The sequence below is a fragment of the Allomuricauda sp. d1 genome (genome assembly GCF_039592695.1).
Lineage (GTDB): Bacteria > Bacteroidota > Bacteroidia > Flavobacteriales > Flavobacteriaceae > Flagellimonas_A.
Genome location: NZ_JBBUTK010000001.1, coordinates 977847 through 1035517, shown reverse-complemented (window position 1 = coordinate 1035517; position 57671 = coordinate 977847). Strand labels below are relative to the sequence as shown.

Sequence of the window (57671 nt, the reverse complement as noted above, 5' to 3'; positions counted from 1 at the left end):
TGCGAGAAACTTTCCCATGGAAGTCTTTTACCTCAGAAACGGTGATATTCCACAATATTTAAACGATGGTGTGGTCGATATTGCCATTGTCGGAGAGAACATTCTGTTCGAAAAGGGTGGAGGAATTGATGTGGCCGAAAAACTGGGCTTTTCTAAATGTAAGGTCTCCATGGCCGTTCCAAAATCAGAAAACTATGAGAGCTTTACAGATTTTGAAGGAAAACGTATTGCAACATCCTATCCGAACACCGTACAAAGATTCTTGGATGAAAAAAGGGTCAAAGCCGATTTGCACGTGATTACAGGCTCTGTGGAAATCGCCCCAAACATTGGGTTGGCCGATGCTATTTGTGATATTGTTTCCAGTGGCAGCACCTTGTTCAAGAACAATTTGAAAGAGGTCGAGGTATTGCTGAAAAGTGAAGCGGTACTGGCGGTCTCGCCAAAAATCAATGATGAGCGGAAAGCACTACTTGAGAAACTTCGGTTTCGAATCCAATCCGTGTTGCAGGCACGTCAGAACCGCTATGTCTTGATGAACGCACCCAATGACAAATTGGATGAAATAATCCAGATTTTACCGGGAATGCGGAGTCCAACCGTGCTACCCTTGGCGGAAGAAGGCTGGAGCTCGGTACATACGGTCATCAATAAGGACAAATTTTGGGAAGTCATCGACGAACTCAAAGCCGCTGGCGCAGAGGGCATATTGGTTTGCCCGATAGAAAAAATGGTGCTGTGAAGCACAAAATACGAAATTAGAATTACGAATAAAATGTTTATTTGAGGATTGTCCCCTTCTTGTCTCCGACGAGCGATTCTAGGAGCGAGAGGAAGACACAACTTTAGGGGTGTAAGATGAAAAAATATATAAATCCAAAAAAATCTGACTGGCTGAAAATCCTGGCCAGACCGACCCAATCCTTTGAGGCTGTGGAGCCTGTTGTCAACGAGGTTTTCAAAGCTGTCAAAGCTTCTGGGGATAGTGCATTGGCAACCTATACCGAAAAATATGATGGTGTTATATTATCCGACTTTGAAGTAACACAAAAAGAAATAGAAGAGGGTTCTTCCAAGATTTCAGAAGATTTAAAGGAGGCAATTCAAGTCGCTAAATCGAACATTGAAAAATTCCATGCGGCTCAAAAAACGGATAGGGTGGAAGTAGAAACCATGCCTGGGGTAGAATGCTGGCAAGAAAAACGCCCGATACAGAAAGTCGGATTGTACATCCCCGGCGGTACGGCCCCTTTATTTTCGACCATCTTGATGTTGGCGATTCCTGCAAAATTGGCGGGTTGTGATGAAATTGTTTTGTGTAGCCCGCCCGACAAACAAGCAGAATTGAATCCTGCTGTTTTATATACCGCACAGTTATGCGGAGTGACTAGAATTTTCAAAGTGGGCGGTATTCAAGCGATTGCGTCAATGACTTTCGGTACGGAGACCCTACCCAAAGTGTATAAAATCTTCGGCCCTGGCAATCAATATGTGACTGTTGCAAAACAGTGGGCCACTAAGTTCGGGGTGGCCATTGATATGCCTGCAGGCCCCAGTGAATTGTTGGTGGTTGCCGATGATTCGGCCAATGCAGCGTTTGTAGCCTCCGATTTATTGAGCCAAGCAGAACACGGGGTGGACAGTCAAGTAGTGTTGGTATCAACTTCCAAAACACTTATCAAAAATGTCGAAGAAGAAATAATAAGACAGGTCGACGACCTGCCTCGAAAGCAAATCGCCCAAAGAGCGATTGAAAATAGCCGTTTGATTTATGTGGAGGACGACGAAACAGCTCTACAGATTATCAACGAATACGGGCCTGAACACTATATCGTTTGTGTTGAAAATGAGGATTTCTACATTCAAAACACGGTAAATGCTGGCTCGATCTTTATTGGCAATTACACGCCCGAAAGTGCGGGAGATTACGCTTCGGGCACTAATCATACCTTGCCGACCAATGGCTATGCCAAACAATACAGTGGGGTGAATCTGGATAGTTTTATGAAGAGCATGACCTTTCAGAAAATATCCAAAGAAGGGATACAAAATATTGGCAGAAGTGTGGAATTGATGGCCGAAGCAGAAGGATTACAGGCACATAAGAATGCGGTGACCCTTAGATTAAAAGAATTGAAAACCTCCCCTCTTGAGAGGGGAAAGTCTGCAAAAGCGGACAGGGGTGTGTAAAAAACCTGCCTTTATCCCTCCTTATCAGAAGGGAAACATAATAGGAATGAATAAAAATTTCAACATAAAGAGTCTGATCAGGGAAAACGTCAAAAACCTAAAACCCTATTCCTCGGCCCGTGATGAATTCACGGATTTTGAAAAGGACATGGTCTTTTTGGACGCCAATGAGAATCCCTTTGATAATGGCGTGAATCGCTATCCTGACCCACATCAGCAACGTTTAAAAGCAGTGTTGGCTGAACAAAAAGGAGTTTCAGTGAATCAAATTTTGTTGGGCAATGGCAGTGATGAGGTATTGGATTTGATTTTCAGGGCATTCTGCGAACCAAATGTGGATAATGTCCTCACCCTGCCCCCGACTTATGGTATGTACAAGGTCTTGGCAGCGACCAACGCCGTGGAAAACCACGAAGTTTTGTTGACTGATGATTTCCAACCCAATGTTGAAAAGGTTTTGGATAGTGTCGATGAACAAACAAAAATCATTTTTTTGTGTTCCCCCAATAATCCCACTGGAAACCATTTTTCGGTCGGGAAGATTAAGTACTTATTGTTGAATTTTCATGGCTTGGTAGTAATCGACGAGGCTTATATTGATTTTTCGGAAAAGGAAAGTTGGTTATCAAAGTTGAAAGACTTCCCGAATTTGGTAGTGACGCAAACCCTGTCGAAAGCCTATGGTATGGCAGGCATCCGATTGGGAATCTGTTATGCCTCCGAAGCCATCATTTCCATCCTAAAAAAAATAAAACCCCCTTACAACGTCAACGAACTCACGCAACAAAAAGCGCTAGAGCGTATATCGAATACAGGTTTGGTGGCAAAAGAGGTTGAAAATATTCGCGCGGAGCGTGAAAAACTAGTAGCGGCCATGGCTGAAATCCCCTATGTGAAAACCATTTTCTCCACAGAAGCGAATTTTGTTTTGGTGAGGGTGGATGATGCAGATTTACGTTATGAACAACTGATTAAAAAGGGAATTGTGGTCCGTAACCGGAGCAACCAACCGCTATGTGAAAACACCTTGCGTTTTACAGTAGGCACTATTGAAGAAAACGAAAAATTGATGACCACATTAAAAGAAATTAGTAATGGCTAAAAAGGTTTTATTTATTGATCGGGATGGCACTTTGGCCAAAGAACCAAGTGATGAACAATTGGACGCCTTTGAGAAATTGGTTTTTTATCCGAAGGTCTTCACCTATCTGGGAAAGATTGCCAAAGAACTGGATTATGAACTGGTGATGGTGACCAATCAAGATGGTTTGGGTACGGATGCTTTTCCAGAGGAAACCTTTTGGCCCGTTCACAACTTGCTGCTTCAATCCTTTGAAAATGAAGGGGTAACATTTAGTGAGGTGTTGATAGACCGAACTTTTGCCAGAGACAATGCGCCTACCCGAAAACCGAACACCGGATTGCTGCAACGTTTTCTGACAGAAGAATATGACCTCGCCCATTCTTTTGTCATTGGGGATCGCCTGACGGATATGGAGCTTGCCAAGAATTTAGGTGCAAAAGGCATTTTTATCAACGATGAAACCCATTTAGGGACTGATGAAATAACCGTTAATGAGACTGACCTTTCTGACTATATCACACTGGAAACCAATGATTGGGAACAAATCTATGGTTTCTTGAAACTTTCAACTCGTGTCGGAAAAATCCATAGAAAGACAAAAGAGACCGATATCCTCATTGAATTGAATTTGGATGGAACAGGCAAAGCTGAAATTGACACGGGACTCAAGTTTTTTGACCACATGCTCGACCAGTTGGCACGTCATGGACAAATGGACTTATCCATTAAGGTTGATGGGGACTTGGAAGTTGATGAGCACCACACCATTGAGGATACAGGAATTGCACTTGGAGAGGTCTTTTACAAAGCTTTAGGAGGCAAATTGGGGATTGAGCGTTATGGGTTTTGCCTTCCGATGGATGACTGTCTCGCTCAGGTCGCCATTGATTTCGGGGGCCGTAATTGGTTGGTCTGGGAAGCCGAGTTCAAGCGTGAAAAAGTGGGGGATATGCCCACGGAGATGTTCCACCATTTCTTTAAATCCTTTAGCGATGCGGCCAAGGCTAATGTGAACATTAAGGCTGAGGGAACCAATGAACACCACAAGATAGAGGCAATTTTCAAGGCATGGGCCAAAGCTATTAAGATGGCTGTAAAAAGAGATACAGAGAAAATGGTCTTACCATCAACCAAAGGAATATTGTAGAATAGTGTCATTTCGAATGTCACATTGAGCTCAGTCGAAATGGACATGAGAAATCTAGGTTTCTCACATTCGTTCGAAATGACAAAATGAATAAAATGAAACTAGTAATAATAGATTACGGCGCAGGAAACATCCAAAGTATCAAATTTGCTTTTCGGCGATTGGGTGTTGAGGCGGTTTTAAGTTCGAATCCGGAGGAAATTAAAAATGCCGAAAAGGTTATTTTTCCGGGGGTGGGCGAAGCAAGTTCGGCCATGAAAAAGTTACGGGAATCCGGTTTGGAGGGGCTCATTCCTAACTTGAAACAACCCGTTCTGGGTATTTGTTTGGGTATGCAACTCATGTGCAATTCATCGGAAGAGGGAAACACCAAAGGACTAGGCATTTTTAATAATGAAGTGGTCAAGTTTAATTCTGGAGTGAAGGTGCCTCAAATTGGATGGAATAAAATAGAGCATCTAAAGGGTGAATTGTTCGAAGGTTTACATGAAGACTTTATTTACCTTGTACATAGTTTCTATGCTCCAAAAACCAATGAAGCCGTTGCTACGAGCACCTATGGTTTGGAATACAGCGCAGCGCTACAAAAAGACAACTTTTATGGAGTTCAGTTCCATCCTGAAAAATCGGGAGAATATGGAACGAAAATCTTAGAGAACTTTCTCAAAATTTCTTAGTATGAAAGGGTATTATATCTCTACAAATAAGAATTTGCTGAACATGGCTAAGATTCATCGAGAGGTGAAGGCTTCTTATTGGGGAAGCTATAGAACTCCAGAATTGACCAAGAAAACTATTGATAGTTCTATTTGTTTTGGAGTTTTTACTAATTCTGATGAACAAGTCGGTTTTGGTAGAGTATTGACTGACAAAGTGGTTTTTGCGTACATCATGGATGTTTTGGTTTTTGAGCCACATAAAGGAAAAGGGTTAGGAAAGTTTTTAATAAAAACAATGATGGAATATCCAGAAATCAAAAATGTGCTCACCATCGCCTTAAAAACTAAGGATGCCCATATTCTGTATGAATCTTTTGGATTTAAAAGAGTTGGCGATTCCGAACTTTGGATGGCCATAGATAGGGCTAAATTAGATTGATATGCGAATAATTCCGGCAATAGACATCATTGAAGGCAAATGCGTTCGGCTTTCCAAAGGAGATTATGACACGAAGAAGGTCTACAATGAAAATCCGTTGGAAGTGGCCAAACAATTCGAGGCCCACGGAATTCAATATTTGCATTTGGTGGATTTGGATGGAGCGAAATCCAAGCACATCGTCAATCACAAAATTTTGGAACAAATCGCTTCAAGAACTGATTTAAAGATTGATTTTGGGGGCGGATTGAAGTCGGATGAAGATTTACATATCGCCTTTGAAAGCGGGGCGAATCAGATTACGGGAGGCAGTATAGCCGTAAAGGACGAATTCACTTTTTTAGGATGGTTGAAAACCTATGGCAGTCAAAAAATCATCTTGGGAGCCGATGCAAAAGACGAAAAGATAGCAGTATCTGGCTGGCAAGAGGCATCAGAATTAAAATTGGTTCCTTTTGTAAAGCACTATCAAAAAGAGGGAATACAATATGTAATCTGTACCGATATTTCGAAGGATGGAATGCTGCAAGGCCCTGCATTTGACTTGTACAGAAAACTGTTGAACGAGACCAAGATTACACGGACGGAAATTGGCGGCAGTGGGGTAATCGACATCGAGGAAAATGGAATTAAACTGATTGCCAGTGGCGGAATTTCAGAATTTGATGAGCTGCCCAAACTGGCGGAGATGGGCTGTGAAGGGGTCATTATCGGTAAAGCCATTTATGAAAACCGCATCAGCCTTAAGCAATTAGAAAACTATATTTTGGGCAGTGAGCAGTGAACAGTACACATTAAAAAGAACATTTGTGCTAATTCGTGAAATTCGTGTCCATATATGGAACAGAAACAAAAAAGAGGCTTGCAATTATTGAGTTTGATTTAAAACATGGATAATTTAGATAGACTTCAATCAGAATTCATACAAAACTGCTGTTTTCGAATGGATGAAAGCCTTCGCATGGTTAAAATTTCATTGGAGAAGGTGTCCGAAGCACAAGTATGGCAAAATCCAAATGAGTCCATGAACAGTATCGGGAATTTGATATTGCACCTTTGCGGTAACATGACCCAATACGGTATTGCGTCGTTACGAAATATTGAAGATAAACGCGAACGTGACTTGGAATTTTCAACAGGAGGAGGATTTACAAAAAAAGAACTCTTAAACAAATTGGAAACAACGGTCAACGAAGTAAAGGCTTCTATCCAAGATGTGTCAATCGAGCGACTTTTAGAAGTTAAATCGGTACAAGGATATCAATTTTCAGGAATAGGAAATAGTATTCATGTGGTAGAACATTTCTCGTACCACACAGGACAGATTGCCTTTTGGGTGAAACAATTAAAGAATGAACAGTTGGGTTTTTACGATGGGGTCGACTTAAATCAGAAAAATCAAAAGTGAAGAGTTACGAATGTAGAATGACGAATTTAGAACGTAGAATTTTGCTAGATGCTAGATGAAAAACTATTAACCAATAACTTTTAACAATTAACTAAAACGAAGTTTTGCTTACGAAACGAATCATACCCTGCTTGGATATCAAAGACGGTCGCACCGTCAAGGGCATCAATTTTGTGGATTTACGGGATGCAGGTGACCCAGTTGAATTGGCCCAACGTTATGCTGAAGAAGGTGCTGATGAATTGGTCTTTTTAGATATTTCTGCAACAGAACAAAAGCGTAAAACTTTGGCTGATTTGGTCTATCGGGTGGCGGAGAAATTGAACATTCCGTTTACGGTGGGTGGGGGAATTTCGTCAGTTGAAGATGTGGATGCCATGCTCAAAAACGGGGCGGATAAGGTTTCCGTTAATTCTGCTGCGGTTCGAAATCCACAGTTAATCAATGATTTGGTCGCCAAATTTGGTTCACAATGCATCGTAGTGGCCATTGATGCCAAACAAGTGGAAGGACAATGGAAAGTGCATTTGGTAGGCGGAAAAGTCCCCACGGAACTGAATCTGTTCGAATGGGCAAAAGAGGTGGAAAAACGAGGCGCTGGCGAAATTCTGTTTACCAGTATGGACCACGATGGAACTAAAAACGGTTTTGCCAACGAAGCATTGGCCAAGTTATCAGAGTTAGTAAACATTCCGATTATCGCATCCGGTGGTGCAGGAGTAACGACCCATTTCACTGATACCTTTCAAAAAGGAAAAGCAGATGCAGCTCTAGCGGCAAGTGTGTTCCATTTTAAGGAGATTGAAATAAAAGACTTGAAGCAAGAATTAAAAAAAGAGGGGATTCCAGTGCGGTTGTAAATAATTTAGAGTTTTGAACGAAGAACGTAGAACGTAGAACGTAGAACGTAAAATTTAGAATGCAGAGCATTGGAGATTAAATACTTGAGATTATCATGCAGGATTTAAAACTAAGAACCAAAAAATTTAATCTTGATTGTATTGCTTTTTGCAAAACGATACCTAAATCAAGGGAGTTTGACTCTTTGGTAAGACAACTAATTCGTTCATCAAGTTCAGTAGGGGCAAACTATAGGGCCGCCAATCCTGCTAAATCTGATAAAGATTTTATTAATAAGCTTAAGATTGTTGAGGAAGAAGCTGATGAAAGTATGTACTGGTTGGAAATTTTCAAAGAAATTTTATTTGTAAATGATGAGGAAAATGAACGATTAATTAAAGAGGCCAGTGAACTTGTTGCAATAACAGTTTCGTCGATTATGACGGTTAGAAAGAGGCTGAATAACAACCGATAAGATTAAGTCCATGAAAAATTCTACGCTCTAAACTCTAATTTCTAAATTTTAAAAATGAAAGTAGATTTTACCAAAAATGCCGATGGCTTGGTACCAGCAATAATCCAAGACGCCACAACAAAAAATGTCTTGATGTTGGGCTATATGAACGAAGAGGCGCTGCAAAAAACCCAAGACACCAAAAAGGTGACCTTCTTTAGTCGTAGCAAACAACGCCTATGGACAAAAGGGGAAGAGAGTGGCAACTTCTTGGAACTGGTCGACATCAAAAATGATTGTGACAGCGATACGCTCTTGATTCGGGCAAATCCGAAAGGCCCAACCTGCCATAAAGGCGATGACACCTGCTGGGGAGAGAAAAATGAACAATCCTACGGATTTTTGTCCAATTTGGAGGAAATCATTGCATCCCGTCAAGAAAAGCAAGAAGATGAAAAGAGCTATGTAGCCTCATTGTTCAGAAAGGGCATCAACAAAATTGCCCAAAAAGTGGGGGAAGAGGCGGTCGAAGTCGTTATTGAGGCCAAAGATGAGAATGATGAGTTGTTTTTAAATGAAAGTGCCGATCTATTGTTCCACCTTATGATTTTGTTGAAAGCCAAAGGATATGGACTGAATGATGTGGTGAAGACACTTGAATCGAGACATTAAAAAGAGGGCCACATCATTTTGATGCGGTCACAGAAATCCATTTAAATTTAATAGGAAACCAATCCTCACCTTCATTTTTGGTGAACACTTGTTCGTCTTTTGTATAAACTCGATTTGTCTCAATGTACTTCAGACAATTTTTGCTCTTTTCCATCAGTCCAACTGTTTTTTATAACGGTTTCGGCCCATATTGAAGATGCCAAGTTTTATGCCTATTTCTGCTGAGAAGCCATTGATTCTGTCAACAGGACTGTCCGTCAGTTCAATTTGGCTTGAAAAGCGATACTTTACTCCCGTTTCCAATTGCACAAATCGGTTGATATTGAACAAGGCACTTACACCCGGTTCCAAAACAAATACGGCATCGACATCATCATCGTTAATATCAACATCCACATCATTGCGAACGGCATCTCTATCGATATAACCCACGGCACCTGCCCCAATGAGTAGAGGAAAAGAGAGGCTTACCTTAGATTTTCCAAAAAGTATGGGTTCTAGGTGCAGCCCGCCATAGGCAGCGAATAAATCGTCATTTGTACCCGACCTTGGGTTAAAGATATCTTGCTCAGAGTATAAAAACTTACCGACAAATCCTATTTCCAATTGCCGATTTGCCACATAGGCGAGCTTTAATCCACCCATGTATGTATCTTGTCCATCGATTTCCCCGTATCCCATGGTAAACCCTAAATAGACACCATGTACGACATTTCTTCTGTCATTGAATAAGATGAACTCATCTTCATCATCTTGGGCCTTGAGCACTAGGGTAGATAGGAAAAGAAATAAAAGTAAAATTGATTTTTGATTGTTCATTTTGATAGGTTTTTTTGATTGATTTCCCGATGTACAGGTGGATTTTTTCTAAAGACAATTGAATTTCTAAAGGGTTGCATCTTTTTTGACTTTTTTAATCGTTTATTGTTACAATTCCCTTAAGCCCATTGATGGAAATGCTGCCTTGTTGCCCCCGACCATAACTGGCTTTGATTTCACGAAGCCTACGGCTTTTATCCAATACGGTGGAGTTTACGTTCTCGAAAGTCTTCGGCAATCGCACGACACCTTGCTCCAATGTCGCACTAAAACGATGTGAAAAATTGGAAACCGACAAGGTGATGTCCGAAGATTCTTGTTCTATGGAGATTTCCGCAGACGGATTTATAATGCGCTGTACTCGAAAATCAGCGATTTTTAGGGTTAAGTCCACATCTTGGGTTAAGCTATCCAGATTCAGCGTACTGAATTTTAGATTTCCGTAGAGAGTGCCCACTTCTGAGATGGCAATATCATCTTTGTTGGAATATATTTCAAGGGAATTGATGGCATTGATTTTCATTTCAGTACCATCGCCGTTCAAGCGCAGGCTTTTGGCGTTCTGCATGTCCAGCTCCCCATTTTTAAGGTTCAGACTGGCATAATTCAGGTTCCGCGCCCTGACCTTACCAAATTTTAGGATAATATCCGCTTTGTTCAAATCTTCGCCCAACCAAAGGTCACCATGTTCAATTAAAGTGTTCAATTCGCCGTTCCAATCCTCAATAAAGACATCGCCGAAGCGGTTGGTGACCTTAAGCTTCGCTTTTTTGGGTAAGAACACCTCATAATCTATCTGCACATGGCTGCGGTCGGAATCAATGGGATTGGTGCGGTTGAAGAAATCGGCGAACCATCCCGTATTCTTGTTGGCAATTTCAGAGATAATGGAAACATACCCACTGCTCGACTTGATATCGGGATTGATACGGCCCAACAAGTCTTTGGCATTATTCCGTTTGCGGTGGTTCACCTTGATTTCTATTTTGACGGAAACTTTGTTCTGTTCCCATCCCGTCAGAGTGATGTTGCCATATTTGTTTTCCAGTTGTAGCTCGCCATTATTGGTGAGTGGAAAACTCTTTTCAATGGTTTTGGATACCCTTTCCTGTGCGGTACCAACGTGTACCGTGCATAGCGCCACGGCCATCCACAGGATAATTTTATAACGTGTAACCATAATCTTCATCGGGTTTTTTAGCATCGTTTATCTGTTTCAATAAATTCTCAATGAGCTCAATACGCTTTTTGTAGTTCGCCACAATGGCCTCCAACACCCGCTCATTGTCAAGGTTCTTTCGCATTTCTTCGCGAAGGGTCTCGTATTCGGCATCGAGTTCATCCATAAAGGACAAAAACTCGGCTTTATCTTCTTCAGTGAGGTTCGGATTGCTCTGCACCAATTGTACTTGGTAGGAGACCAAATTTTGATAGTGCATATCGATTTCCAACAGTTCTTTGGAAACATATTGCGTCTCGGCCGTGCCGCCCCTATAAATGGAGAGGCCAATAAAACTGGCAATACCCAACAACAGCACCACACTGGCGGCAATGCGAAGCATCGGTTGTTTCCAAAGGGGGATAACTTTGGGCTCTTCTTTCTGTAACTCTGCCGAGATATTGGCCCACAGTTTGGCGCGGTCAGCCTTCTGCGTATCAAACTGGGCGGCATTCTCTCGAATATGTTTTTCAAAATTGTCCATTACAATTCGCTTATGATTTCCAATAATTTTTTCTTGGCACGATGGTATTGCGATTTTGAAGTACTGGTCGAAATGCCCAGTATTTCCGCAATCTCCACATGGTCGTACCCCTCAATCAGGTACAGGTTGATGATCTGTCGGTACCCATCGGGCAGTTGTGCAATGCCCGACTGTACTTTTTTAAGATCCACCGCTTCGGCCTCAACAGGTGCTTCATCAGCGAGATGAAACTCGTGTGCCTCCATCGGCACCACGGGCACCCGTTTGGCCTTAAGGTGGTTGATGCTCTTGTTGATGACAATGCGCTTGAGCCAAGCCCCAAAACTGCTTTCGTATTTAAAGCTGTGCAGTTTTTTAAAGGCATCGACAAAACTGTCTTGCACAATGTCTTCGGCATCTTCCTTATTGCCCAAAAACCGAAGCCCCACGTTGTACATGGCATCTACATACAGGCTGTACAGCTCGTATTGCGAACTGCTGTTGCCGGTTTTGCATTGCTCAACCAGGGTTTGATGTGTAAAGCGGATGTCGGTTTCCAAAAGGTTTCGGTTGATGCCTTATCTCTAATCAAAGACAAGCACAAAAGTAAAGGGTTGCACTAAAGGGAAAAAAAGTTTGAAGTGGGAAGTATGAAGTACGAGGCACTGTCAAAGGACGAACGAGAAATCTAAGAATCGTACATTTGTAATAAACGATTTAAGATGCGCATACGTACCGAAATCTCCAGCAAATACATCAACGATATGGATTTTGAGGTGGCCAAAATTGCGGACGCCCTGGCCCATCCGGTACGTGTGGGCTTGGTGCGTTACCTATCGGAAAAGAACAATGGGCGGGGAGTGGACAATGTGACCTGTAACAAAGATTTGGTGGAGCTATTCGATTATTCACAGTCCACCATCTCACAACATGTCAAAATTTTAAAGGAAGCAGGACTCTTTCTTACCGAACAGCACGATAAGTTTACCCATTACGAATTGAACTACGACCTGTTACAAAAGTTTGCAGCAACCGTGGGTTCATTGAACGGCTCATAATGATTTCCTAAAATGTTTTACGGGATTCATTTCATTTATTAGATTCGTATATCGTAAATAGACGATTTAAAGAATTAAAAGACTGATTTCATGCAAAAAACACTCCTTCTTTTAACACTTGTAGCGACTGGTTATAGCTATGCCCAATCCCTGCATCCTCTGGAACCCGCCAAAAACCATTATGCTGAACTGCAAAAACTCGATGCTCAGCCCAACCCACAGCGTAGTGAGCTTGACGCGCTTTCTTTTACGCCCGACCAATACAATTCGGTGGCCTTGTCGTACACCCTGATGGCCCCGGCCTATTTGACTCAAGTTCAAATAGAGGAACTAAAAAATGAAATGGCTTTTCCCGCGAACAGTTCTGACCAGACTCGAGCCGAGCTGGACTTTCTATTGGAATGGCAGCAAAAGCGTACCCCCGAACAAGTACATCGTACCTCAAAAGTTTTAGCACCCATCGGCTATTGGCCCCACATGAACGTCAAAAAAGACCATGAACGGTATGAAAAAAATGTGAAGGATTTAATGTTCGAGGGTAGGGAGATGTTGGGCGTACACTGCACTGAAGAAAATTACCCTGCTACCTTTAAGTTGTTGCAAGGGGTGACCAAAGACATGCGCATTATGGAGTTTACCGTAAAATATCATTTATTGCGTGCCCGCCCCTATGTGTTGGAACCCAAACTACAACCCCTGGCCATCATGGGTTCGCCCTCCTTTGCCAGCGGACATACCCTTTGGGCCTATATCCAGGCCTTTGTATGGAGTGAATTGCTGCCCGAAAAACGGCAACAGTTTTTGGATTTAGCCTATGAGATAGGGGAGTCACGTGAAATTATGGGCATTCATTATCCCAGTGATGAAGAGGCGGCCCGGGTATTGGCGCATGACATGCTTACTGCCATGTGGACCAACCCCAAGTTTCGGGAAGACATAAGGGCAGCAAAGGTGGAGTGGGAGTAGAATTAGAACAACAGCAAAAGTAAAGGTTGCATGAAGATTGATGCTTTAAAATCTAGTAAAAAAACTTTTATAAGATTTATTAGTTGTTTTCGAAAATTCTGAATATGAGTTCCTTTAACTTGATAATTTTTTCTTTGGAATCGTATTTTGAAGCAATATTAGCAATCATAGACAAGTAGGATGAATCAGGGCTACAGACTAATTTATTTGATTGTAGAAAAATTAAAATGTCAACTTTTATTCGATTTTCAGCAGAAATTGATTTTAATTCCTTTCCAAAGTAGTGATAGAAAGTTACTCCTTTTGATAAAGGAAAAATAAATTCCGATTCATATACCGCTGAAACCCTTTCATTCTTTAGTAGAAAAGGATTATCACCAAGTAAATGGAGTTGAACCTCGCTTGCAGCATGATAAACTTTACAGAATTGAGAAAATTTTACTATGTCTAATTTCAAATAATCGGTGATTCCCTTCCAACTTTTGATAGCTTGTGTGAATGCAGGCTCTTGTCGGAATCTCTTTAAAATCTCTTTCTTTTTATGTTCTGGAATTTCAGAACCATCTTTATTTCGAATTTGAAAGGCAAAATCTTCAAAAGTTGATTTTTGAACTAGTTCTGTAATCTTTTCATCGTTTAAGGGCAAACTATTAAATAATATGCCTAAATAATGAATCAAATGAAAATGATCAAAATATGGGTTTTCAGGATTTTTTTCTTTTGAAATAATTCGATGGTATGCTGGTGCAAAGCGACTTTCAATTTTTGAAAATAGCTCTTCTATGAAATCTGTTTCTTTCCCATTAACAAAAAATAGATTTCTATTCCATTCGTAAAAAACTTGCTTTGGGTATTTTCTACTTGGATTCAGTAAATTTTTTTGACGATCGAAAACTGCTAACTTTCCGTCATCTCCTGCAAATCCTTGTATTAAAAACTTTGGTATATAGTGATGCCTTCTTGAAATTGACAAAACATAATTATTAGCGCTTCAACAAAGCTAATATTTAGGTGATAATTCACGGTATTTCAAAATCCTTATTCTAATAATAACTTCCGACATGCAACCCTTCCTTTTTTGATTTGTCTCTGGTGATATAAACAATTTTACAACCATCAAAAATCAAAAAATGAACAAAAAGAAAGCTGTGAGCCCGGCAATCAAAACCACGGTTTGGTTGCTTTGGGCTTATTTTTTGGGCTGTATGCTGGCCATGGGCCAGACCAGCCACACCATCAGCGGTACCATTACCGACAAAAGTAATGGCGAGACCCTTTTTGGGGCCTCCGTATTCCTCACGGGCACCACCATTGGCGGGGTCACCAACGAATATGGGTTTTATTCCATCACCGCCCCAGAAGGGGAGTATGTGCTCAATATCTCCTACATGGGTTTCAATGATGTCAACATCAAAATCAACTTGAACCAAGACATCAAGCGAGATGTGGAAATCGCTGAGTTCTCCACGGAACTTCAAGAGGTTGTGGTCACGGCCGACGAACCCGAACGGGCCATCCTTCGCAAACCTGAGATGAGTGTCGTAAAGATGAACGTGGGTACCATCAAACAGACCCCTGTGGTCTTGGGTGAGGTAGATGTGCTAAAGAGTCTACAGCTTTTGCCCGGGGTCACGAACAACGGCGAGGGTACCGGTGGCTTTCATGTGCGTGGCGGTGCACAGGACCAAAACTTGGTCTTGCTTGATGAGGCCATTATCTACAACACCTCGCACATGTTTGGCTTCTTTTCGGTATTCAATGCCGATGCCATCAAAGATGTAAAGCTCTACAAAGGGGGCATTCCAGCCCGCTTCGGGGGTCGGGTTTCGTCGGTATTGGACATCCGCCAGAAAGACGGGAACAGCAAAAACTTTGCCCTAACGGGCGGTATTGGAATCATCTCAAGTCGCTTGACGGCAGAAGGTCCTGTTTTTGGTGACAAAGGTTCCTTTTTGGTCGCAGGCCGACGCTCCTATGTGGATTTGATACTCAAAGCAGCGAGAGAAAACAATAGCGTTACCTTCTATGACCTAAACCTAAAGACTAACTACAGCATCAACCGCAACAACAAACTGTTCTTGTCAGGCTACTTTGGTCGCGATGCCTTTGACTTTGGGGGCCTTTTTGACAACAGCTACGGCAATGCCTCGGGCAACCTGCGTTGGAACCATATTTTTAACGACCGCTTGTTCTCTAACCTTTCGGCCATTGCGAGCCGTTACGATTACGATTTGAGGTTTGACCAAGATGAGTTTGAATGGGTATCGTCCATCACCAATTACAACCTGAAATACGATTTGAAATATTACCTGAACGATACCTTTTCATTGGATTTTGGTGCGAACGGAATCTATTACGATTTTGATCCGGGGCAGGTACGGCCCACGGCACCGACCTCACCGGTAAATCCCTTGTCGTTGGACCAGAAAAGAGCGCTTGAAAGTGGGCTTTACATAAATGCGGAGCACAAGCTCACTGATAAGTTGACCGCGCAGTATGGCCTTCGTTATAGTGCCTTTTCACGATTGGGCGGGCAACCGATTACCGAATATGTCAATGGGCAACCTGTGGTTTATAATGCCGATTTGGGCATCTACGAGCGTGGGGAGGCCATCGGGGAAACCGATTTCGCAAAAAGTGAGGCCATTGAAACCTTTGGCAACTTCGAGCCTCGGGTTTCATTGGCCTATCTCTTGAATGAGGATTCTTCGATAAAGGCGGGATTTTCAAGAGCGGCACAATACATCCATCTGTTGAGCAACACTTCATCGGTCACCCCCTTGGATGTGTGGACGCCCAGTGGGCCGTTCATCAAACCGCAATTGTCGAACCAGTACGCCTTGGGGTATTTCCGGAACTTTTTGGACAAGGAATATTCCTTGGAAGTCGAGGCCTATTACAAAACGGTGGACAACCGCATCGATTACATCGACGGGTCGGAATTGATTGGCCAGAACACCATCGAAACAGAAATCTTGAACGGTGAAATGCGGGCCTATGGGTTGGAACTCTTGCTTCGCAAGAACGAGGGTGATTTAACGGGATGGATTGCCTATACGCTTTCAAAATCCGAACAACGTACTTTGGGAGGCAGTGCAGGCGGGCCCGGCATCAATAATGGGGATTGGTACAATGCCTTTTTTGACCGAACCCACGATGTTTCTATCTCCGGTTCCTACAAATGGGATGACCAATGGAGCTTTGGTGCCAATTTGGTCTTCCAGACCGGTAGGCCGGTTACCTATCCCAATGGGCAGTATCAATATGAAGACTTGTCCATTGCGAGCTACGCTCCCAGAAATTCGGATCGTTTGCCCGCCTACCATCGTGTGGATGCGTCGGTGACCTTCAAACCCAGAAAATATCAGAACAAACGCTTTAAGGGAGAATGGGTGTTGAGTGTCTATAACCTGTACCACAGGAAGAATGCGGCTTCCATTTCGTTTGGCCAAAATCTGGAAACGGGGGCTAATGAAGCCACCCGAACCGCCATTTTCGGTATCGTACCTTCTCTAACCTACAATTTTAAATTTTAAGACATGAAAACACTAACAAGAATAACAATAGTATTGTTTATCGCCTATTTTGCGTCTTGCACCGATGTGGTCGATGTTGAAGTGCAGAACGGCCCTGAACGTTTGGTGGTGGAAGCCTCCATCGATTGGGAAAAGGGCACCAATGGCCGCGTGCAGACCATCCGCTTACGAAAATCCACACCTTTCTTTGATGAAGACAACATCATTGACGTGACTGGGGCTTTGGTTACGGTCACCAATGATTCAAGCGGGGAAACCTACGACTTTGTTGACCAAAACAACGGTGAATATCGTACCACCAGTTTTGAACCTGTAATGGGGCAATCGTATTCCCTTCGTATCGAATACAATGGAGAAGTGTACACTGCACAAGAGACCATGACCCCTGTTACTGACATTACCGATGTTTTTCAAGACCGGGAAGATGGTTTTGATGAAGAACTGTTGGAGGTTCACATCGTTTTCACCGACCCCGAGACGGAAGGGGACAATTACCTTTTTAAATTTCAACGTCAAGGGGATTTATTGCCCGATTTGGAATATGCCGAAGATGAATTTGTGAACGGCAATGAAATTGATTGGTGGTACGAAATTGAGGATGAAGAAGATATTCCCCCTTTTGAGGCAGGTGATGTGGTGGATATTGAGATGTATGGGATTTCCCGAGCGTATTATGACTATATCAAAATTTTGATTGACCAATTGGGTGGCGTGGGCATCTTTGAAACCACTCCCGTATCGGTAAAGGGCAACGTCATCAATGAAACCAATCCGGATAATTATGCCTTTGGGTATTTTCGATTGACCGAGGTGGTCAGGACGAGCTACATTTTTGTGGAAGACGAGTGAGGTACACGAGGGACGAATTTAGAAGTACGAATGTAGAAGTGCGAATGTAGAGTGTATTACTTGAACTACTCTAAATTCTAAACTTTACATTCTAAATTCATTTGGTTTGATGTGTGAAGGTGTCGGGTTGCTAGCGCTCGGCACTTTTTTTGGTTAATGATTAAATGTTATTGGTTAAATGGATCATATACAGTGTTCTTGAAATAATGGCTCCTTCCCCTAACCAGGGGAAGGTGGCTTATCCGCCAGAGGCGGAAAAGACGGAAGAAAATTTCTTAGAACAAGGCATTTTATTGGGATTCCCCCCTTGAGGGGGCTTAGGGGGGTGTAGAAAAACACCCCTGCTTATTTCGCAACGCTAAATTGCGCTGTCCCCTCCAGGGGACAATTAATAACTTGTGTTAAAGTATTCTCAAAACTTCATCCACCTACCTAAGCTATGCAACCCTATAAATCCACAGTTGTCTTTGAACTGAACATAAAAACAAATTACATGAAACGAATAGTATGTACCGTAATGTTGGGTTTGGTAACCCTTTTTGGCGCAAACGCGCAGGAGTATAAAATAATCACGAGCGTAGAATCCATTGTGCCCAGCGGATTGGGCCGTTCACGAATCATCAACGTCCAAGAAGACAAGGATTACCAAGAATACACCAGTGTACAGACGGATGAAGACAATACCCGCAATAAGTCCAGCCGCAGTGATATTCGGGTCAAGAATTTCGAGGAAACCAAATTGTTGAACTTCTTTAATCTGGGGGGTATCCGCTTTCAGAACATCGCGGCCAATGACGCCCTGATTACTTCTAAAATCAATACCATGATTGCTGAAGGATGGGAATTGGCCTTTGTGACGAGTGCGGTCGAAAGTGCCGGTGGAAAAGGGGATGCCAATGGCATTTTCATTACACGCTATATTTTCAAGCGTTAGGTCGATTTGTAGGTTGCTAGTGAAGGCCTTCCATCCCGACAGCTATCGGGAGGAGGCTTTTTTTATGTAAAGTGATTGATTCTTCTCTACGTAAGAATAGATACTAAAAAGCTGCCTCCCCTAACCAGGGGAAGGTGGCTTATTCGCCTATGGCTAATAAGACGGAAGGGTGGTTGGATTTATTTTCCTTTTATTACCACCACACTACAAAAAGCTTTTCTATTTCTCCCGATGGTCGTTTCATCCAAAGCATCGGAGCGTTCTCTTTGACCATTCTCAGGTTGACTTCCATTAGGGTTTCAAAGTGGTTCATCCAAATTACGTTGGAGTGGGGAGTGAGCACCCATTCCAGTTTTCTGGGGATGTAGTATCGGGCTTCTTTAAAATCTTTGGAGTTAAAATCATCAAAGCGAATCCATTTCCCTGAAATACAGTCGCTATTCAGGGGGCGAATGGAAGTCTGCCCATAAAAAGGCTCGAAAAGCTGCGCCTTAAAACAGCATTGTTGCTCAATTTCCACGGGATTGATGTCATGGGCTTCCCAATATGGTATGAGACTGTGATGATGGAGCAGGGGCAACTGTTTTTCTTTGAGCTTGTCCAGTTTGGTATGGAACATATCCCTTTTATTGGGGCCCATCAAACGATAGATAGGTTCTGAAATCTCAGGATTAATGATATAGAACTTATAGGCCAGCTCTACGTGAAGGTATTTTTTCGTTTTCAAATCCTTCAGAATAAAATCCAGTTCCCCAACACGGGCTTTCCCCTCTTCAATCAATAGGTTGCTCAACACCACATCATATTCTTGCGACTCTGAGATGAGATGTTTGAACACGTACTCCATCTGATGCCCCAGCCGAAGATTGGTCGGTAACTCGAATGAATCCACGGATGCCAAATCCATGTCAGGAAACACAAACTGTTGCAGTCCGAACTGTTGGTTTTTCCAAAGGGGAGGAGTGGAAAGAAATCCTTCCAAAATTGACTTCATCCACTAAAAATAGGAAATACGAAATCAGAAATATAAATTTTAAGTGCTAGGTACAAGGTTAGAAGTACAAGGTAAAAGTTACGAGGAAAAAAGTATTCTGTAGTAAAACCTAAACCTCAAACTTCAAAAGTCAGCATTGTGCACCGAGCATCTAGCATCTGCATCTGTTGTACTTCCCACTTCTAACTTCGTATTTCGCACTTCCAACTTTAGATGCGTTAACTTTTCTTAAAAGATTTTTTCGCTTCAGAGAATGCCGTAACTTTAACAGATGGCTATGGAAAAAAGAAAAGGATTTCGTTTCACTACCTATGAAGCGCCTGACCAAACTCCTTTCGAGAAGCTTTTTGAGATTTTTCAAGAACTCATTACCCACACTTCAGGGGATTTTGATGAGGCCATCGATTGGTTGCGCGAATTGGATAAGGAGTACGAACTTACGGATGATGACTATACCATTGACGATTTTATCGAGGATTTAAAGAACAAAGGCTACATACGCGAAGAGTTTGACCCCGACAGTTATCAAGAAGCGTTGAACGAAATGGGGGAAGCAGAAGAGGATGGTGAAGATGGCGAGGGAAAAAAGGGTAAGATTAGCATCACGGCCAAATTGGAGCAGCTGCTCCGTAAACGTGCGCTGGACCAAATCTTTGGAAAGTTAAAACGCAGCGGTTCAGGCAACCATAAAACCGGAAAATTGGGGCAAGGTGATGAGCATTCCGGTGAGTTTCGAGAATACCGATTTGGAGATGCTTTGGATCGAATTTCAATGACGGAAAGCCTTAAAAATGCACAGGTCAATCACGGCATCGGCAACTTTATGTTGAATGAGGGTGATTTGGTCGTTGAGGATACGGAATACAAAGCCCAAATGAGCACGGTGCTGATGATTGATATCAGTCATAGCATGATTCTCTACGGTGAAGACCGCATCACGCCTGCGAAAAAAGTGGCGATGGCCTTGGCGGAACTGATTACGACACGATACCCGAAGGACACCCTGGACATTTTGGTGTTCGGCAATGATGCTTGGCCCATACCCATCAAGGAGTTACCGTATTTGAAGGTTGGGCCGTATCACACCAACACGGTGGCCGGATTGCAGCTCGCAATGGATATGTTACGCCGCAAGCGTAACACCAACAAACAGATTTTTATGATTACGGATGGAAAGCCAAGCTGTTTACGTTTGTCCAACGGCGATTATTACAAGAACAGCGTGGGATTGGATGATTACATTGTTGAGAAATGTTACGCCATGGCGCAGCAGGCGAGGAAATTGCACATTCCTATCACGACCTTTATGATTGCCCAAGACCCCTATCTGATGCAGTTTGTACGGGAATTTACCCAAGCTAACAAGGGGAAGGCGTTTTATACGGGCTTAAAAGGACTGGGTGAAATGATATTTGAAGATTACGAAAACAACAGAAGAAAAAGAATTAAATAAAGTACGAAGTTAGAAGTACAAAGTACGATTTTAGAATTCAAAATATAATGAATCTATTGCCCCCTTCTTGTCTCCGACGAGCGAGTTTAGGAGCGAGAGGAAGACACAAATTTAGGGGTGTAAAAACATATTGAATTGGACATTAAAAACATCAAAACACTGGGCGACCTCAAAAAGGCAGGCTACGAATCGAAAAGCATCAAAGACGAGCTTCGTGACAACCTCATTTGCAAATTGAAGAAGAAAGAACAGGTGTTCGAAGGCGTTTGGGGCTATGAAAATTCCGTAATTCCCGAATTGGAACGGGCCATTCTTTCACGCCATAATATCAACCTTTTAGGACTACGTGGCCAAGCCAAGACCCGATTGGCCCGGTTGATGGTCAACTTGTTGGATGAGTACATTCCCGTAGTGGAAGGTTCTGAAATCAATGATGACCCGTTTCATCCCATTTCACGATATGCGGTAAATTTGATTGCTGAAAAGGGCGGTGAAACTCCTATTACGTGGTTGCCCCGTGACGAACGATTTTCCGAAAAACTTGCCACACCCGATGTGACCGTTGCGGATTTAATTGGAGACGTGGATCCCATCAAAGCGGCCAATTTGAAATTGAGCTATGCCGATGACAGGGTAATCCATTTCGGAATGATTCCACGTGCGAACCGTTCCATTTTCGTTATCAATGAATTGCCTGACCTTCAAGCAAGAATTCAAGTATCACTATTTAACATACTACAAGAGGGTGACATACAGATTCGTGGATTTAAATTACGATTGCCATTGGACATCCAGTTTATCTTCACGGCAAATCCAGAAGATTACACGAACCGCGGTAGCATTGTCACGCCGCTAAAGGATCGAATTGGCTCACAGATTTTGACCCACTATCCTGAAGATATAGAAACTGCAAAACAGATTACGGCTCAAGAAGCAGCTTTGGTTGAGGGTCAAAAAGAATCCATTTATGTGCCTGAACTGGCAAAAGACCTGTTGGAACAAATCAGTTTTGAAGCTCGAAACAGCGAATATGTGGATGCCAAAAGTGGAGTAAGTGCCCGAATGAGCATCACTGCGTTGGAAAACCTGTTGAGCTCCGCGGAGCGACGCGCCTTGTTGACAGGTGATGGCGACACTACAGTACGTTTGACCGACTTCATGGGCGTAGTGCCCTCAATCACGGGAAAAATAGAACTCGTTTATGAAGGCGAGCAAGAGGGAGCAGGCTCCGTGGCTGAGATTTTAATTGAAGATTCGGTAAAATCGCTGTTTCCGAAATACTTTCCAGACATTCCGAAACTGGAGCGCAAAGATGCGGAAACTTCTTACGATGAATTAGTAAATTGGTTTTTCAGTGAAGAAGGCTTTGAACTGTTGGATGACATTCCCGATAAAGACTATCAAAAGAAATTGGATTCCATTGCCCCTTTGAATAGACTGATTGCCGAGCATCAACCCGAAATTTCAGAGAAAGACACCTACTTTTTAAAGGAATTATTGCTTTGGGGGTTGGCAGCCCATAAAAAGTTGAGCAAACACCGTATCACTTCAGGGTATCAGTTCAAGGATTTATACGGCAGCTACATCAGTAGGCTTTGATTTTTTCATTGGGAACCATTTAAAGAAAGTAGCGCTGCGCCAGAGCCATTCCAACGGGCCATATTTGAAATGGTCTAGCCAGATTTTGCTGAACCACATTTGTAATGCGATGAAGGCAATGGCAATCAAAAAGGTGTACAATTGGCGTAGTTCACCAATCAGTCCAAGACCCCATCCAAACAACATAAAGGTGAACAGGACGCTTTGAAAAACATAGTTGGTCAGGGCCATACGGCCATAAGGAGCGAACTTATCCAATCGCTGTTCCCATTTCGCTTTTCTGAAAAGCATTGTAAAAAGCGCAATATAGATAAGGGTCATGGCAAAGTTGGCCAAATCCATTGCAGTAAGCCCTATCATGGCATTCCAGCTGTTGAAGTTGAAATTCTCACCCATGCTTGCGAAGGCAGTAGCCATGATTCCAAAGAAAACCACCAATGCTACAGAAGCATAAATAAGCACCTTTTTGGTGAGTTTCTTTTCTTCCTTGAATCGCTTAAAGAAACCAGACCTGCCCACATAAAGGCCAATGAGAAAGAAAGCGAACGTAAAGTATCCCCTTCCAAAGATGCCATATTGAAATTCGGCCTTATCCACATGGCCCTGTGTTGCGTTGGTCGCAAAAACTTCGGCTAGGGTTCCGTTTTTCAAGGTATCGTAATAGGTCAACACTTTTGGGGAACTTGGATCCATCTCAACGGGACCGAAAACACCTTCCCCATTTGTAACGTAAAAGACAATAAATCTTGCCAATCCGAAAAACAGTACTGCGGCAATGCCCAAAATCCATTTGTTGTTGACCCTGTAGAACGGTATCAAAAAGATGCCCAGAAAGGCGTAAACGGTAAGGATGTCACCTCGGTAAAACAAGTGATGGACGTAACCAATGGCAAACAGCAGTAACAAACGCCAGAGAAAGCGCCAACCATAATAACCGCCCCTATTATCTCCATTATCCATTTGAATGAAAAAACTGAGTCCGAACAAGAACGAAAACAGAGCAATGAATTTTCCCCTTAGAAAGATGCCTATAAATCCATCGACAATATTATCGGCGACCCCTTGATGAACGGCTTCATTGAAGTTGGCAGGTGGTACGGAACCAATATAGTTTTCGACCACATGGCAGATGACGATTCCGGCCAATGCAAAACCCCGAAGGGCATCGATAATGGTTATTCTTTTGTTGGTAACAGCTGTTGTTAAGGACGCTTTCATGATGGTTCTGGTTGAAAAGGTACGTTTATCTGACAGCTTTGGCCTTGGATTGTTACAAAAAATGGTAAATGCCCAAGCAGGCGGACAATTATTTGCTATTTTCAATGGCAATTTACAGTAGCTGGGCAACCATGAAAAAAAACAACTTAAGACCAAAGGCCAAGAAAGTTCACAGGGCCCAAAAGACAATGGGGCAAGCTCCGGGAACCATTACCTATCTCGGTAAACGTGAGGGATTGAAAACCGTGGTGAACGTTTTGGAGTATAACGAAACCACTTTTGAGCACCACAAACCGGGTACTTTGAAACAAGTCGTGGAGCACATGGATCCGCCATTGATTTCATGGATAGATATCGTGGGTTTAAGCGATGAGGATTTTATAGGAAAGCTCGGAAAACATTTTGAACTGAACCCTTTGGTCATGGAAGACACGGTCAATACACACCAAAGACCGAAAATTGATGAATATGACAATTACATTTTCGGGGTGTTGAAAATGTTGTATTTGAACGATGAAAAAAAACTGGTTTGGGAGCATGTTGCGCTGGTGTTGATGAAAAATTGCGTTCTAGTGTTCCAAGAACTGGAAGACGACGTGTTCAGTGGGGTACGTGAACGCATCCAAAACAAATACGGAAGAATACGATTACGTGGCAGTGATTATCTTTTCTTTGCCCTTATCGATGCCATCGTTGACCACTATTTTATCATTTTGGAATATTTAAGTGATCAAATTGAATTTTTGGAAGAAGAGGTGTATAAAAACCCCACAGAGAATACAGCCAAAGAGATTCAATTGCTCAAAAAACAAGTATTAAAAGTTCGCCGATGGGTGTCACCCGTAAGGGAACTCGTCAATAAACTCATAGATTCAGAGCACCCGCTTATTACAAATGACACCAAATTGTTTTTAAGGGATGCCCAAGATCATTGTATTGAAATCAACGAGAGCCTACAGATTTACCGTGAAATGTCGATGAGCCTCATGGAAATGTACATGACCAATATGAGCAACAAGATGAACGAAGTGATGAAAGTACTGACCGTGATGGCCTCTATCTTTATTCCCCTTACTTTTTTCGCCGGTATTTACGGGATGAATTTTGAGCACATGCCTGAACTGCAATGGAAATACAGCTATTTTGTGCTATGGGGATTCTTCGTGCTTATCTTTCTGGGGATGTTAATTTTCTTTAAAAAGAAGGGTTGGCTTTAACATTCATTATGTTAAGGTTTTTTGATTTCCGTTAAATCCCGTTAAATCGCTTGACAAAATTGCCCCCACCTTTATATTGAAAGTGTTGGTTTTGCTATCATCTACAGCAATTATGGCGTCCGCCAAATGCGATATTTACCTTTATCACTACCAACGTTAACTGAAATTTTAACGACAAAAACACATAATGATGAACTATTTGAATATGAATGAAAAAGAAGTGTTGCCTGTGGTGATGGAATTGAACACCCTATTGGCCGATTACCATCTCTACTATCAGAAGCTTCGAAATTTTCACTGGAATATTTTAGGAAAAAACTTTTTCGACCTGCACGAGAAATTCGAGGAGCTCTATTCTGATGCCAGAATAAAGATTGATGAAATTGCAGAACGTATTTTGACCCTGCGCTATCATCCTGTAAGCAACTACAGCGAGTATTTGAGCATGTCGAACATCGATGAAAGTACCAAAGTATTGAAAGACACCCAAATGGTATCTGAAATACTGAAAGACCACAGCTCTTTGATAAAACAAATGAACAAAGTGGTCAAATCAGCAGATGAAATCGATGATGAGGGCACCATAGATTTAATCGGGGCCTATATCAGAGAATTGGAAAAAAGTAGTTGGATGTTAGATGCTTGGAACAAAGAAAGCAGTGAAAAATTGAACGTTTCTAAGCAAACGAGTTGATAATTAAATCGTTAGAGCAAATACAACTGCTTTTTTAAAAGTACTTTTACTACACAATTATTAACAACATTAAATAAGATATAAAATGAAAAATTTTAAAATAACAATCACCGCTTTGGCATTGCTATTTACTGTGACTACCGTTGCGCAAGACATGACCAAGAATGAAACAGCCAAAGAAGTCACGAAGAAGACGTATACTTTTTATGAGGACGGAGAAAAAATCACGAACTCAGTAAAAATAACCAAGACTGAAAAACAGGCTGTGATGACGGAGGAAGAAGACAAAAATAGAGTGGATCAAACTAGGGTCATACCTCCAACGACTGTGATAAAAACAGTAGAAATTGATAACGATAGTGATGAGGCTTATGATGAGGTCATTGAATTCAGTTACATCACAGAAGCGGATACCGATTTTACATTGGTATCAGATAAAGATAACCTCATGGTGGCCGTTGAAGATGGCGAAAACCTCACCATTATGAAAAACATGACTATAGCTAAAGACAACTTGAACAACCCCAAAAAGGCCTATGTTTTCACAGAAGATGATGGTAAGAAAGTTGAATTTTATGTAAAGTCATTCAATAAGCAGAATAACAAGAACATCAAATAATCAGGCCATTGACCATGTATAAAAAGGAGTGCTATGCACTCCTTTTTTATTATTAATCACGGTGCTTTTGTATTTTGTAAAGAAATACACTTCGTTTTGTCTGGTTGGTTATATATTTTGTTGCTTATTATTGGCATTTATATTGTCTTGAGCATACTGTTGTACCTGCTGCAAGATTATTTTCTATTTAAACCTGAAAAGCTTTCGAAGGAATTTCAATTCTACTATGATAACCAAGAAATTGAAGAGTACAATATGCAAACCCACGATGGTGCAACCATCAACGGACTACATTTTAAAGCTGAAAATCCGAAAGGTGTGGTATTCTACCTAAAAGGCAATTCAAAAAGTATCAAAGGATGGGGCAAGTTCGCAGTGGATTTTACCCGACACGGTTATGATGTCATCATGGTCGACTATCGCGGATTTGGCAAAAGTACGGGCAGGCGCACCCAAAAGGCCATCAAGCGTGATATGCAACTGGTGTACAACAAAATCAAGGAAAACGTCAACGAAAAATACATTGTTCTATACGGCCGTTCACTGGGATCGGGCTTTGCCACAAAACTGGCTTCGATGAACAACCCGAGAATGTTGATATTGGATGCCCCTTATTACAGCCTGAGCAAAGTCGCTAAAAAATTCATTCCGTTTATGCCCTTGTCGCTATTGATCAAATTCCCCATGCCGACGTACAAATGGCTCAAATATGTTAACTGCCCCATTCACATCATTCATGGTACCGACGACCGTTTGATTCCCTATAAGACCAGTGTAAAGCTATCACGCATCAAACCTAAGTTGACCACCTTACATACCGTGATCGGGGGTGGCCATAAAGATTTGAACACCTTTGAATCGTACCATAAAATGTTGGGTGACATCATCAATTCAAGAAACAGAAGGGTCAACTTGAAAGGCTCTAGCATTGATGTGGTCCACCACACAAAAAAGACGGATGCGAAGGTTTAAAATATGGGGCTCGGGCCTTTTACTCACCTTAATAGCACTATGCTGCATGATTTATTTTTTACAGGAAAAATTGATTTTTTTACCGACACAGCTTCCGCAAGAATATCAATATTCATTCTCCGCCAATTTTGAAGAGGTTTTTTTGGAAACGGATGATGGAGCACGATTGAATGCCCTTCATTTTCATGTCAAAAATCCAAAGGGACTTATCCTTTATTTTCATGGAAATGCTGGGGATTTATCCCGTTGGGGAGAAATAGCCTTGTTTTTTGTGGATAAAGGATACGATGTATTGATCATGGATTACCGTACCTATGGGAAGAGTACTGGCAAGCTTGGTGAAAAGCCACTCTATCAAGATGCGCAGTTGTGGTATGAACATGCCAAAAAGCAATACGACGAAAGCAATATCAAGGTTTACGGTCGGTCGTTGGGCGGCACTTTTGCAACCCATGTGGCTGCAAAAAACAATCCACATCAATTGATTCTGGAAACCCCCTTTTACGGTTTGGAAGAAGTGGCCAAAGAGCGGTTTCCGTTTCTTCCTGTGGGGTCATTGCTGAAATATCGGTTTCCGACCTATTCGTTCATCAACGAAGTAAAATGCCCCATAACCATCATACATGGGACCGAAGATTCGGTAGTGCCCTTTGACTCTGGAAAGCGGCTATTTGAATCCATTTCCAGTCAAAAAAAATCTTTTGTAGCAATAAAAGATGGCGACCACAATGACCTCATCAATTTTCAAGAGTATCATAAAGTCATTGACAAAACGCTTCAATCGAATAGGGGAGAGGATAGGTAGCGGTCGCCACGGTCGCAAACGATGGAAACGATGGTGCCTTCTTTCAATTGCGATGCGACAAGCAGTGCAATCACTGTGGCCCCACCACTGCTCATACCCGCAAAAATACCTTCTTCTTTGGCGAGTCTTTTAGACATTTCGCTAGCTTCGTATTGACTCACAAACAAGATATCATCCACCTTTTTCGGATTGAAGATACTGGGCACATAATCGGGCGACCATTTGCGAATGCCTGGTATTCGTGAGCCCTCTTTGGGTTGCGCCCCAATAATTTTAATGTCGCTTTTTTGCTCTTTTAAAAAGGTGGAGGTGCCCGTAATGGTTCCCGTGGTGCCCATACTCGATACAAAATGTGTGACTTCACCCTTTGTGTCACGCCAAATCTCAGGTCCTGTTGTTTTGTAGTGCGCTTTCCAATTATCGTTATTGCCAAATTGGTTCAGCATGGTATATCCCTCATTCTTGACCTTGTTTTCGGCATAATCACGGGCACCCTCTATCCCGACATCTTCAGAAACCAACGTCACTTTGGCACCATAAACCTTCATGGTCTGCACACGTTCTTTTGTGGCGTTTTCGGGCATGACGAGTTCAATATCCAATCCATAAACCCCTGCAATCATAGCAAGGGCAATCCCTGTATTTCCACTTGTGGCTTCAATGAGTTTGCTGTTTTTATTGAAATCCCCACGCTCCAATCCACTTTTGATCATATTATACGCAGGGCGGTCTTTGACACTACCACCTGGATTGTCACCTTCCAACTTGAAGTAGAGTTTCACATTGGGATTGGTATTCAGGCGTTTGCTCAACACCATGGGCGTGTTGCCGATTAAATCCAAGATGGAATCAGACATTGGTTTCGGTTTTGATTCGGATTTCAGGCGTGTGGAACACTGTGGAGTTCGCGGGTACGGAGTCTGTCACCCAAGCATTGCCTCCGATGACCGTATTTTCACCAATGACCGTTTCACCACCCAAAATAGTGGCGTTGGCATAAATGGTGACATTTGATTCTATGGTAGGATGCCGTTTCTGTTTTTGAAGGCTTTTGGCAACGTATAAAGCTCCCAAAGTAACCCCTTGGTAGATTTTAACGTTGTCTTCGATGACGGCCGTCTCGCCGATAACGACACCCGTCGCATGGTCAATAAAAAACGAATCACCGATTTGCGCTCCCGGATTGATATCAACTCCCGTTTGTCGGTGGGCGTATTCAGTCATAAGTCTCGGCACCAACGGGAATCCCTTTTGGTAAAGTTCATGGGCCAAACGATATATCGCAATCGCATAAAAACCTGGGTAGGCCATATACACTTCTTCTATGGATAATGACGCGGGATCGCAATTCAGAATGGCCTGTGCATCAAGATTTAATTTTTCCAGCACGGTAGGTAAGTCCGACACATACTCCTCCCAAAGTTTTTTGCAGGGCCTTTTGGTTTCCCAACAGGCCAGGTCTACCAATTCGTCAAATTTTGCTGCAAGTATGTCCAAATTAGAATCTATGGGTGTTCGTACATCAAACAGCATATTGAACAACAAATCGGTAAAAGATTCCGTATTCCTTTTAAGTCGATAGTCTAGGTAGGGTTGATTTTTGTGCTTTTTCAGTGCAGTGATGATCGCTTGTTTGTCCATAACCGGAAAAATTTGATTTAAATGTAACCATTCTGAAAATCGTGTAATTTTCAAATTGCTAACTTTAGCTAAAAAATAACACTTAAGCCAGCATACGTGAGCACACCAACAATTTCAAAGCCTGCACTTTACTTTCTCAAGAAATTGGAGAAGAACAACAATAGAGAATGGTTTACCGAGCATAAAGATGAATTCAAAAAACATGAGGGTGAGGCAAAGGAATTTTACAACCACTTGAAAGAATTGATGGAGAACCATGACGATATTGAAAAGCTCAAAATGTTCAGGATTTATCGGGATGTGCGGTTTTCTAAGGACAAGACACCCTACAAATCACATTTTGCCGGTTCGTTGTCACGACTGGGCGCTCATCTGCGGGGCGGTTACTATTTGCGGATAAAGCCCGGGGAAACCTTTGCTGCTGTAGGCTTTTGGGAACCCAATAAAGAGGACTTGTTCCGTATTCGGAAAGAGTTTGAAATGGATGCGGAAGAATTCCGTCGTGTCATCAACGAACCCTCATTTAAAAAGATTTGGGGCGAATTGGTCGGTGATGGTGTCAAGACCGCTCCAAAAGGTTTCGATAAAGAACATCCCAATATTGACCTTATCAGAAAGAAACAGTTCATCTTTGTTCGAAACTTCACGGACAAAGAAGTGCTTTCCAAAGATTTCATCAACGAAGTAAATGCATCGTTCAAGGCAGTCCGCCCATATTTTGACCTGATGAGCGATATCTTGACCACAAACTTGAACGGCGAGTCGCTTTTAGACTAGTACCTCTTTTTCAAGCAATTGAATCTGGTCTTTAAGGCGTACAATCACCATATTCATCATGCGTTTATTCAACGCAGAAGAGTTTTCAATATACCTTTGGTATTCTTCAATGGTGAATTGGCCAATAATCATGCCCTTAAGGGAATTTCTGAACTTGATGTCTTTTTGAATGGCTTTTTCGATGTACTCCATTCGTTTTTCAAGAGGAAGCTCGTAGTAGGTGTTCTTGTGCTTTCTGATGTAATTTTTGAACACCTCGATCAACAAAAAGTTTTGAAACTTGATGATGGGGCGTAGCGTTTCGTTCTGAAACCGTTCTTCGTCACCTGTGTTTTCATCAAATCTTGCGGATTGTATTTCTGGTCGAATTGCCAGAAGCTGTGAGGACCTATCATCCATATCGTGATGGTTTTGATAAAATTACCAATATCATGTTCGTCAAATATGGTGCATGCGCTTTAGTTTTCAACGGGCTTATAAACAAAAAAGCCCCGAATCTATCGGGGCTTTGGGTGTTACTTGCTGCTCAAAAACTCTTCAAAGGGTTTTATCTCCAACGCATTCTTTTTGAGATATTTCGATTTAATCTTCTCAAAATCGGCTTTGCCCGCTTCAAAACGTGCGGTTATGACCTTCAAGTTTTGCAGGTCAGATGCGGTGGCCTTGTCATAACTTGAAGCCACCTTGCTGTAGAGATTGGTCATTTTTTCACGTAACTGTGGTTCAGCAGAACCGACATAGTTATCACCAGTGGTGATGACCAGCGTCTTTTTCAGTTCATTCAACTTGGCAACCGTTTTTTTATCGCCTTTGGCTTCTGCACTCGCCAAAATCTCATCGACCTCATACACTAGATAGGCCAATTCTTGGGTCATATCGTACAATCGCATCGTAATGGTGTTTTTTTGCTCCCTATCTTTTTCGTTAAGGGGAGAATCTTCATCATACACCAGTTCAAATTCATGCGCAAAGGTTTCTTTTCCTTTAGTGATTACCGCCTTGTACATTCCGGCGGGTACTCGAGGTGAGGTGAAACCGCCAAAACTGAAGGTTTTGCCCTTGGCCACTTTGGGCTGCTTTCTGCGGTAGTTCCAATTCACGATATTGATGCCCTTTGATTTTCCGGGCCCAAGTTCAGAAACCACGTTTCCTTCTGAATCCTGAATTTCCATGAGCATTTTCCCGAACGTGTGACGCTTCTTCAAGAAATACTTGATTTGTGCATTGTTGGTTTTGTTGATGCCCACAAACTGGGTTTCACCACCAAAATTGCCTGAAAAACTACTGGTTTCATTGATAGTCGTAGCTGGCATGTCAAAGAAATGCAAGGTTTTGTTCAATACCTCCTCATTGATTTCTCGTAAAGGAGAAATATCATCGATGATAATGACGCCGCGACCATGGGTTCCCATGACCAAGTCATTGGTTTTCTTCTGCATTTCTAAATGATGTACTGCCACTGCTGGCATATTGTTGGTAAACTTCTTCCAGTTTTTGCCGCCATCCAAGGTGATGTAAAGTCCGAATTCGGTGCCCAAGAACAACAAATCAGGATTCACAAAATCTTCTTGAATGCTGCGTGTGAAGCCAATGACATCATCAGAGATAATATTTGTCCATGTTTCCCCAAAATCTGTGGTCTTATACGCATACGGATTCATATCGTTCTGCGTATGGCCATCGAATACGGCATAGGCAGTTGCCTTGTCATGGCTGCTGGCCTCAATATGGTAGCACCAGGTATTTTTTGGCAACCCTTGAATGTTCATTGAGGTGTTCGTCCATGTTTTGCCACCATCTTGTGTTACCTGAACATTGCCATCATCGGTGCCCACCCAAATGATGTTTTGATCCAACGGAGATTCCGTTATCGTGAAAATGGTTGTGTGGTTTTCTGCACCTGAGTTGTCTTTTGACAGCCCACCTGAATCTTCTTGATTTTGTTTTGCAGGATCGTTGGTGGTTAAATCCGGTGAAATGATTTCCCAAGTATCGCCCATGTCCTCTGAACGGTGCAGGTACTGGCTGCCCATGTAGAAACGATCAGGTTGGTGCGGGCTGACAGCCATGGGCGCATTCCAGTTAAAGCGCAGCTTCTGGTCTTCAGAAGTGGGCAAGGGCTGAATGGTTTTGGTCAGCTTTCTGTCCACATCATACCGCCATACATTGTCGGCACCTTGCATTTCAGAGTAAATGATGTTTTTTGTCGGATGTTTCAACACTCGGAAACCGTCACCGTACCCAACGGAATTCCAGTCGCGGGCTTCAACGCCCCCAGGGGAAGATGAGGGTCCCCACCAAGAGCCGTTATCCTGCAACCCCCCATACACATTATAAGGCTCGGCATCGTCTACGCTGATATGGTAGAATTGTGAAAGTGGAAGGTTCTCAACGATTTCCATGGTGGTGCCACCATCCCAAGAACGATAAACACCACCGTCGGTGCCTACATACATGATATCAGAATCTTTGATGTTGAAAGCAAAGTCGTGGATGTCTGAGTGCATGTTGCCCAAGTTTTTGAACGTTTTTCCACCATCTCGAGAAATGGAACCGCTAAGACCGCCCTTGACGACAACATCCTCATTTTTTGGGTCCACCACAATTCTTGAGAAATAAAAAGGCCGTACCGTAATGCCAAAGTCGTTGTTCAATTGCTTCCATGAATTACCCGCATCATCACTGCGGTACAATCCTTTGCGTTCGTCTTTTTCAGCCTCGATGACGGTATACAACACCTTCGGATTGGAAGTAGCAACGGCTATCGCCAACCTTCCCAAATCTCCTTCAGGAAATCCATTATGGATTTTGTTCCATGTTTTGCCACCGTCAGTGGATTTGTACAGCGCACTGTTTTCGCCACCCGATTCAAATGACCATGCGGTACGTCGAAATTCCCACATGGAAGCGTATAACGTATTTGGGTCGTTGGGGTCCATCGCCAAATCGGCACAACCCGTTTTTGGGTTGATGTAGAGCAATTTTTCCCACGTCTGTCCGCCATCGTTTGACTTGAATACGCCGCGCTCTTCATTATCGCCCCAGAGTGCGCCCAGCACGCCAACGTAAATTTCTTGGGAATTCTTTGGGTTGACGATAATATTGGCAATGCGTTCAGAGTTTTCAAACCCGATTTTTTGCCAATTGGCACCACCATCCACAGATTTGTACAATCCGTCGCCAATGGAAACACTATTGCGGGGCCATGTCTCGCCAGTACCCACATAAATCGTTTTGTCAGGGTCATTGGGGTCGAGTTCAATGGAGCCTATCGATTGGCAATACTCATCAAAAATAGGATTGAAGGTGGCTCCACCATCATTTGATTTCCATACTCCGCCACCAGCAGTACCTGCATAGATGATGCGGCTGTTGGTCGGGTGCACTTCCATATCGTTGATTCGGCCGCTCATTAAAGCAGGGCCGATATGTCGTGCCTTCATGTCGCCAAACAATTCTTTACCAGAAATGGATTCAAGCGTTTGCTGTGAAACACCGCTTATCGGTAGGGCAAAGGCCACTATCAAAAAAGAGAAAAAAAGGTTTTTCATTTTCTTGAGTTTAAAAAAGGCCCCGTGAGGAGCCTTGGATGTTAGTTATTTTTCTTCGGTTTCTGTTTCTTCAGGAAAAGCAAATGCTGCATCGTCAACAGTTGGGTTCAGTTCAATGGTTTCAATGGTGATGGGTTGCGACTGGCCGCCTTTCACACCTTGGGTCATTGAAAATGGAAAATAAAGTCCCTCGACTTCTTGATAATCGCTCATCGTGGTTTCTGATGTTTGACCTTTTGCGGGGCCTGTTTTTACCTCTGATTGAACAGCTATGGGCACAAAATTTTCTGTGTCAAAAAAGTAAAATGAAATATCGTCTTGTTGATTGCCATCAACGGTTATGGGTTCTTTGACCAATTTAATCTTAAAGGTTTCTGCGCCGTCTATAGTTTCTTTTCCCAAAAGCTCAACGATATAGCCTTTCTCTTTGTAATCGACAAATGAATCGGGAAAATCGTTAGTATTCAATTTAAAATTGGCCGTTTCTTCAGCGTCGCTTTTTTCTGCCTTCATGGTCATGAAGTTATGGCTCCACAAGGTTTCACCATCATAAACGCCCTGCATGATCTCCTTGCCCTGAAATGTGATTTTGGTCATCTGTCGACCGTCTTTGAGTTGGTAGATTTCAATGGGTATTTCCATACCGCCCTGATTTACCTTGGCTGTCATTTTCATGCCTTCAAGATTTTTGAGATTGTCAAGCCCCCCAATATTTTCAAAATAATTGGCGATGATCTCATCAGCAGTCTGGGCATGTGCTCCAACGACCATAATAAAGCATGCCATAACAAAAGTCGTGAGTGTTTTCATTTCTTAAGGATTTTAATTTGAATTGTCTATTAGTACCGTTTTATGCTATCGTGTTACAATTTAGGTATTAAAATCTGAATAAAATCAAGGTGTCTTGGTTATATTTACTGGAGAATTATTTATATGAAATTCGGAAAAGTAGACCGGCCAGAATTAATTGACTTTGCCATCCCCCCTGACCATCCGGATACCGATGTGGTGCTCGCGAAGCAAGAAGGCAATCAAGACTTAAAAGTCTATGTCGGTTGTGCCAAATGGAACCGACAAGATTTAAAGAATTTTTATCCGAGAGGTACGAAGGATGAATTGGGATATTATTCCACACAATTCAACTGCATCGAGCTCAACGCCACCTTTTATCGCATCTTTCCTGCGGAACAATATGAAAAGTGGTATGACAAGACCCCTGAAAATTTCAAATTCTTTCCTAAAATCACCAATGAGATCAGTCATTTGAGGCGGTTGAACGATAAAATCTATGAAACGGTTGATCGCTATCTCGAAGTAACCTCCCAATTGAAAGATAAATTGGGCACCATTTTTCTACAGATGCACAACAATTTTGGGCCAAAAAACTGGGATAGGGTAGTGCGGTTTGTTGAATATTGGCCCAAAGAATTTGATCTGGCCATTGAGTTTCGACACACCGATTGGTTCAACGATGAAAAAGTCGCCAATGAACTGTATCACTTGTTGGAAGAAAACAACACTGCCAATGTTTTGGTCGATACTGCGGGGCGACGGGATTTGATGCACATGCGGTTGACCAACAACGAAGCATTTATACGCTACGTCGGCGCAAACCACAAATCAGATTATAACCGCTTGGGGGATTGGACCAAAAGATTGAAGGCTTGGAAGGAAGCAGGGCTGCAAAACCTGCATTTCTTTGTGCACCAGAACCATGAATTGGAATCCCCGCTTTTGTCGGCACACTTCATCAAGTTGTTGAACGATGTCTTGCAAACAGATTTAAAAATTCCTGCGACATTGCCTGGCAAATCACCCACACTTTTTCAATAACTGGCCCCGACTTCTACAAACGTATTTTTTTCGTGGAATCTTGGCACGAGAGGTGATGCCATACAACAGGTAGACCCAAGATAAAAGAGTGCCAATTCGCCCATTTTTTCAACTTTTTGTCCGACTGAAACCGTGTCATTAAGTTTAATGGTTCCCACAGCAGGTCCGCCAACTATTGACAGATACCAAGTACGGCCCAACTCATCGGTAATGTCAATATTATACCGTTCGTTTCTAAAAGCAGGCAATGACGGATTTTGAACATAGATCCATGGGCGCAACACGATTAAATCTCCCGGCACATGCTGTATTCGAGAAATAGTGCCGTTTACAGGAGAGTGAATTCGGTGATAGTTTTTGTTATGTAGAAAAACATTGGTAAACGTATAGTTCGATGGAATTGAATCTTCACTTACGCCAAAAACCGTGTGTACCTTTCGCTCATCACATTTGACATGAACCGTTTTAATCGCCCCCACCTTGTCCATATCACAGAGGAGCCCTTCACAAGGCCAAATCCATGGGCTTTCATTCTTGGGAAGAAACTTGAACTCTCTGGTAAAAAAATCTTGAAAGCTTTCATAATCAGGCTTTCCATGGGGAGGCCTAAATTTTTCCAAGTAGGAACTGTCGCTATAATTTACAGATAGATACGTAGGTATGAACCGTTTTGAAAAGGGTTTGTCGTATAGCGATGCGTATTTTTTCGAAATCCTTCGTTGAAGATTACTCGGTAGATTTCCCCATAACTTGACCGATAAAAAACTGTAAAAATAGGCCCGCCATTTGGGTACTTTGAAGACAGTAAAACTTGGGTCTGAATAAAATTTTTCAGAAGCTGAGACATCCATTTTGTTTAATTTGGTTCGGGTTTGCCCTTCAATTTATTTGATATCCAAAAGCGATGCCATTCAATTAAGAAAAGTTTATTTTAAGATTAACAAACTTTATAAATGCTTAATTTTTTATTGGGAAATGACTCCCAAATTAGATTCTGCCTACCTTTGAAGCCATAATAGTCTTATCATGAGATTTCATACACGCAAATGGGTCAAGCCAGAAGATTTGAACGCCAATGGTACATTGTTCGGGGGGAAAGTATTGGCATGGATCGATGAGGAAGCAGCACTTTACAGCATCATACAGCTCGAGAACAAAAAGGTGGTCACCAAGTACATGTCAGAGATCAACTTTATGAGCACGGCCATAGAAGGTGATATTGTTGAAATAGGGATAGAGGTCGTCAAGTTTGGAAAAACCTCATTGAATCTGAACTGTGAGGTCAGAAACAAGATGACCCACGAAACCATTGTAACGGTCGATAACATCATCATGGTCAATTTGGATGATAATGGTAAACCCGCGCCACATGGCAAAACGAAAATAGAGTATGTCAAAGACAGGTTGGCCAATCAAGACGATTGAGACGAACGCATTTCTGAGGCAACCTGTTGTACCTCATCAAGTACGCGCAATAGATTGCCGCCCCATAGCTTCTCAATTTCTTCTTCTGTGTAGCCGCGCTTGACCAGCTCTAATGTCACATTAAAAGTTTCTGAGGCATCGGACCATCCTTCAATGCCACCACCACCATCAAAATCAGAGCTGATGCCCACATGGTCAATACCCATTAAATTGACCATATAGTCAATATGGTCTACCAAGTCAGGTACACTTACAGCAGGCGGAGCATCTTTTTGGGTTGATGCAATTTCTTTCGAAATCTTGATGACTTTTGGGTAGTTTGCGATAAATTCTTTTTGCTGTTCTTTGGTCAGGGAACCAAATTGCGAACGCTCATACCAAGTAACGCCCAGAGAATCTGCCACTTTTTGGTAAATCTTCTTCATGAAGGCTGCCCGTTTTTCATGCTTTTCAGTATTGAGATATGCACTGAACGCCACGGTTTGCACGACACCGCCATTCTCTTTCAACAACTTTAACTGCCCGTCATCAAGATTTCTGCTGTGGTCACACAATGCCCTTGCTGATGAATGCGATGCAATTATGGGCGCTTTTGAAAGTTGAACCATTTGCACCATCGACTGTTTTGAAGGATGCGACACATCAATCATAATACCAAGTCTATTCATCTCTTTTACAGCACTTTTACCCAAATCACTTAAACCATTATGTAACCACACACTATCTTTTTCGCCAGTATTTGAATCACAGAATTGACTGTGCCCGTTATGGGAAAGGGATATGTAGCGTGCGCCCCTGCGATGGTACTCCTCAAACTTCGATAAGTCCTCCCCGATAGGATATGCGTTTTCTACCCCAATCATCGCTACTTTTTTGCCTTTTGAATGAATTCTTCTGACATCATCTGAATTGAAGGCCAGTTCAATTTGATCAGGTGCCATTGTTTCACAAAGCCTGTGAATAGCGTCAAACTTGGCCGTGGCATTGTCAGCAGCTTTTGCATATCCTTCTGAAGTCAAGGAATCTTGGCCTGTATACACGATGAGCCACGCTACATCAAGCCCCCCAGCTTCCATCTTTGGCAGGTTCAATTGGGTATCAAGGTTTTGCGTATAGTTGACACTGTCGGTAAAATTCTTCACGTTGATATCATCGTGGGTGTCAATCGTGATTACATTTTGGTGGATTTTTTTGGCCCTTTCTTTAATACTGGGCTCTTTTTCAGCACATGCCGCGAGCATTGACACTGCGCACAAAATCAATAGTATTCTCATAATCCAGAAAGTTTATACCTACAAATAAAGCAATTTGACAACATAATAGCCATACTAGATAACATTTAATTGGTGGGATAGGGTGAAATAAAGAGATTTAACCCTGTAAAAACCAGTCGGTTAGGATTGAATCAGGATAGTGCATCACTACTTGAACTGACATAAAAAAACAGAATCCTTTGATAACTAGAGAATTAGAAAGCCATTTGACCAAACTAGAAATAGGGCTCCACAATTTTTCTTTTGAAACGCTGGGTGCTGATGAAGCCATCTCGCTCAAGTATGCGTTTGAGGTGTTCAAGAACGAGTTGTATTCAAAAACCACAAATAGTATTGATAGCCTGTTCAGAGATTCTGCCGATGATGGGGTCAAGCTGGCAAAAATCAATCGCTTGATAAAGGGTTTGCTGAAGTACGTTCAACATTTAAAGAAGAACGATACGACAATAAAACAACCCGATACCATTGCCGCTATTGAATTGGCAGCGTCAATCATCTTACTACTGACCATGAGCGGTTCAACCGAATAAAATAGTGCTGCATGATGACAAAAAACCAAGAGTTGTTGCTAGAATCAAATATGAATACCGATAGACATTATTGTAATATGGCCGATCTCAACGCTGTGTTGGTAGACTGTATGGGCAAAAAGGCCCTTTTGGAAGAATTAGTCATCCTATTCAAAAAAAATATTTCAGAATTCATGGCCAATACCCGTGAGCATTTGAAAAACAACGATGTCGAGGGTATAGGCTTCACAAGCCACAAAATAAAGTCAAGTTTAAAAATGATGCGAACACAAAGTCTATTTCAGATTGCAGCACAAATGGACGCTGTCTGCAAGAACGAAATTGATTTTGTACACCTTGATTTTCTGTTCAATCAATTTTTGAATGAATACCCATCGGTAGAAAAATCCATTGATGAACAATTGAAAATGCTATAAGTAGAAGGTTTTGGAAAGAAAAGATATCCTTTTGGTCGAAGATGACGATATGATGGCAGCGCTGTTGGGCCATTGGCTTGAAAAGGAAGGTTATGCGGTTACAACTTTAAAAAATGGGTTGCAGGTAAAAGAGGCATTGTGTGAATCATTGCCCGATTTGATCATTTCAGATATTATGATGCCCTATTATTCAGGGATTGAGCTGGTTGACCATATCAGAAATGAATTAAAGTTGGAATTGCCCGTCATCTTGATTTCTGCTGCATCAAACGATGAAAATGTGATGAACGCATTCGAATTGGGTGCGAATGATTTTATATCAAAACCCATAAGCCCCCATGAACTTTTGGTGAGGGTCGCAAGAACTTTAAAAACCATGAAAGCTTAGCAAAAGGCTTCCCCCAAACGCCCGATCATAGAAACACCTACGATACATACCAATTTGCTATGGGATTTGACCCTCTTGTTCTCTGTACTTGGAGCATTATATTTTTTGGGGATATTCTATTTTCGGAACAAGATTTCATTCCGCTCAAAGCGACTTGTTGACAAGAAAAAAGAACTCGCCCCGGTCATCAGTAATTTCTTGTTTCACGACCCTAGTGCACCAATTGTTGAAAAGAAGGAATATGTAGAGCTTAAAATCAATATCAGGAACGAATTGGGCAACCCCGCGTTTAGAAAAATCCTTACCGAAATACTTGTCGATCTGCAGAAAGATGTTGCCGGTGAAACCCGTGAGCGGTTGAACGAACTGTATTATGACCTAAACCTGCATTTAGATGCCTATAAAAAATTAAACAGCTGGCGCTGGGAGGTTGTCTCGCAGGGCATATTGGAATTGACCCAAATGAAAGTGGTCGACGCCTATTCGTTCATTACCAAATTTATAAATGACAAAAGAAGCACAATTCGTAAACAGGCTGAAATAGCAACAGTTTCACTGCGCGCAGAAGGCATTGCCCATTTTTTGGATACGACCCGCTATTCCATCTCTGAATGGCAACAGCTGAAGTTGATCGAGACCCTGAGAACCATAGAGCACTTTAGACCGCCAAACTTCAAGGCATGGTTGATTTCATCTAACCGTGATGTAGTGCTGTTCTCACTGCGCCTTATCAAACATTACAATCAAAACGATGCCATTACAGCCATAATTGAGTTGTTAAAGCACAAAGATGACCGTATCAAGACGGAAGCCATCAATTGTATCAAAGAATTTTGTGTCATCAAGGCAATACCGATTCTGAAGGCCATTTATTGGAAAACCTCAGAAATCATCAAAATTGAAATCTTGGATGCCATTGCTACCCTTGGCAGTGAAGACGATATCGAGTTTTTACAGAAAGTCGCAAAGAAAGAATCCGGATTCATCCTTAAAAACAAGGTGGCCATGGCCATCAATGATATTGCACCCGATACCGTGTTGCCGACTAAAGATATCATTCCACAAAACAAGTTGTCGTTTGAAGCTGAGGAACAATCGGTATTTGGTGATGAGTCAGCATTGAAAGAGGAGGTAAAACAAATTGCCGATTCAGAGACCAACACCGTTGAACCCGAACTTACTGAGGAAGAGGTTGGGGAAATTGAAGTCTATGAGGTCGATACAGAGACTATTTTCACGGCCAATGAAAAAGAAACCCGGTCGGTTGATGAAAACGTTGCAGAAGATACAACAGAGTCAACTTTTGAAATAGGGCCCGTACCTGAGGAGCTGGATGAATCCATAAACGCTGAAATCGGTCTTTTGACCGACTTAGCGCAAGAAGAAGAAATAGAAAGTCTTCAAAATAAGGGTTTTGAAAAGGCGTACTCTGAAATGGAAGTCGAAGAAAAAGACAAGTTTGTCGATGCAATGCACGATACGGCTTCCCAAAGTGACATCCCGCTTTTGGAAGAAATCATGGAAGATGAGCCCAATTCAGAACTCCGCTTTCGAATTTTCAAAATCATCAAATCGTTGGGCAGAAATACAGAGAAGCCTACCATTGAAACTGCCCCAGACAAAGAGATTATTGAAAATCACACCCAATTTGAAGGCACGCCCAAAGAGAGCATTTTTCATGACTTGCTGGATTATGCATCGGATCTGGAATCAAAAATCATCCTTCTTGAACAAATGGCAGAATTGGGTGATGAAAAAGAGCTTCCGCTGCTTTTCATGCTACTTGACGATGAAGATGCCATCATTCAAAAAAAGGCCGAGAAAACAAAATCCATCATTCTTTTAAGACTAAATGGTGAGGGTAGCGAAAAATCAATCCCCATCGAATCAAACGGGGATATGTTGAAGGAAGATGAGAAGCCAATGCAAACTGTTGCACCAGAAAACGAGATAGTACCTCTAGAGCATCAAAAAGAATTGCTGCCCCTTGAGCTGTGTTTTCTGTATGATGAACTTGATATATCTCCTCCTGAGGAAGACCATTTAAGGATTGATTTTGATTTCACAGAAGAGTTTTATCAAGCCCAACAGCGAAGAGCGGCCATAAAAGAATAGAATTTAATGGAAAGTGCATTGAACATACTGCTCGAATATATAGACACCGTCTTCTTTTTGTTTTCGGTAGTACTGTTCGTCATGTTCTGCTTTATGGGTTATTTCTCCACCAAAAACTCCATCCATTATCGAAATAAAAACAGTTTTGGCGATTTATCAAAAGTGATGGCATCGCCTTTGGCCCCTGGTATTACCATTATTGCGCCGGCCTATAATGAAGGATTGACCATCGTTGAAAATGTGCGTTCGCTGCTCTCATTGAAATACGTGAACTACGAAGTGATGGTGGTCAATGACGGTAGTAAAGATGATACGCTCGAGAAATTGATCAACGCCTATGATTTGATGGAAATTGAAAAGGAAATTGACCCTGATTGGAAATCAAAACCCATTCGTGGTATCTATAAATCCCGACAACGTCCATTTTCAAAATTGACAATCATTGATAAAGAAAACGGTGGTAAATCCGACGCCTTGAACGCTGGTATGCAATTGTCTCAAAACCGCTATGTGGGCTGCATTGACGTTGACTGTCTACTAATGCCCGATGCATTGTTGCATGTGGTCAAATCATTCTTTCAACGCTCAAAAAAACGAGTCATCGCCGTGGGTGGAGTGATCAGGGTTGCAAATTCATGTCAAATCTCCGGAGGAACACTTGAAGAGATTCGACTGCCAAAAAATTGGTTGGCTAAATTTCAACTTTTGGAATACACCCGCTCTTTTATTTTGGGAAGAATGGCCTGGGGACGTATTGACAGTCTATTGATCATATCAGGAGCCTTCGGCTTTTTTGACCGTGAAATTGCCATGGCGGTTGGAGGCTATGATACAAACACCGTGGGCGAGGATATGGAAATCATATTCAAAATGCGCCGGTATATGCACGAAAAGCGTGAAGCTTATACTGTCGAGTACATTCCTGATTCTTTGTGTTGGACAGAGGTGCCCGAAAGTGCAAGTGTGCTCGTCAACCAGCGGGATCGTTGGGCCAGGGGTAACCTTGAGACCCTCTACAAGCACAGAGACATGTTTTTCAATTCAAAATATGGTCGATTGGGCCTTGTAAGCTATCCCTACTGGTTTTTTTATGAATGGCTCGCACCATTGATGGAGTTTTTTGGTTTTTTCACCATTATTCTTTTTTGGTATTTGGGCATTTTGAACTGGGACTTTTTCATTGCCCTGACCGCCATGGTATATATGTTCTCTGTGATGTTCTCTTTCTATGCCATCCTGTGGGATGTGTATACCTATAACCAATACAGTAAAACAAAAGACATTCTGACATTGATGTTCTGTGCCATGGTCGAACCGATTGTGTTTCACCCTCTAGTGGTATGTGCCTCGGTGAGGGGCAATCTCACCAAACTCTTCAGAAAAAAGAGAGGGTGGGGGCCACAGGTCAGAAAAGGATTTGCCAAAGCAGCTTAAAATCATTTGCCATGAATACAAGTACACGCGATAGATATTCACTGAAGCATTATACGAGATTGATCATCTCGTTTTTTGGATGCTTGGTCATATTATCAATATATCAATACACGACCCTGTACTTTAAAGGAGTGGTCGATATGATTTTCAGCGCCAGTTTTTTTATTGCCGTGGCACACCAGTTGGGCTTTGCCTCTGTGGTTGCCATGATTTTACTTTTCCCATTTAACTTTTTTGAGAACCTGAGACCACGCTACGGCCTCAACATCGTTTTTGTGCTCCTGATTTTTTTGTTGGTCATTGAGGCCATGTTGATTTCTTATTACCTGACTGCACTTGTGCCGCTGGGTTCTGATTTACTGGGCTATAGTTTTGCTGACATCAAGACTACGGTCTCAAACTCGGGTGGTGCCTCATTCTTGCCGATTGTAGGTGTCTTGACCATCATGGGGCTGTTCTTCGGCCTGTACAAACTCTCGTCAAGATATTACCATCATATTGGCAGAATGTATCCTTTTACCATCATACTTTTCAGCCTTTTTATCTCGACCCTGTTTCTTGATGGCAAGCCCATCAACCAGAACAAATCACAGTATCTGGCAGTGAACATATACAACAGCACAACCGAAGAACATGTTTACCAAGCTGACGCTGAATATCCTCTGATAAAAAATGATAACACACCGAATGTACTGGGTGAGTACTTTGAACTGAAGGAAGAAAAGCCCAATATCGTTTTCATTATCGTCGAAGGGCTTGGAAGGGATTTTGTCGGTGAAGGCGCCGAATATGGCGGATTTACACCCTTTTTAGATTCACTTTCACAAAAATCACTGTATTGGGAGAATTGTATGAGCACAACAGGAAGAACCTTTGGCGTGCTCCCCAGTATGCTGGGTTCTTTGCCTTTTGGTAAAAGCGGTTTTATGGAGCTTGATGAATACCCCAACAAGCTTACGATGTTCACCATCCTGAAAAACAATAGTTACCACACGTCTTTTTATCAAGGCACAAACGGTTCATTTGACAACGTAGACCAATTTTTGATCAGTGAAGATGTCGATTTTATAATGGACAAAGGTGGTTTCGGGTCTGAGTATGAAATGCAGGCCGGTAACGATGGTGGTTTCACATGGGGCTTTCCTGATAAAGAACTGTTCAGAAAGAGCATGAGTCTAGAACGCAAAGGCGATAAACCCCGTATGGAGGTTTATCTCACCATTAGCAACCATGAGCCTTTTATGCCACCACGACAGGACTTTTACGAAGACCAGGTGGAAAAAATTCTAAAACAAGGGGGTTTTGACAGTCGTGTTGAAAAAATAGTCAAGAAGAATGACAATGTTTTTGCCACACTGTTGTACACAGATGATGCCATCAAGTATGCCTTGGAAGAATATAAGAAAAAACCGGGTTACGATAACACCATTTTTGTGATTACCGGCGATCATAGGTTGATACCCATACCCTTGCGAAATACCATCTGCAGGTTCAACGTGCCCTTGATCATTACCAGCCCGATGTTAAAATCACACAAAAAGATGAGTGGAATCTCATCACACTTTGATGTTGCCCCCAGTTTATTGGCGCTTCTGGGAGGAAAATATGAAATGAAAATGCCAAAAAAAGTAGCGTGGATAGGGGGCGCTTTAGATACCAATGCCGAATTCAGGGGTGTCAAGGATATTCCCTTGATGATAAATAAAAATGATTTGAACGAATATATCAGTGGTGAGAAGTTTTATACGGATGGAAAAGTTTTTTCCATCGATGAAAACATGAATTTGGGTGGTTCTTTTGGGGGTTCCAATATTAAGGAAAAGTTAGATGCATTCAAGTCAATCAATGAATATGTGACCCTGAACAATAAGATAATTCCTGATAGCTTGGCCATTTTTACGCTGAAGAAAGAAAAGTTCACCGACACTGAAATGGTATGGCTCAATAGTCTGAACAACGGCTACAATTCTGATGTATATTACATTATTGCCCGCGATTTTGCCCATGACCGAAAATATGATAAGGCGCTGCTGGTCTGCCGCTATATTCTTTCTGAAAGACCAAGGCATGTAGATACCAAAATTTTGATGGGCAGGGTCAACGCTTGGCGTGGCAATAGAGATGTTGCCGTTGAATTGTTGAGGGAATGTATCGCTATCAATCCCGATTATGTCGACTCATACTCTGCACTGTTCGATGTGTATTTCTGGGACGGTAGGCACAAAGACGCACTCGAGCTGATCGAGTTGGTACAGCAAAACAGTTCAAGTGCCAATGAGATAACCGATAAGATTGAAAGGGCACGGCGTGAAGCCAGAAAGGCAGGGGTCGCCCTTACCAAAAAGCCCAAAAAGCAAAAAGAAACAGAAATTGTAGCAGCACTCGACGAATGAAAATCCGTTTGGTACCATATAGCTCTTTCATAATAGGCTTCTTCTGTTTCTACGGATGGAGCCAGTCTGATAGTGGCCCCTCATCCCAGGGTTCATACCATCAAGCCTATGAGCTTGCATATAGTGGAGATTCCAAAACGGCGCAGGCAGTGCTCGAAGAGGTACTTTCGGAAAACCCCCGGCATTCAGAAGCCAGTGAACTCTTGGCCCGAACCTATAGCTGGACAGGCCAATACGTCAAAGCGAGATTATACTTTAACAGACTTTTATCCGAAAATAATAACAAAAAGGATGTATGGGTGGCCGCGATAAAGAACGAACTCTACGCGGGAGAAAACGCCATTGCACTTGGGTTGGCCAATAAAGCAATGCGGTATATTAAAGATGCAGAATTGCAGCGTTTGAAACTATTGGCGCATGACCAAGTGATGAACATCAAATATGGAAAAATTGGCTGGTACAACACTGAGGAGACGCGAAAAAACCCAAAAAAGGGAATCAAGAAAAAAAAGATAGCTTCAAAAATTGAGGGGAAAAAAACTGAGAAAGATGCTGAGCCTAAAAACCGAATAGGGGTCAGCAATACGGTGACTGTTTTCAATGAACGATATGACCCCATGTTCTTTACGAGCATATCCTACAAAAGAAAAACACCTTATGGCAGTATTATACCCAGAATCAATTTTAGTTCTCGTGTTGGTAAGCAGGGGGTGCAATATGATATAGACCTGTATCCAAAATTTGCAAAGGGATTTTATGCCTACTTGAATTACGGTTATTCCAATGCAACCATTTATCCAAATCATAAGATGGGGGGCGATGTATACATGAGCCTTCCCGGCTCGTTCGAATTTTCAGCAGGGGCAAGGCACATCATCACCAGAACCAGAAATGTTACGGGTATTTCAAATTCATTGGGCCACTATAGGGGCAATTACTATTTTTCATTGCGCTCATTGGTCACCCCTAAACCTGATGGGCTGACCCGTGTATCAGGAAACTTATTGGTGCGACGGTACACAAAGAACAGTGAAAATTATATGGGCTTTACAGCGGGAGTGGGTATATCGCCCGAACTACGCCAGTTTTTCGCCGACGATGAATTATTGGCCGAGACCATTTTCTTTATTGAAACACAGCGTCTGAATCTAGAGTATCAGTTTACTAACAAACAAAACACCAACATCTATAAGGCACGATTGGGTGTTCGGCGACAAGAAATTTCTTTTGATTCTGGAAACTTTTTCTGGGGAATTACAGGCGGGCTTATCTATAGTGTGAAATTTTAAAAATCCTTCACTTTTCACTTTACTTGGGTTGAGCTAGGCTCCAACTCAAAATCCCATTTATCGGCATACATACCGTAGACCAGTCCGATTTCATTTTCATAGACATACTTTTCGTCTTTTCCTTCATCAAAGTTGACATTGTACACGTATACTTTGATACCGCTGTCACGCAGTTTGAGCATCAACTTTTTCTTGCGTTCAATAATCCTTCTTGAGACCGCGGCGTATTTGACATTGTTGGCCTTAAGAAAATCGATTTGATTGCCTTTCAGGGCCAACAAAGGTTTTTGTGATATCATGGCCCTTATGCCATTGTTTGATGCCTCCTCTACTGACATGGGGCTGAACAATTCCATAATCAGTTTTTCTTTGTCGTAGAACTGATCGGCAAAGGCCAAGGGATCTGAAATTTTATCTGTGATCAAAACGGCATCCGGATGGGCTGCAAACCAATCGTTGATGGCTTTCATATCCATGGTAATGTAATCGCCATAAATTGTTTCGTTTCTAAATTCTTCAAGGGTAGGGGGCAGTTTGCCTGAATATTCGGTAAAACGAGACCACATGTTCCAATCGTGGGCCGCCACAAAGTGTCCGTCAGAGGTTTCGATGATATCCAATTCAAAAAGACGAAACCCTTTTTCATAGTTCTGGTCAAGTGCATTTTTGGTGTTGGTATAGGCATGACCATCCACCGCCCCGCCCGCATGGGCAATAAAGCGGTCAAAACTGGCCTCAAATTCGTAACGTTCCTTTGGAAAATATACTTGGTCGCTTTTTGTGGTTTCAGGTATGGCAGCGGTCAGAACTACAGCGGCTTCATCAACATATTCATTGATTTTACCATCAAGATTGTGCATAACATAGGCCTGCCTGTTCTCAAGCGTTGATAAGGCTTTAAAGCCCATCTTGGCCAAATTTTTACCATTTTCAAAAGCATTCTCAACGGCAGAGTCATGGGCCAAAATGGCAAATACAGCCTTTTCCATCACCATTCGCTCCAGAACTGCCAAGAACTTATTTAAGTCTTCTTCATCACCATACGTATCATAAGTCTTGAATTCATAAGAATTCGTAGAATTAAAGTGTACAAGGGTCAAACCTCGACGAAGGCGTTCAGATTGCTCCCCTACGTTAAAAAAACTTTTTCGGCCCGCCTTAAAACTGTGGCTTATAAACTCAACAGTGTTTGATTTTTCAGCGGCTGTGTTTGCGGGTGTTGAAAAACTTGCCAGTGCTAAACTTACAAATAGCAGTAAATATGAGAGTCGTCTTGTTACGAGTTGGGGTATAGCGTGCATTTGAATGCAAATTTTTAGTGGTGGGGGCATTGTCAATGCCCAATAACAGTAACGATTGACGATATATCTTATTGTTCGTGCCGTTAATCGATTGAAGCTGTATACCAAATAAATGGCATATACGCAGAATCACTTTGTTTTTTAGACTCTTTTACAACAAAAAATGGTCAATTCACCACATTAAATTGCCACCACACAAGTATTCTGTTATGTTTACGTTAACAATATGAAGCCCAAATTTTAAACCTATAAGCTCATGTTATACGATACCTACGGCGAAGAATATCTTGCATTTTTACAAGAATTGAATGAAATCTTAAGCATAAACGAACTGGCAGAATTGGATTACCTGTAGATCTTGCCACCAAACTTATGAACTATGGAAAATCAAAGCAATGACAATATGGCCTATAACAATTTCATCAACAATCTGAATGAAATCTTGGTCAACTACAATATCAACCAATTGAATTGTTCTTAGAATTTAGATTACCCGAGATAGGTTTTAAGTATCTTACTTTTTGAGTTATGCCGTAACTTTCGAATGGCCTTTTCACGTATTTGGCGCACGCGCTCTCGCGTGAGGTCAAAGGTGCTTCCAATTTCTTCCAAGGTCATTGATTGTTGGTCACCGATGCCGTAGTACAAGCGTACCACATCGGCTTCCCGAGGCGACAAGGTATCCAGTGCCCGATTGATTTCAGTGTTCAATGACTCGTGCATCATTTCTCTATCTGGCCTTGGCGATTCACCTGCTTTCATGACATCGTATAGGTTTGAAGTTTCCCCCTCCTTCAAAGGCGCATCCATAGAGACATGCCTTCCAGAATTTTTGATGGACTGTTTCACTTCGCTGATGCTCATATCAAGTTCTTTGGCAATTTCTTCCGCTGAGGGCAACCGCTCATGGGCCTGCTCTAGATAGGAAGTCATTTTCTTGATTTTATTGATGGAGCCGATTTTGTTCAACGGTAATCGCACGACCCTTGATTGTTCAGCCAGGGCTTGTAAAATGGATTGTCGTATCCACCAAACCGCATAAGAGATAAATTTGAAACCGCGGGTCTCGTCAAAACGTTTTGCTGCTTTGACAAGTCCTAAATTTCCTTCGTTTATTAAATCAGGCAGTTTTAATCCCTGATTTTGATACTGTTTGGCCACCGAGACCACAAACCGCAAATTGGCATTGGTCAATTTTTCAAGTGCGGCCTGATCGCCCTTTTTGATGCGTTGGGCCAATTCAACCTCTTCTTGGGCAGTTATCAAATCAATTTTGCTGATGTCTTGTAGGTATTTGTCTAGGGATTTGGATTCGCGGTTGGTTACCTGTTTAATAATCTTAAGTTGCCTCATTCTGTGTATACGGGTTTAATTACGATATCTTTATATAATAAACATTTTCAGCGATTTTCCAAATGGGAATTGTTATTCTTATCAAAAAATTATTAAACACTGTTGCTCGAGTATGCAGTAACATCAATGGATTGTTGATAGTCTTTTGATAGATTTTCACTTTGTTGGGCCAAAGCAGATGCAAAAAACTCCTAATTTTGCAAGGTTTTATAATTCTGAAAGCATTTTATTCCCTTTGGAGGTACAAAAGCAAATAGCACGAAAGACCCTTTACGACTACCAGCTCAAAGACCTGAACACCATATTTGAGCATCTGAAAACCATGCCCGACGGCAGTAACCTGTTGTACCAGTTGCCCACGGGAGGTGGTAAAACAGTGGTTTTTTCTGAGATTACGAGACGTTACATTCGTGACACCCAAAAGAAAGTGGTCATCTTGACCCACCGTATTGAACTGAGTCGTCAGACCGCGGCCATGCTCGAAGGCTTTGATGTTGCCAACAAAATCATCAACAGCGATGTAAAGGAATTGGTCGACCAAGATGAGTACATGTGCTTTGTGGCCATGGTAGAGACCTTGAACAACCGCCTGCAAGAAGGCAAGGTCGACATCAAGAACATTGGGCTGGTCATCATTGATGAGGCCCACTACAACTCATTTCGAAAGTTGTTCAAGTACTTTGATGAGGCTACCATTTTGGGCGTCACGGCCACTCCGTTGAGCTCAAACATCAAATTGCCGATGAAAGACAATTACCAAAAGTTGATTGTCGGCAAATCGATAAAGTCATTGATAAAAGAAGGTTTTTTGGCCAAGGCCAACCTATACAACTATGATGTTAGCCTGAAATCTTTGAAATTGGGCATTCACGGTGATTATACTGTCAAATCATCTGACGAGTTCTACGGAAACCAAAGCATGCTGGGCAAGACATTGGCCGCTTATGAAGATTTTGCCAAAGGCACCAAGACCCTGATTTTTAACAATGGCATCAATACATCGCTCTATGTGTACGAAACCTTCAAAAAAGCAGGCTACGACGTTCGCCATTTAGACAACAAAAACTCGGCCCAAGAGCGTCGCGAGATACTGGACTGGTTTTCAGAGACCCCCGATGCCATTCTCACCTCGGTCAGTATTTTGACCACAGGCTTTGATGAACCCACGGTGGAATCCATCATTTTGAACCGGGCGACCCGTTCGTTGACACTGTATTTTCAGATGATCGGTCGGGGATCTCGTGTGCTTCCCAATAAAAAAGACTTCAATGTCGTGGATTTGGGAAACAACTTGGCGCGGTTCGGACCTTGGGATGAACCCGTTGACTGGCAAGAAATCTTCCACTTTCCCGATTTTTATTTGGAAAACATTAAAAACGATGAAGATATCGAACGCGAGTTCGTTTACGAGATGCCCGATGAACTGCGGGCCAAGTTTCAAAAGTCTGAAAATATTGATTTTAATATCAAGGAAGAATACAAAAAAGTCTTTGCGCAAGGCGGAAAATCAAAACTCGTGCTGGAGCGCAGCATCGAACAACACGCCCAAATCTGTGTTGAAAATAGTGAAGACGTGTTCGACGCCCGAATATTGGCCAAAGAACTGAAAGAAGAGATTGCCTATCGCGTGCGCCAGTATTCGTACTGTATCATGAACAATACCAAGAACTACAAAGAGTGGCTTGAGGAAGATTATGAGCGAAAACTCCGTTCGAGCATCTCAAAGAAGTTTGCACAGTTGATGTGAGACACAGTGTTGGGTGTTAGGTGCTCGATGTTAATTTTTTATAGTAAACAACACTCTCAACATTGAACCCAAAACCCGAAACTAGAAACCCGAAACTTTTAACGATTGGCCACACTTGGCCCGAACCCAAGACCACTGCGGCAGGGCATCGCATGGTACAACTGTTGGAAGCTTTTGCGGATAAAGGGTTTCAGCTATTCTTTGGAAGCACCGCCGCTAAAACCAAGTTCTCAGCGGATATATCAAAGTTTAAGGTCAAAGAAGTGCCCATCAAGCTCAACGACTCCAGTTTTGATATATTGATAAAAGAATTACAGCCTGATATGGTCATTTTTGACCGATTTATGGTGGAAGAACAGTTTGGCTGGCGGGTAGCCGAAAATGTTCCAAAGGCCATCAGAATACTGAATACTGAGGATTTACACTCCCTTCGAGATTATCGGGAAGCTGCCGTAAAGCATGAAGAAGCGTTCGATTATGGCAATTGGCTGACCACGGATAAAACCAAACGCGAAATGGCCAGTATTTTCAGATCAGACCTCACTTTTGTGGTCAGTGATTTCGAAGAAAAATTGTTGGTTGATAGAATAGGAGTGCCACAAAGCCATGTGTTGCACTTACCCTTTTTGTCATCCAAATTAACGGATGAAGAAATACAAGCTTGGCCCACTTTTGGCAAACGGAAAGATATGGTCTGTTTTGGCAATGGCAAGCATGCCCCAAATATTGATTCCATTTATCAGCTTAAGAGCCATATTTGGCCAAAAATCAAAAAAGAACTGCCCGATGCCCAACTAAAGGTTTTTGGGGCCTATCTGCCAGAATCCATTAAACAACTGCACAATGAAAAAGAAGGGTTTTTGGTCGAGGGATGGATTGACAATCTCGATGCCGAATTGCAAAAAGCTAGGCTCAATTTGGCCCCATTACGATTCGGGGCGGGCATCAAAGGAAAACTGGTCGACGCCATGTGCAACGGCTTGCCCAGTGTTACCACTCCAATCGGATCAGAGGGCATGCATGGTAATCTGCAATGGGCAGGCGCTATTTGTGACGGTCCAAGAGATTTTGTCAAAGCTGCGGTAGCCTTATATCAAAAACCTACACAGTGGATGAGTTGCCAACGCAATGGAGTTGAGATTGTCAACACCATTTACAATGCCGAAAAGTTAAAAGACGGCTTATTTGGCAAGATTACTGCCGTTGGTTCAAATTTAGATGACCATCGTCAAAAGAACTTTATCGGTCAAATGCTACAACATCAATCGCTAAACGCCACCAAGTTTATGGGCAAGTGGATTGAGGAGAAGCATCGGAAAAAATAAGGGCTTCGTTACCGATCTCGGCTATGATTTCGGCTTGGGGAATCCGTCAGGATTTTCCAAGTACGGAATCCGACCGTCTTTTAAAGTTAATGTTTTTAATTTGTTCAGGGGCATAGCTGAATTATAGCCAATGTTGTAAAACGTAATTTATTTTTATTCAATTTATATGCAGCTATTCATTTAAGATAAAATCTTTAAGGTGACTTGACATTACAGTTGGATGAGTCATCCACATATCGTGAGATGCGCTGGGAATTCTGACATGTTTGGCATTGGGTGTAATACGTATTAAGGATTCATTTGTACACATTAAAATAGGCATTACATTTTCTGATGTTATAATCATTGTAGGGAAATCAAATGTAGTATTCAAATTTGGGAATGGATTTTCGGAATTGGCAAGTGCTTCCATTTCCGGCAAATTTGATTTGAGCGCTTGCAAAGCTTCCGGCGGTATCTGGTTCTGTATATCTTTCCCAACAAAAAATTCAAAAATTGCTTTCATGACAACCGTTGTATCTTTTGTTTTAAAGGAGGCTTTTAGTTTTTCTATCAATCCCTTCTCTGTGTATGATAAGGATTCGTCACATCCTTTTATGCTTAATACGGGAGGTTCGGATACTGTAATTGATTTCAATCTATTTTGATATTTATTGGCGTAGGCCAATGCAACCAGTCCACCATAAGAATGTCCAACAATATTAAATTCTTCGATGCCCATTTGTTGTCTCAATTTTTCAAGATCTTCAGCCTCCGTCATTGGATTAAAAGGCGTCTCCTTTTTGTAAGAATGCTCATTGGGATAATTGTATCGCCTACTGTAGGTTATGACGTGAAATTCCTTGCCGAGCAATTCGAATTGGGGTATAAAAGCACGGTAATCCTCTTGACTTCCATGAACAAATATTATGGTTTCGCCATTACCGGTCTCCTTGAAAAATAAATTAGTTTCTTGAATAGGAACAAATCCAAAAAGGATCAATATAGTAAAAGCGTAAAAATAAATCGAGTTCAATCTTTTCATGGTGTTGATGATTTATGTTTTACAACATTTAAAGGATATGAATTCGTTTTTTAAATGATTTATATCCACCGGTTTTATCTGCCTCTGGGGGAAACGAAGTTAGAAGAAAAATGTTGACACTTCAATGCTCATGGTGATTGGGTTGTTCAACAGTTTTTCACATAGTGCAATCTCGCTATCTTTGGGCAAATCTATTTTTCCATGTCCAAACAACCCAACTGGCAGACCGCCATCGAATTTGAAGACATCACTTACAAAAAATGTGATGGAGTGGCCCGTATTGCCTTTAACCGCCCCGAGGTGCGCAATGCCTTTCGCCCCAAGACGACCAGTGAATTGTATCAAGCATTCTATGATGCCCAAGAAGACACCTCTATCGGTGTGGTACTGCTTTCTGGTGAGGGGCCGTCGACCAAAGACGGCAAATGGGCCTTTTGCAGTGGGGGCGACCAAAAGGCACGTGGCCATAAAGGCTACGTGGGCGATGATGGCTATCACCGCTTGAATATTCTGGAGGTACAACGACTGATCCGTTTTATGCCTAAAGTGGTCATCGCCGTGGTGCCCGGTTGGGCCGTAGGGGGTGGACACAGCCTGCACGTGGTCTGCGATATGACCCTCGCCAGTAAAGAACATGCCATTTTCAAACAAACCGATGCCGATGTCACCAGTTTTGATGGGGGCTATGGCTCGGCCTACCTTGCCAAAATGGTAGGGCAGAAAAAGGCCCGTGAAATTTTCTTTTTGGGGCGCAACTATTCCGCGCAAGAGGCCTATGAAATGGGTATGGTCAATGCCGTGATTCCACACAATGAATTGGAAGACACTGCATACCAATGGGCACAAGAGGTATTGGCCAAATCACCGACCAGTATCAAAATGCTGAAGTTTGCCATGAACCTAACCGATGATGGCATGGTCGGGCAGCAGGTGTTTGCCGGTGAAGCAACACGGTTGGCCTATATGACCGATGAGGCCAAAGAGGGGCGCAATGCTTTTCTAGAAAAACGAAAACCTGATTTTGGTAAGAATAAGTGGATACCCTAAGGCTTCTTAATCCCAAAAGGGAATTAAATTCTAAAACAACTTGATTGCAATCCCTTCCGTCTTATCCGCTTTGCGGATAATCCACCTTCCCTTGACCAAAGAAAGGAGCTTATGATATCTTCTCTTCCTCACCATCCGCCAAGATTCGTGTAATTCATGTCAAAAGAATAAGATTCACCTCCTTTGGAGGGTCCCGATAGCTATCGGGAAGGGGAGGCCTTAAACTAAAAAGAGCCCTGTCTTTCGATCAGGACTCTTTTACGAGAACACTATATGAAAATGAAAAAATTTACTTTCTGAATTAATTACATTGTAAATGTACGCCCATACCGTTGCAAGGTGAAATTATTGTTGTGAACCCCTATACTTTTGTGGTCAGGAGCTTATTTTGGGACATTTTGATGGTAATTTGGTCATTTGAAGCTGTTGACCAAAGCCCCCAAGAATCCATTCGAATCAAAATTATCGGGCTCTTCGGCCAGGCCCGTACGCACCACCACCAAATCTTTTGAGGGAATCATAAAAACATACTGCCCTTGATAGCCATTGCAGGAATAAAGGTCTTTCGGCACATCGGGATACTTACCATTGCCGTTCAACCAAAAATGGGCTCCATACGTTGCATTCGAAAGTTCAGTGGGTTCGGTGATGTAATCAATCCAAGCAGAGTTGAACAATTGTTCGCCGTTCCATTGGCCTTTATCGAGATACAATTGGCCAAACCGGGCCCAATCTCTTGTACTGGCCCATCCGTATGAAGAACCGACATAATTACCGACCAAGTCGGCCTCTAAAATCATGGAATGCATTCCAATCTTATCAATCAGGGCCGAATACGGAAAATCAAGGTATTCTTGATGGCTTCTGAACTGCATCCGCAGAATTCCTGATAAGAGATTAGTGGTGCCCGAAGAGTAGTTCCATATTTCCGTGGGCTTGGCAATCGCTTGTTTATTCTTCTGGGCTAGTGTCATGTCACTATCCAAAAAGAGCATTTTTGTAACGTCTGAGATTTTGGTGTAGTCTTCATCCCATGCGAGTCCGCTTTGCATCCGCAACAAATGATTCAATGTGATGTTTTGTCGTTCGTCGTCTTTCCATTCAGGAATGGGTGCAGGCCAATCCATTTCCAATTTTTTCTGATGCTCTAAAATCCCAAATAAAGTGGCAAGTACGCTCTTCGTCATCGACCAGCCAAGAATGGGAGTATCCTTGGTAAATCCATCCACATAATTTTCATGCACCAAGTGGCCTTTGTAGAGTATGAGCAAGGTTCTTGTTTTTTGCACGTCATTGTTCATAAAGGGCATCGCGACCGCTTTCTGCAGTTTGTCATAATTTATTTCAGGAAAGACGGTATCCTTTGAAGGCAAATGACCAAAGGGGTAGAAGCGGTCCACTTTCTTGAAATTCCGCTTGGGTTGTAGATACTGCTCGCCCTTCGGATGGTCTTCATTCACCAAAACGCAACCCAGTCCTTGACGGTCAATGGCCTTTCGGTTCATGAGACCATAGACCGTTGCCGATGCACTCGTCTTTTGGTGATTCACTTCAGTTTCGGCAAGTTCTATCATGGGGAATTGCAAATCTTCCAAAACCACAGCTTCTTGCTGCCTTTCGGCCACATAAACCTGTGAAGCCATATATTTAGCGGTGTAGCCAGAAATCATATTCAGTTTGGGGTAGTTGAGATATACGATTACGGCAATTGCAACGAGCAATAACAGCAGAATTCGCTTGATCCACTTCATAGGATGATTTTGTAACTTTCAGAACGAATATAAACATTTGATGCATGTCAAACATGGGATTGATCATCGAAGAACGCAGTCGCGATATCGGTGATTTTTTAGTGGGACGTTTGATTCCGTTTCGAAAGAAGCGTATGATAGGCCCGTTTATTTTTATTGACCACATGGGGCCCACCGAATTGGGGCCGCACAAATACATGGATGTGGACCAACATCCCCACATTGGTCTTTCTACCTTGACATACCTGTTGGAAGGCGAGTTGATGCATGAAGACAGTATGGGCACGGTACAGCGTATCAGGCCAGGTTCTGTCAATTGGATGACAGCGGGCAAGGGCGTTTCACATACGGAACGAACCCCAAAAGATATGCGGGGCGGAAAAACGTTTACGGCCCATGGCTACCAGATTTGGGTTGCCCTGCCGAAAGAATTGGAAGAAATGGAACCTGAATTCCATCATATTGAAGCCCATGAATTACCGCAATGGCAAGATGGTGCTGCCACATTCACTTTGGTGGCGGGCGAAGGATATGGATGGAAATCCCCCGTTCCCATACATTCGCCACTCTTTATGGTAGAAATCAAAACTTCCGATAGCTATCACCTTGATGTCAAAGGAAATCTTTCAGGTGAAATCGGTATTTGTATTGTTGATGGCAGTATCGAGGCCTGTTCAGAAACCATTGATAAAGGAAATATTTTGGTGTCCAAAGTAGAAGATACCTGCAGCATAACCATGCAAAAAGAT

At 42.3% G+C, this 57671-nt stretch carries 56 protein-coding genes (2 of these 56 cut by a window edge); 37 read left to right on the top strand and 19 right to left on the bottom strand.

The window, feature by feature from the left end; all coding sequences use genetic code 11:
* From hisG to hisIE, 11 genes are all read left to right on the top strand, one after another.
* Positions 1-742 carry the 3' portion of an ATP phosphoribosyltransferase gene (hisG, locus tag AAAH86_RS04840; RefSeq protein WP_343486372.1) on the top strand. The gene continues 113 nt to the left of window position 1, outside the view, so only the last 742 of its 855 coding nucleotides appear in the window; its start codon lies beyond the left edge, outside the window; it ends in the stop codon at positions 740-742.
* Positions 743-858: 116 nt separating this feature from the next.
* On the top strand, positions 859-2190 hold the full coding sequence (hisD, locus tag AAAH86_RS04835; RefSeq protein ID WP_343486370.1) for a histidinol dehydrogenase: 1332 nt from the start codon (positions 859-861) through the stop codon (positions 2188-2190).
* A gap of 46 nt (positions 2191-2236) precedes the next feature.
* Positions 2237-3292 (top strand): histidinol-phosphate transaminase, encoded by a 1056-nt coding sequence (gene hisC, locus AAAH86_RS04830; protein ID WP_343486369.1) that lies wholly within the window; start codon positions 2237-2239, stop codon positions 3290-3292.
* Positions 3285-4421 (top strand): bifunctional histidinol-phosphatase/imidazoleglycerol-phosphate dehydratase HisB, encoded by a 1137-nt coding sequence (gene hisB, locus AAAH86_RS04825; RefSeq protein WP_343486368.1) that lies wholly within the window; start codon positions 3285-3287, stop codon positions 4419-4421. The genes hisC and hisB overlap by 8 nt, the downstream gene beginning before the upstream one ends.
* Before the next feature lie 95 nt (positions 4422-4516).
* Positions 4517-5098 carry an imidazole glycerol phosphate synthase subunit HisH gene (gene hisH / locus AAAH86_RS04820; RefSeq protein ID WP_343486834.1) on the top strand — a complete coding sequence of 194 codons (582 nt, stop codon included), beginning with the start codon at positions 4517-4519 and terminating at the stop codon, positions 5096-5098.
* Position 5099: 1 nt separating this feature from the next.
* Positions 5100-5519 (top strand): GNAT family N-acetyltransferase, encoded by a 420-nt coding sequence (locus AAAH86_RS04815; protein ID WP_343486367.1) that lies wholly within the window; start codon positions 5100-5102, stop codon positions 5517-5519.
* 1 nt (position 5520) lies between these two features.
* Positions 5521-6303 (top strand): 1-(5-phosphoribosyl)-5-[(5-phosphoribosylamino)methylideneamino] imidazole-4-carboxamide isomerase, encoded by a 783-nt coding sequence (locus AAAH86_RS04810; RefSeq protein WP_343486366.1) that lies wholly within the window; start codon positions 5521-5523, stop codon positions 6301-6303.
* 105 nt (positions 6304-6408) lie between these two features.
* Positions 6409-6927, top strand: coding sequence for a DinB family protein (locus AAAH86_RS04805; RefSeq protein WP_343486365.1), 519 nt, complete (start codon positions 6409-6411; stop codon positions 6925-6927).
* Between the two features lie 104 nt (positions 6928-7031).
* Positions 7032-7787, top strand: a complete 756-nt coding sequence (gene hisF / locus AAAH86_RS04800; protein ID WP_343486364.1) for an imidazole glycerol phosphate synthase subunit HisF — start codon at positions 7032-7034, stop codon at positions 7785-7787.
* A 95-nt stretch (positions 7788-7882) separates the two neighbouring features.
* Complete coding sequence (locus AAAH86_RS04795; RefSeq protein WP_343486363.1) at positions 7883-8242, top strand: four helix bundle protein; 360 nt, start codon at positions 7883-7885, stop codon at positions 8240-8242.
* Between the two features lie 54 nt (positions 8243-8296).
* A complete protein-coding gene (gene hisIE / locus AAAH86_RS04790) occupies positions 8297-8893 on the top strand; it encodes a bifunctional phosphoribosyl-AMP cyclohydrolase/phosphoribosyl-ATP diphosphatase HisIE (RefSeq protein ID WP_343486362.1) in 597 nt (198 codons plus the stop codon).
* A 13-nt stretch (positions 8894-8906) separates the two neighbouring features.
* Here the strand turns inward: hisIE and AAAH86_RS04785 are convergent, their stop codons facing one another.
* From AAAH86_RS04785 to AAAH86_RS04765, 5 genes are all read right to left on the bottom strand, one after another.
* A complete protein-coding gene (locus tag AAAH86_RS04785) occupies positions 8907-9047 on the bottom strand; it encodes a hypothetical protein (RefSeq protein ID WP_343486361.1) in 141 nt (46 codons plus the stop codon).
* The gene (locus AAAH86_RS04780) at positions 9047-9712 is read right to left on the bottom strand and encodes a hypothetical protein (protein WP_343486360.1); all 666 of its coding nucleotides are present in this window, start codon (positions 9710-9712) and stop codon (positions 9047-9049) included. Before AAAH86_RS04780 ends, AAAH86_RS04785 begins: the two co-directional genes overlap by 1 nt.
* Positions 9713-9806: 94 nt before the next feature.
* On the bottom strand, positions 9807-10901 hold the full coding sequence (locus tag AAAH86_RS04775; RefSeq protein WP_343486359.1) for a hypothetical protein: 1095 nt from the start codon (positions 10899-10901) through the stop codon (positions 9807-9809).
* Positions 10876-11415: a hypothetical protein gene (locus tag AAAH86_RS04770; RefSeq protein ID WP_343486358.1), complete on the bottom strand. Its 540-nt coding sequence runs from the start codon at positions 11413-11415 to the stop codon at positions 10876-10878. The genes AAAH86_RS04775 and AAAH86_RS04770 overlap by 26 nt, the downstream gene beginning before the upstream one ends.
* Entirely contained in the window at positions 11415-11954 is a 540-nt protein-coding gene (locus AAAH86_RS04765; RefSeq protein ID WP_343486357.1) for an RNA polymerase sigma factor, read from the bottom strand. The genes AAAH86_RS04770 and AAAH86_RS04765 overlap by 1 nt, the downstream gene beginning before the upstream one ends.
* 162 nt (positions 11955-12116) lie before the next feature.
* Here AAAH86_RS04765 and AAAH86_RS04760 point away from each other — a divergent pair, with 162 nt between their 5' ends.
* Positions 12117-12452: a metalloregulator ArsR/SmtB family transcription factor gene (locus tag AAAH86_RS04760; RefSeq protein ID WP_343486356.1), complete on the top strand. Its 336-nt coding sequence runs from the start codon at positions 12117-12119 to the stop codon at positions 12450-12452.
* A gap of 90 nt (positions 12453-12542) precedes the next feature.
* A complete protein-coding gene (locus AAAH86_RS04755; RefSeq protein ID WP_343486355.1) occupies positions 12543-13418 on the top strand; it encodes a phosphatase PAP2 family protein in 876 nt (291 codons plus the stop codon).
* 79 nt (positions 13419-13497) lie between these two features.
* Here the strand turns inward: AAAH86_RS04755 and AAAH86_RS04750 are convergent, their stop codons facing one another.
* Complete coding sequence (locus tag AAAH86_RS04750; RefSeq protein ID WP_343486354.1) at positions 13498-14391, bottom strand: DUF4238 domain-containing protein; 894 nt, start codon at positions 14389-14391, stop codon at positions 13498-13500.
* A gap of 157 nt (positions 14392-14548) precedes the next feature.
* Here AAAH86_RS04750 and AAAH86_RS04745 point away from each other — a divergent pair, with 157 nt between their 5' ends.
* The 3 genes from AAAH86_RS04745 to AAAH86_RS04735 all read left to right on the top strand — a co-directional run bounded on the left by AAAH86_RS04745 (position 14549) and on the right by AAAH86_RS04735 (position 18737).
* The gene (locus AAAH86_RS04745) at positions 14549-16954 is read left to right on the top strand and encodes a TonB-dependent receptor (protein WP_343486353.1); all 2406 of its coding nucleotides are present in this window, start codon (positions 14549-14551) and stop codon (positions 16952-16954) included.
* 3 nt (positions 16955-16957) lie between these two features.
* Positions 16958-17803 carry a DUF4249 domain-containing protein gene (locus AAAH86_RS04740; RefSeq protein ID WP_343486352.1) on the top strand — a complete coding sequence of 282 codons (846 nt, stop codon included), beginning with the start codon at positions 16958-16960 and terminating at the stop codon, positions 17801-17803.
* Positions 17804-18296: 493 nt separating this feature from the next.
* Entirely contained in the window at positions 18297-18737 is a 441-nt protein-coding gene (locus tag AAAH86_RS04735; protein WP_343486351.1) for a hypothetical protein, read from the top strand.
* Between the two features lie 193 nt (positions 18738-18930).
* Here AAAH86_RS04735 and AAAH86_RS04730 read toward each other — a convergent pair whose 3' ends face one another.
* Positions 18931-19731 carry a DUF1853 family protein gene (locus AAAH86_RS04730; protein WP_343486350.1) on the bottom strand — a complete coding sequence of 267 codons (801 nt, stop codon included), beginning with the start codon at positions 19729-19731 and terminating at the stop codon, positions 18931-18933.
* A 271-nt stretch (positions 19732-20002) separates the two neighbouring features.
* Between AAAH86_RS04730 and AAAH86_RS04725 the strand changes: the two genes are divergently transcribed.
* Both AAAH86_RS04725 and AAAH86_RS04720 read left to right on the top strand, forming a co-directional pair.
* The gene (locus AAAH86_RS04725; protein WP_343486349.1) at positions 20003-21184 is read left to right on the top strand and encodes a VWA domain-containing protein; all 1182 of its coding nucleotides are present in this window, start codon (positions 20003-20005) and stop codon (positions 21182-21184) included.
* Positions 21185-21319: 135 nt separating this feature from the next.
* A complete protein-coding gene (locus AAAH86_RS04720; protein ID WP_343486348.1) occupies positions 21320-22783 on the top strand; it encodes a sigma 54-interacting transcriptional regulator in 1464 nt (487 codons plus the stop codon).
* Here AAAH86_RS04720 and AAAH86_RS04715 read toward each other — a convergent pair.
* A complete protein-coding gene (locus AAAH86_RS04715; protein WP_343486347.1) occupies positions 22754-24001 on the bottom strand; it encodes a DUF418 domain-containing protein in 1248 nt (415 codons plus the stop codon). The genes AAAH86_RS04720 and AAAH86_RS04715 overlap by 30 nt on opposite strands.
* 68 nt (positions 24002-24069) lie before the next feature.
* Between AAAH86_RS04715 and corA the strand changes: the two genes are divergently transcribed.
* The 5 genes from corA (at position 24070) to AAAH86_RS04690 (ending at position 28308) form a co-directional block, all read left to right on the top strand.
* Positions 24070-25218 (top strand): magnesium/cobalt transporter CorA, encoded by a 1149-nt coding sequence (gene corA, locus AAAH86_RS04710; protein ID WP_343486346.1) that lies wholly within the window; start codon positions 24070-24072, stop codon positions 25216-25218.
* 190 nt (positions 25219-25408) lie between these two features.
* Positions 25409-25912, top strand: coding sequence for a DNA starvation/stationary phase protection protein (locus AAAH86_RS04705; RefSeq protein WP_343486832.1), 504 nt, complete (start codon positions 25409-25411; stop codon positions 25910-25912).
* A gap of 85 nt (positions 25913-25997) precedes the next feature.
* Positions 25998-26531 (top strand): hypothetical protein, encoded by a 534-nt coding sequence (locus AAAH86_RS04700; RefSeq protein ID WP_343486345.1) that lies wholly within the window; start codon positions 25998-26000, stop codon positions 26529-26531.
* 96 nt (positions 26532-26627) lie between these two features.
* Positions 26628-27503, top strand: a complete 876-nt coding sequence (locus tag AAAH86_RS04695; RefSeq protein WP_343486344.1) for an alpha/beta fold hydrolase — start codon at positions 26628-26630, stop codon at positions 27501-27503.
* Positions 27490-28308 (top strand): alpha/beta hydrolase, encoded by an 819-nt coding sequence (locus AAAH86_RS04690; protein WP_343486343.1) that lies wholly within the window; start codon positions 27490-27492, stop codon positions 28306-28308. Before AAAH86_RS04695 ends, AAAH86_RS04690 begins: the two co-directional genes overlap by 14 nt.
* On the opposite strand, the gene cysM is transcribed toward AAAH86_RS04690, so the two are convergent.
* A complete protein-coding gene (gene cysM, locus AAAH86_RS04685; RefSeq protein ID WP_343486342.1) occupies positions 28281-29165 on the bottom strand; it encodes a cysteine synthase CysM in 885 nt (294 codons plus the stop codon). The genes AAAH86_RS04690 and cysM overlap by 28 nt on opposite strands.
* Entirely contained in the window at positions 29158-29949 is a 792-nt protein-coding gene (gene epsC, locus AAAH86_RS04680) for a serine O-acetyltransferase EpsC (protein ID WP_343486341.1), read from the bottom strand. The genes cysM and epsC overlap by 8 nt, the downstream gene beginning before the upstream one ends.
* A gap of 96 nt (positions 29950-30045) precedes the next feature.
* Between epsC and AAAH86_RS04675 the strand changes: the two genes are divergently transcribed.
* Positions 30046-30726, top strand: a complete 681-nt coding sequence (locus tag AAAH86_RS04675) for a DUF2461 domain-containing protein (RefSeq protein ID WP_343486340.1) — start codon at positions 30046-30048, stop codon at positions 30724-30726.
* On the opposite strand, the gene AAAH86_RS04670 is transcribed toward AAAH86_RS04675, so the two are convergent.
* The 3 genes from AAAH86_RS04670 to AAAH86_RS04660 all read right to left on the bottom strand — a co-directional run bounded on the left by AAAH86_RS04670 (position 30718) and on the right by AAAH86_RS04660 (position 35087).
* The gene (locus AAAH86_RS04670) at positions 30718-31125 is read right to left on the bottom strand and encodes a glyoxalase (RefSeq protein WP_343486339.1); all 408 of its coding nucleotides are present in this window, start codon (positions 31123-31125) and stop codon (positions 30718-30720) included. The genes AAAH86_RS04675 and AAAH86_RS04670 overlap by 9 nt on opposite strands.
* A gap of 116 nt (positions 31126-31241) precedes the next feature.
* Entirely contained in the window at positions 31242-34277 is a 3036-nt protein-coding gene (locus AAAH86_RS04665; protein ID WP_343486338.1) for a hypothetical protein, read from the bottom strand.
* A 45-nt stretch (positions 34278-34322) separates the two neighbouring features.
* A complete protein-coding gene (locus AAAH86_RS04660; protein ID WP_343486337.1) occupies positions 34323-35087 on the bottom strand; it encodes an outer membrane lipoprotein-sorting protein in 765 nt (254 codons plus the stop codon).
* Between the two features lie 123 nt (positions 35088-35210).
* Here AAAH86_RS04660 and AAAH86_RS04655 point away from each other — a divergent pair, with 123 nt between their 5' ends.
* The gene (locus AAAH86_RS04655) at positions 35211-36110 is read left to right on the top strand and encodes a DUF72 domain-containing protein (protein ID WP_343486336.1); all 900 of its coding nucleotides are present in this window, start codon (positions 35211-35213) and stop codon (positions 36108-36110) included.
* On the opposite strand, the gene AAAH86_RS04650 is transcribed toward AAAH86_RS04655, so the two are convergent.
* Positions 36104-36961: a phosphatidylserine decarboxylase gene (locus AAAH86_RS04650; protein ID WP_343486335.1), complete on the bottom strand. Its 858-nt coding sequence runs from the start codon at positions 36959-36961 to the stop codon at positions 36104-36106. The two genes, AAAH86_RS04655 and AAAH86_RS04650, sit on opposite strands and share 7 nt — an antisense overlap.
* Positions 36962-37136: 175 nt before the next feature.
* Between AAAH86_RS04650 and AAAH86_RS04645 the strand changes: the two genes are divergently transcribed.
* Positions 37137-37535, top strand: coding sequence for a hotdog domain-containing protein (locus tag AAAH86_RS04645; RefSeq protein WP_343486334.1), 399 nt, complete (start codon positions 37137-37139; stop codon positions 37533-37535).
* Here the strand turns inward: AAAH86_RS04645 and AAAH86_RS04640 are convergent.
* A complete protein-coding gene (locus AAAH86_RS04640) occupies positions 37523-38809 on the bottom strand; it encodes a dipeptidase (protein WP_343486333.1) in 1287 nt (428 codons plus the stop codon). The genes AAAH86_RS04645 and AAAH86_RS04640 overlap by 13 nt on opposite strands.
* Positions 38810-38988: 179 nt before the next feature.
* Here AAAH86_RS04640 and AAAH86_RS04635 point away from each other — a divergent pair, with 179 nt between their 5' ends.
* The 7 genes from AAAH86_RS04635 (at position 38989) to AAAH86_RS04605 (ending at position 47374) form a co-directional block, all read left to right on the top strand.
* A complete protein-coding gene (locus tag AAAH86_RS04635) occupies positions 38989-39339 on the top strand; it encodes a hypothetical protein (protein WP_343486332.1) in 351 nt (116 codons plus the stop codon).
* Positions 39340-39350: 11 nt separating this feature from the next.
* Complete coding sequence (locus tag AAAH86_RS04630) at positions 39351-39755, top strand: Hpt domain-containing protein (RefSeq protein ID WP_343486331.1); 405 nt, start codon at positions 39351-39353, stop codon at positions 39753-39755.
* A gap of 10 nt (positions 39756-39765) precedes the next feature.
* Positions 39766-40143 carry a response regulator transcription factor gene (locus AAAH86_RS04625; RefSeq protein ID WP_343486330.1) on the top strand — a complete coding sequence of 126 codons (378 nt, stop codon included), beginning with the start codon at positions 39766-39768 and terminating at the stop codon, positions 40141-40143.
* 66 nt (positions 40144-40209) lie between these two features.
* Positions 40210-42258 (top strand): HEAT repeat domain-containing protein, encoded by a 2049-nt coding sequence (locus AAAH86_RS04620; RefSeq protein WP_343486329.1) that lies wholly within the window; start codon positions 40210-40212, stop codon positions 42256-42258.
* Between the two features lie 6 nt (positions 42259-42264).
* Positions 42265-43692 carry a glycosyltransferase gene (locus AAAH86_RS04615; protein WP_343486328.1) on the top strand — a complete coding sequence of 476 codons (1428 nt, stop codon included), beginning with the start codon at positions 42265-42267 and terminating at the stop codon, positions 43690-43692.
* A gap of 11 nt (positions 43693-43703) precedes the next feature.
* A complete protein-coding gene (locus AAAH86_RS04610) occupies positions 43704-46085 on the top strand; it encodes a sulfatase-like hydrolase/transferase (RefSeq protein WP_343486327.1) in 2382 nt (793 codons plus the stop codon).
* Positions 46082-47374, top strand: coding sequence for a YaiO family outer membrane beta-barrel protein (locus AAAH86_RS04605; RefSeq protein WP_343486326.1), 1293 nt, complete (start codon positions 46082-46084; stop codon positions 47372-47374). The genes AAAH86_RS04610 and AAAH86_RS04605 overlap by 4 nt, the downstream gene beginning before the upstream one ends.
* A gap of 14 nt (positions 47375-47388) precedes the next feature.
* On the opposite strand, the gene AAAH86_RS04600 is transcribed toward AAAH86_RS04605, so the two are convergent.
* The gene (locus AAAH86_RS04600; protein ID WP_343486325.1) at positions 47389-48675 is read right to left on the bottom strand and encodes a hypothetical protein; all 1287 of its coding nucleotides are present in this window, start codon (positions 48673-48675) and stop codon (positions 47389-47391) included.
* Between the two features lie 489 nt (positions 48676-49164).
* The gene (locus tag AAAH86_RS04595) at positions 49165-50028 is read right to left on the bottom strand and encodes an RNA polymerase sigma factor RpoD/SigA (RefSeq protein WP_343486324.1); all 864 of its coding nucleotides are present in this window, start codon (positions 50026-50028) and stop codon (positions 49165-49167) included.
* 178 nt (positions 50029-50206) lie between these two features.
* On the opposite strand from AAAH86_RS04595, the gene AAAH86_RS04590 reads away from it, so the two are divergent.
* Together AAAH86_RS04590 and AAAH86_RS04585 are read left to right on the top strand one after the other, a co-directional pair.
* The gene (locus AAAH86_RS04590; RefSeq protein WP_343486323.1) at positions 50207-51775 is read left to right on the top strand and encodes a DEAD/DEAH box helicase family protein; all 1569 of its coding nucleotides are present in this window, start codon (positions 50207-50209) and stop codon (positions 51773-51775) included.
* Between the two features lie 62 nt (positions 51776-51837).
* Positions 51838-53100: a glycosyltransferase gene (locus AAAH86_RS04585; protein WP_343486322.1), complete on the top strand. Its 1263-nt coding sequence runs from the start codon at positions 51838-51840 to the stop codon at positions 53098-53100.
* A gap of 172 nt (positions 53101-53272) precedes the next feature.
* Here the strand turns inward: AAAH86_RS04585 and AAAH86_RS04580 are convergent, their stop codons facing one another.
* Positions 53273-54124, bottom strand: coding sequence for an alpha/beta hydrolase (locus AAAH86_RS04580; RefSeq protein WP_343486321.1), 852 nt, complete (start codon positions 54122-54124; stop codon positions 53273-53275).
* A gap of 201 nt (positions 54125-54325) precedes the next feature.
* Here AAAH86_RS04580 and AAAH86_RS04575 point away from each other — a divergent pair, with 201 nt between their 5' ends.
* Entirely contained in the window at positions 54326-55171 is an 846-nt protein-coding gene (locus AAAH86_RS04575) for a 1,4-dihydroxy-2-naphthoyl-CoA synthase (RefSeq protein ID WP_343486320.1), read from the top strand.
* Positions 55172-55584: 413 nt separating this feature from the next.
* On the opposite strand, the gene AAAH86_RS04570 is transcribed toward AAAH86_RS04575, so the two are convergent.
* Positions 55585-56922, bottom strand: a complete 1338-nt coding sequence (locus AAAH86_RS04570; RefSeq protein WP_343486319.1) for a serine hydrolase — start codon at positions 56920-56922, stop codon at positions 55585-55587.
* Positions 56923-56966: 44 nt separating this feature from the next.
* On the opposite strand from AAAH86_RS04570, the gene AAAH86_RS04565 reads away from it, so the two are divergent.
* Positions 56967-57671, top strand: partial view of a pirin family protein gene (locus tag AAAH86_RS04565; protein WP_343486318.1) — the 5' portion only. Its footprint extends 171 nt past the window's final position; only the first 705 of its 876 coding nucleotides appear in the window; it begins with the start codon at positions 56967-56969; its stop codon lies beyond the right edge, outside the window.

Bases quoted from the DNA above. Each gene is read 5' to 3' on its own strand.
- AAAH86_RS04755 (WP_343486355.1), top strand. From the start codon at position 12,543: ATGCAAAAAACACTCCTTCTTTTAACACTTGTAGCGACTGGTTATAGC.
- AAAH86_RS04705 (WP_343486832.1), top strand. From the start codon at position 25,409: ATGAACTATTTGAATATGAATGAAAAAGAAGTGTTGCCTGTGGTGATG.
- AAAH86_RS04595 (WP_343486324.1), bottom strand. From the start codon at position 50,028: ATGAGGCAACTTAAGATTATTAAACAGGTAACCAACCGCGAATCCAAA.
- AAAH86_RS04740 (WP_343486352.1), top strand. From the start codon at position 16,958: ATGAAAACACTAACAAGAATAACAATAGTATTGTTTATCGCCTATTTT.
- AAAH86_RS04575 (WP_343486320.1), top strand. From the start codon at position 54,326: ATGTCCAAACAACCCAACTGGCAGACCGCCATCGAATTTGAAGACATC.
- AAAH86_RS04655 (WP_343486336.1), top strand. From the start codon at position 35,211: ATGAAATTCGGAAAAGTAGACCGGCCAGAATTAATTGACTTTGCCATC.
- AAAH86_RS04630 (WP_343486331.1), top strand. From the start codon at position 39,351: ATGATGACAAAAAACCAAGAGTTGTTGCTAGAATCAAATATGAATACC.
- AAAH86_RS04665 (WP_343486338.1), bottom strand. From the start codon at position 34,277: ATGAAAAACCTTTTTTTCTCTTTTTTGATAGTGGCCTTTGCCCTACCG.
- AAAH86_RS04690 (WP_343486343.1), top strand. From the start codon at position 27,490: ATGCGAAGGTTTAAAATATGGGGCTCGGGCCTTTTACTCACCTTAATA.
- AAAH86_RS04810 (WP_343486366.1), top strand. From the start codon at position 5,521: ATGCGAATAATTCCGGCAATAGACATCATTGAAGGCAAATGCGTTCGG.
- AAAH86_RS04610 (WP_343486327.1), top strand. From the start codon at position 43,704: ATGAATACAAGTACACGCGATAGATATTCACTGAAGCATTATACGAGA.
- hisIE (WP_343486362.1), top strand. From the start codon at position 8,297: ATGAAAGTAGATTTTACCAAAAATGCCGATGGCTTGGTACCAGCAATA.
- AAAH86_RS04760 (WP_343486356.1), top strand. From the start codon at position 12,117: ATGCGCATACGTACCGAAATCTCCAGCAAATACATCAACGATATGGAT.
- hisH (WP_343486834.1), top strand. From the start codon at position 4,517: ATGAAACTAGTAATAATAGATTACGGCGCAGGAAACATCCAAAGTATC.
- hisC (WP_343486369.1), top strand. From the start codon at position 2,237: ATGAATAAAAATTTCAACATAAAGAGTCTGATCAGGGAAAACGTCAAA.
- AAAH86_RS04780 (WP_343486360.1), bottom strand. From the start codon at position 9,712: ATGAACAATCAAAAATCAATTTTACTTTTATTTCTTTTCCTATCTACC.
- AAAH86_RS04715 (WP_343486347.1), bottom strand. From the start codon at position 24,001: ATGAAAGCGTCCTTAACAACAGCTGTTACCAACAAAAGAATAACCATT.
- hisD (WP_343486370.1), top strand. From the start codon at position 859: ATGAAAAAATATATAAATCCAAAAAAATCTGACTGGCTGAAAATCCTG.
- AAAH86_RS04590 (WP_343486323.1), top strand. From the start codon at position 50,207: ATGCAAAAAACTCCTAATTTTGCAAGGTTTTATAATTCTGAAAGCATT.
- AAAH86_RS04645 (WP_343486334.1), top strand. From the start codon at position 37,137: ATGAGATTTCATACACGCAAATGGGTCAAGCCAGAAGATTTGAACGCC.
- AAAH86_RS04580 (WP_343486321.1), bottom strand. From the start codon at position 54,124: ATGAAAAGATTGAACTCGATTTATTTTTACGCTTTTACTATATTGATC.
- AAAH86_RS04650 (WP_343486335.1), bottom strand. From the start codon at position 36,961: ATGGATGTCTCAGCTTCTGAAAAATTTTATTCAGACCCAAGTTTTACT.
- AAAH86_RS04700 (WP_343486345.1), top strand. From the start codon at position 25,998: ATGAAAAATTTTAAAATAACAATCACCGCTTTGGCATTGCTATTTACT.
- AAAH86_RS04670 (WP_343486339.1), bottom strand. From the start codon at position 31,125: ATGGATGATAGGTCCTCACAGCTTCTGGCAATTCGACCAGAAATACAA.
- AAAH86_RS04660 (WP_343486337.1), bottom strand. From the start codon at position 35,087: ATGAAAACACTCACGACTTTTGTTATGGCATGCTTTATTATGGTCGTT.
- AAAH86_RS04745 (WP_343486353.1), top strand. From the start codon at position 14,549: ATGAACAAAAAGAAAGCTGTGAGCCCGGCAATCAAAACCACGGTTTGG.
- AAAH86_RS04570 (WP_343486319.1), bottom strand. From the start codon at position 56,922: ATGAAGTGGATCAAGCGAATTCTGCTGTTATTGCTCGTTGCAATTGCC.
- cysM (WP_343486342.1), bottom strand. From the start codon at position 29,165: ATGTCTGATTCCATCTTGGATTTAATCGGCAACACGCCCATGGTGTTG.
- AAAH86_RS04770 (WP_343486358.1), bottom strand. From the start codon at position 11,415: ATGGACAATTTTGAAAAACATATTCGAGAGAATGCCGCCCAGTTTGAT.
- AAAH86_RS04605 (WP_343486326.1), top strand. From the start codon at position 46,082: ATGAAAATCCGTTTGGTACCATATAGCTCTTTCATAATAGGCTTCTTC.
- AAAH86_RS04640 (WP_343486333.1), bottom strand. From the start codon at position 38,809: ATGAGAATACTATTGATTTTGTGCGCAGTGTCAATGCTCGCGGCATGT.
- AAAH86_RS04615 (WP_343486328.1), top strand. From the start codon at position 42,265: ATGGAAAGTGCATTGAACATACTGCTCGAATATATAGACACCGTCTTC.
- AAAH86_RS04725 (WP_343486349.1), top strand. From the start codon at position 20,003: ATGGCTATGGAAAAAAGAAAAGGATTTCGTTTCACTACCTATGAAGCG.
- hisB (WP_343486368.1), top strand. From the start codon at position 3,285: ATGGCTAAAAAGGTTTTATTTATTGATCGGGATGGCACTTTGGCCAAA.
- AAAH86_RS04785 (WP_343486361.1), bottom strand. From the start codon at position 9,047: ATGGAAAAGAGCAAAAATTGTCTGAAGTACATTGAGACAAATCGAGTT.
- AAAH86_RS04600 (WP_343486325.1), bottom strand. From the start codon at position 48,675: ATGCACGCTATACCCCAACTCGTAACAAGACGACTCTCATATTTACTG.
- AAAH86_RS04735 (WP_343486351.1), top strand. From the start codon at position 18,297: ATGAAACGAATAGTATGTACCGTAATGTTGGGTTTGGTAACCCTTTTT.
- AAAH86_RS04775 (WP_343486359.1), bottom strand. From the start codon at position 10,901: ATGAAGATTATGGTTACACGTTATAAAATTATCCTGTGGATGGCCGTG.
- AAAH86_RS04730 (WP_343486350.1), bottom strand. From the start codon at position 19,731: ATGAAGTCAATTTTGGAAGGATTTCTTTCCACTCCTCCCCTTTGGAAA.
- corA (WP_343486346.1), top strand. From the start codon at position 24,070: ATGCCCAAGCAGGCGGACAATTATTTGCTATTTTCAATGGCAATTTAC.
- epsC (WP_343486341.1), bottom strand. From the start codon at position 29,949: ATGGACAAACAAGCGATCATCACTGCACTGAAAAAGCACAAAAATCAA.
- AAAH86_RS04795 (WP_343486363.1), top strand. From the start codon at position 7,883: ATGCAGGATTTAAAACTAAGAACCAAAAAATTTAATCTTGATTGTATT.
- AAAH86_RS04805 (WP_343486365.1), top strand. From the start codon at position 6,409: ATGGATAATTTAGATAGACTTCAATCAGAATTCATACAAAACTGCTGT.
- AAAH86_RS04815 (WP_343486367.1), top strand. From the start codon at position 5,100: ATGAAAGGGTATTATATCTCTACAAATAAGAATTTGCTGAACATGGCT.